The sequence below is a fragment of the Pseudomonadota bacterium genome, from assembly GCA_039196715.1.
Taxonomy (GTDB): Bacteria; Pseudomonadota; Gammaproteobacteria; order CALCKW01; family CALCKW01; genus CALCKW01.
Genome location: JBCCUP010000041.1, coordinates 1 through 41,096 on the forward strand (window position 1 = coordinate 1; position 41,096 = coordinate 41,096).

The window sequence follows — 41,096 nt, forward strand, 5'->3', positions numbered from 1 at the left end:
CACGGCGAATGAGCCTGGCGTCAAGCACGAAGCCGCCGTCCAGTCCCATCGACCGGTGTGGCTACGCCACGACCAAGCTCCCACAAGAACCTGGGCCAGCCGAGGGAGCCGTGTCCTGGCGCAGCCAGAAACGGCGAATGAGCCTGGCGTCAAACACGAAGCCGCCGTCCATTCCCATCGCTCGGTGTGGCTACGCCACGACCAAGCTCCCACACGATCCCGGGCCAGCCGTGGGAGCCGTGTCCTGGCGCAGCCAGACACGGCGAATGAACCCGGCGCTAACCACGAAGTCGCCGTTCATTCCAATCGCTCGGTTTGGCTGCGCCACGACCAAGCTCCCACAGGCTCCGAGGCCAACTGTGGGAGCCGTGTCCTGGCGCAGCCAGACACGGCGAATGGATCCGTCACGGAAAGCGAAGCGGGCGTCCCACTCAATCGCCCGGTGTGGCTACGCCACGACCAAGCTCCCACAAGGTCTGAGGCCAGCCGTAGGAGCGGTGTCCTTGTCGGGCCGCGCAGGCAAAGCGAGACGCGGCGAATGGACGCAACACCGCACGGTGTCCCGAATCAGCTAGCCAGCGCTTCCAGGGTCAGTCGCGTCGTCTCGTCGGCCGGGAAGAACAACTCGATCTTGAGGTCGTCGAGCGCGACGTCCTCGGGTGTGCCGAACTGTGCGATCGTGCCGAACAGCGCGAGCCGGGCGCCGTTGACCGCCAACACCATCGGCACCACCGGTGACGCGGGCGCGGCCTCTGGCGCCGGCGCAGACGCGAGCGCGTCGGCGGCGCGGTCGAGCTCGGGGACGCCCCCCTGCGCCGCGCTTTCGGTGCGCAAGCGTTTCGCCGTGTGGTGGGCAACCGTTGGCCAGTTCTCGATGACCGTGGCCAAGGCGTCTGACAGCATCAGCTCCAGCAGACTGTCGCCGGTGTGCACGCCCAGTGCGCCGTAGAGGGCCTCGGCACTCGCGTTCATCGACACGATGCGCCACACCCGGTCGAGGGCCAGGGCGGGGTAGGGATCGTGACGGCCGAGCATACGCTCGACCGCCGCGCGGATCGGTGCCATCGCCGTGTCGCCCCAGTCGCGTGCGGGGTAGCGCGCGGCAAAGCCTGCTTGGGTGAGCAACTGATTCTGCGCGCTCAGTGGCAACTGCATGGCTTCACCCAGTCGGCCGATCATCTCGGCGCTCGGTTGGGCGCGGCCGGTTTCGAGAAAAGAGATGTGCCGCGCGGACACCTCCGCCTCGACGGCCAGCTCGAGCTGGCTCAGGCGGCGGGTCTTGCGCCAGGTGCGCAGGGCGTCGGAGAAGCGGTTCATGGCGACAGTGTGCACACCCGCGGGTACCGTGTCGCTTACCTCCGAGGTAATTGCCACGCTGACCCGGGGTCACCAGGCTGTGTGCCTCGTCACCACGGAGCCTGTCCATGTCACACCGTCTTCACCGCCGCTGGCTGAAATTCTCAGCCGTCGTCGTCGGGGCCTTCGGCCCGGTGTTCTTCCTCGGCTCGATGGCCGCCACCCGCGAGCCGGCCCGATTGACCCTCGACCTGCTGAGTTGGCCGATCGACGGCGCCACGACCTTCGCCGATCCGGACACCCGCTTCCTCAGTGCCCTTGCAGGCGGTTTCCTGTGCGGCTGGGGCGTGCTGATCTGGGGCCTGGCCTGCAGCGTGTACGACCGCGCGCCCGAGCTGGTGCGCCGGAGTGTGCTCGCCGGGTTCCTGACCTGGTTTGTGGTCGACGGCGCCGGATCGGTGGCCTCGGGCAACCCGTCGAACCTCGTGTTCAACACCGGCTTTCTGCTGCTCGGGGTCGGTCCGCTCTGGCGACCCGCGACCGGGCCTGCGCCCGACGCGCAGGCGGTGAACGCATGAACGCGTTTCGCACCCTGGTCGCCGCCCTCGGCGCGGCGGTGCTCGTGTACACCCTCGCGGTCGTGCCCACCCACGGCATGGCGCTCGCGCCCGTGTTCGTGTCCGACTTGCTGGCGCTGACCTGGCGCGGCCAGTTCAACCTCGACTTCGCGTGCTACCTCGTGCTCTCGGCCGTGTGGGTGGCCTGGCGCGGCGGTTTCTCGCCTGCGGCGCTCGCCCTTGCCGCGCTCGCCTCGGTTGGCGGCATGCTGTTCTTCGCGCCGTACATGCTCGTGGCGTCACTGCGCAGCCACGGCGCCGCCAGTCGGCTGCTCCTGGGCGTGCACGCGGCGTCGAGTCAGGTCCGATCGTAGCCGGGACGGGAAGCTCAACAGGCGGCTGCCACCGAACAGTGGGTCGCGCGGAATCGGCTGAGCAGCGTGCGTGTGGCGGCGGTGTCGCCGGTGGGCGCCTCAGCCGAGCAGAGGTAGTCGGTGTGGGGCTGCAAGAGCGCATCGAAGCTCGTGTCCCAACCGGCCTCCACCGCCAGCATCTGTTCGGCCGAGTAGAGCAGGTGGTCGACGAAGGCACTGTAGGCGCCGCCGTCGGGCGAGGCGATCAGCGCGCAGGCGTCTGCGGGCCGGGCGAAGCCGGGCTTCTCGACCGCAAGCACCAGGTGGGCGCGAAAGGCGTCGCGCGCGGACTGCTCGCGCTGCAGCGTGTCGTTGGCATCGAGTTGCAGTTTGACGCCCACGAGGGCAGCGACGGCAACCGCGGCTGTGACCACCGCGGCGACCGCTTCGATCGCCGCGGCGTGGCGTGCCCAGGCGGGCACGGCGCTCAGTCCGCCTTGCTGGAGGAGACCCGTGGCACCAGCGCTTTGACGAGGTCGCGCATGTCGAGCTGGCCGACCGCGTTCCCGTCCTCGAGCACGCGGTAGATCTTGCCGGTTTCGCCGCCGGAGATCGCGATCAGCTTTTCAAGGCTGTCTCCGGCCTGCACGTCGCCGCCAAACTCCACGTTGTTGTCGAGTTCGCCCATCACCGAGCGCACACGCAGCACGCGGGCACGGTTGATGTCGCTGACGAAGTCCTCGATGTAGGGGTCGTTCGGGTGCAGCAGGATGCCCTGCGGTTCGCCCTGCTGGACCACGGCACCGTCCTTCAGGATCACCAGGTGGTCGGCGAGCTTGAGGGCCTCGTCGAGGTCGTGGGTGATGAAGATGATGGTCTTGTGCAGCTCCTGCTGCAGCTCGAGCAGCAGGTCCTGCATGTCGGTGCGGATCAGCGGGTCGAGCGCCGAGAAGGCCTCGTCCATCAGCATGATGTCGGTGTTGGCCGTCAGCGCCCGCGCGATGCCGACACGCTGCTGCATGCCGCCCGAGAGCTGCGCCGGGTAGTGGTTCTCGAAGCCGGCGAGGCCGACGCGGTCGAGCCACTTGGTGGCCTCGCTGAGGCAGTGCTCTTCCTCCTCGCCGCGCACGATCAAGGGCATGGCAGCGTTCTGCACCACGGTGCGGTGGGGCAGCAGCGCGAACTTCTGAAACACCATCGACATCTTGTTCTGACGAATGCCGCGCAAGCCGTCTTTGGAGAGCTGCATGACGTCTTCGCCGTCAACCAGGATTTCGCCGGCGGTGGGTTCGATCAGTCGGTTGAGGTGGCGAATGAGGGTCGATTTGCCCGAACCCGAGAGGCCCATGACCACGGTGATCTCACCGGCTTGCATGTCGACATTGATGTCCTGCAAGCCGAGCACGTGGTTGTGTTGAACCAGCAGGTCTTCCTTGCCGAGTCCGGCCTTGACATGCGCCAGTGCAGCCTTGTCTTCCGGCCCGAAAATCTTGTAGAGGTCGCGCAGGCGAACTTTGGGTTGTGCTGACATGGTTTCTCTCCTCAGTGACCGACGCGCGTCATGTCAACGCGAGACAAGGCGGCTTTGGAGACCCGGTCGAGGATGACCGCGAGCAGCACGATGCCGATGCCCGCGACGATGCCGACGCCGAGTTCGAGGTTGCGGATGCCCCGCAACACATTGACGCCGAGCCCGGGCGCGGACACCAAGGACGCGATCACCACCATCGCGAGCGACATCATGATGGTCTGGTTGATACCGGCCATGATGTTCGGCAGCGCGAGCGGCAACTGCACCCCGATCAGCTTCTGTCGTGAATTCATGCCGAAGGCGTTGGCGGCCTCGATGACGTCGCGGTCGACCAGACGGATGCCGAGGTCGGTCAGGCGAATCACCGGCACGATGGCGTAGAGAATGATGGCGATGCCGTAGAGTTTCGATTCCGTCACCGAGAACAGGAAAATCAGCGGGATCAGGTAGACGAAGGTCGGTAGCGTCTGCAGCAGATCGAGTATGGGGACGACCATGCGTTGCAGGGTGTCGGAGCGCGACATCGCGATACCGATCGGTACACCGAGTAAAACCGAGAACCCAGTGCACACAAAAATGATGGACAGGGTCTGCATGGCGACGTCGTAGTGGTCGACGAAAGCGAGCAGGCAGATCGAGAAGGCGACGAAAATGGTGACACCAATGGACCGCGAGGAGTACCACGCGACGGCCACCAGCAGCGGAATCATGATGAACCAGGGCACGACGTTGAAGAGGTAGAGCGCGCCGTCCAGCAACCAGCTCAGCGGTTGGGTCAGCGGGTCGAGCACGGTCTTCAGCGCCGGCTTGGCCGCCAGGAAGCTGTCCTCGATGCCCTTGGTCAGGTCGCGGGTTTGCACCACGCTGCCACAGCTCTCGTTGAGGTTGTCCAGCGAGGGAAACGGAAAAAGTGGTCCGGACGCGTCGGCGTCGTCGCCACTCGCCTGGGCCAGGAGGTCTGCCATTGATAACGGGGCGTTGGATGACCCCTCTTCACACCAGCTCTCGAGTCCGAGAGCCTTGAATGCCCCTTCGTAAAACGCCATCTGTTCGTCTCCTGGTGAAAACACACTCCCGCCAGGACGGCGGGAGGTGCCTGTGCCGATCGGTCTGGGGAGACCGCAGCACCCGGAGCCGGTTGGCCCGGGTACCGTGGTGTAGACCGGGCCTGTCTAGATCACAGCAGCGCTGCGAGTTTTTCCTTGGCGCCGTCGCTCAACCAGTTGCCCCAGACTTCCGGGTAGGTCGAGAGGAAGTAGACCGCGGCTTCTTCGTTGGACGCGTTGTTGTCCAGGCGCCAGGCCAGCACGTCACCCATCTGCGCGTTGGTGAAAGCCACGTTCTTCAGCAGCTCGGCGATCGCCGGCTCGCGCTCCATGAACGCGCCCGAGACAGCGGTGACAACCTTGGCTTTCGGATAGGCCGAGAAGGTCGGGTTGGCGCAGTCTGCATCACCGTTGCAGGTGTGTGCTTCGGCGTCGTACTCACCTACCTGGACCTGCACCATCGGGTACTTGCCAAGCACAGCGGTCGGCGCCCAGTAGTAGCCAAACCACGGTGCCTTGTCAGCGTAAGCGGACGCGATGGAGGTCTGCAGGGTTTCACCTGAGCCGTGCTGGAAGCGCTCGAGGCCCTGGCTCTCAACGTCCAGTGCTTTGAGGTTGTTGTTGTTGATGATGTCGCAGGCCCAGCCAGACGGGCAGTCGTGGAACTTGCCACCGACCGCGGCGGGGTTCGCGAGGATACCCTCCATGGTGGTCAGCTCCGGGTTGGACTCGGCGAGGTAGGCCGGAATCCACCAGGCTTCAATGCCACCGTCAGAGAGCACATTGGTCAGTTCGACCAGCTTGCCCTCGTCGAGCAGACCTTCGTAGGCCGGCGTGGAGTTTGCCCAGACCTCGGTCAGGATGTCGGGCTCACCGGTTTCTGCGAGTGAGGTCAGTGCCGGCACGGTGGACGAGGGCACTTTCTGCACGTCGCAACCGTAGCCCTGTTGCATCAGGAACGTGGCAACCGCAGTGACAACCTGCGCGGACGCCCAGTCCATTTCCGTGATCGAGACCGTGCCGCAGCTGTGGCCGTCTGCGTAGGCAGACTGAATGAACGGCGACGTCGGTGCGCCCATGGTGGCGACGACAAGCGCTGCGCCGAGAATCGTTTTCTTCATAATCACTCCAGTGGGTGGTCTTGCGCCGGTGCCGCCAAGGCGGCGCCAACGCGCGGGATCGCTATCTTACGACGTGCACCGGGGCACACGTTAGTCAAAGCGACACAATACTACGCTCGTCGGCGGATTTTGCGCAGTATTCTGCTGGTATCCGTAGAAACCAGTACCGGTTCACACTTTTGCCGTGCTCTCGCGCCGGAAATTCGACGAATTTGGCTGATAATACAGTTCTGGCCCCTTCCACCGCTCAGTGGCCAAGTACCGGCAGCTCGCTCGGCGTGCGCGATGTCAAGAGTCTGGCGCCCTCGGGGCGAACAACGATGTTCTCCTCGTGCACCATCATCTGGCCGTCGCCGTAGCCGAGCGACGGCTCGAGCGTGAGCACCATGTTGGTCTCGAGCACGGTGTTGTCGAAAGCGGCGAGCGACGGTTGCTCGGTGAGTTGCATGCCGAGCCCGTGGCCGAGCCGGCCGATGTCCCCACCGCTGCCGTCGAGTTCGCGGATCACCGCTGCCATGGCCTCGACCAGGTCGCGACAGGTCGCGCCCGGCACCGCCGCGGCGAGCCCGGCCTCGGTCGCGCGCCAGAGCACGTCGTGGGCGCGGCGCGCGGCGTCGCCGGCATCGCCCACCGCCCAATTGCGGTCGAAGTCGCAGAAGTAGCCGTCCCAGGTGCAGCCGGTGTCGAGCATCAGCACATCGCCTGCTTGAAGTGGCCGGTTGGACGGCGGGGAGATCACGTCGCGGTAGCCACCCGGCTCGGCGGCGCCAACGAGGTAGGGCGTGTCGTCGGCCCCCTGTGCGAGCGCCTCGCGCCGAAAGGCCCGGAAGCACCCGTCGAGCGGCATGCCCGGCGCGAGAAGGTCTGGAACGCAGTCGAAAGTCGCCGAGCCGATCGCACAGATGTGCGCGAGTTTTGCGATCTCGGCGTCGGATTTGACCCGGCGAAGGCCGTGCACGAGTGCCGTGGCGTCGTCGACGACGAGGCCGCGCATGTGACCGTGGCCCAGCAGGCGTTCCCAGTCGCCGAGCGGCATGCGCCAGGCTGTCTCGTGGCCTTTCATGATGCCGAGCCGTGCGCCGGCGTCGGCGAGCGGGCGCAGCAACTCGACCAGCAGGCTGATGCCGTCGTCCGCGGGCGCCGGGGCGCTCCAGGTGTGGATGTCGTCGAGCCAGGTCTGCCGCATGAGCGCCGCGCCGATTTCCGGGATCACCGCGACCGGTTTGCCCTCGGCCGGTACGAACACGAACCAGGGCCGCGTCGGGCTCTGCCAGAAGAGCGTGTGGAAGCCGGTGAAGTAGCGAACTTCCGGCTCGCTGGTGAACAGCAGGCCGGCGAGCCCGGTCTCTGCCATGCGGGTTTGCGCCGCGCGCGTGCGCGCGGTGAATTCGCTTTCGGGAAACCCGCGTGGGGGTTCAGAGTGCATCGTGGCCGGCCATGATGCGCGCGAAGATGTCCGGGTCGGTCACACCCTCCGAGCCGAACAGCAGCACGCGCGCGTTCGCGTCGAGCCCGAGCGCCTCGGACACCGCGGCGTCGCGCCGTGCGAGGATCAGGGCCGCGAGGCCGGCGACGGCACTCTCGCCTGCGTCGATGGCCGGATCCCCCGCGAGCGGGCGTGCCAGCAGGCGCACGGCGGGCGCGACGGTGTCGTCCGGGATGGTCAGGAAGTCGCTTGCCTCTTCGGCGAGGATGTCCCAGGCGAGCGGCGAGGGCTCCCCGCAGGAGAGGCCCGCCATGATGGTCTCCGTCTCGATCGCAACCGACGTCGCGGTGCCAGCCTTGGCACTCTCAAACAAGCAGGCGGCGCGGTCGGGTTCGACGATGACCACACGCGGTGACGCCGCGCCGTAGAACTGGCGCAAGGCAGCGGCAATGCCGGCAGCCATGCCACCCACCCCACCTTGCAAAAACACGTGGGTTGGCGGCTCTGCAAGGGCGTCGCAGGCTTCGCGTGTCATGACGCCGTAGCCCGACATCACGTCGAGCGGCGGTTGCGAGTAGCCCGGCCACGAGGTGTCGGAAACGACAAACCAGCCGTTCGCATCCGCTTCGGTCTTCGCCAGCCGGACCGACTCGTCGTAGTCGCCGTCGATGCGGATGACGTTAGCGCCGTAGCGGCGCATGGCCTCGGCGCGGCCCTCACTGACTTCAGCGTGGATGTAGATGTTGCACGGCGCGCCGAAGCGCTGGCAGCCCCAGGCAAGCGAGCGGCCGTGGTTGCCGTCGGTGGCCGACACCAGCGTGATGTCGGCGCAGGCGGCGGCGTGTTCGCCGTTGCGGATGGACGCGAGGCTCACCGCCTCACCGGTGCGCGCGCTGATCTGCGCCTGCAACACGCGCTGTGCGGCATAGGCGCCACCGAGCGCCTTGAAGCTCGCGAGGCCGAAGCGCGGCCCCTCGTCCTTGTAGTCGATGCGCGCGACGCCGAGTTCGGCTGCCAGGGCGTCCAGCGACACCAGCGGGGTGGGGGCGTAGCCGGCCCACTGGGTGATTTCGGCACGCGCGGCGGCAAAGGCGTCTGCGCTGATCACGCGGTGGGCGGCGTCGCCGGTGCCGCGGTCGGCGCTGTGATGGCCGAGATCCGCGGTGGGAAAGTGAAGCGTCATGGGGCGCATTCCTGAAACCGGAGTTATTGGTTGACCTTGGCGTGGGCGACAAACTCCGCCATTTCGCCGCGCCAGACCTGGCGGCCGAGGCAGAAGGGTGCGCCATCGCGATCGCGGGTAATCTGTTCGAGTTCTATGGCTGGGTGGTGCGGTGCGAGACCGAGCAGGGCAGCTTCGTCTTCGCGCAGCGCGCACAACCGGATCACGATGTCGCCGGTGTCGGCGTGGGTGCCGTAGTGTTGCTCCCAGAGCTGTGTCGTCGACTGCCGCAAGTCGTGGCTGAGCAGCTCTGGGAACCGGGCTGCGATCACCGATTCTGTCTCGATGAATGTCGCGTGACCGGCGCTGCGGAAGAGCCGCGTGTAGGTGTACAGGCTGTCGCCGCGGTCAATGCCGAGCTGCGCGGCGTTTGCGTCGGTTGCCGGGGTGGTGTCGACGTCGATCAGTTCGATCTCGAGGGCGACGCCCGCGTCGCGCGCATCCGTGGTAAACCCCAGTCGGTCGCTGATGTTGTAGCTCAGCCGGCCTGGCGACACAAAGCGCCCACGCCGCTCGGCGCTGTAGGCCAGCCCCTCGGCTTCGATGCGTTCCAGTGCCCGGCGCGCGGTCATGCGGCTGACGCCGTGCACCTCAGCCACGGTGCGCTCGGACGGCAGCGCGGTGTGCGGCGCCAGCGCGCCGCGCGTGATGTCACCGCGCAAGGCGTCCACGATCTGTTGAACGCGCGGCGTTGCGGCAGCAGGCGGCACGTTGTGGGGCGACGGTGCAGGCACGTGGAACTCATCAAGGGGATCGTGGGGGATGGTATATACCAGGGTTCAGCGGGCAGTCAAGCGCGCTGAACGTTCGATCTCTGACGGCTATTCGTTGGATTGACAGGTCTGTTGATCCATTGGTATATACCAAATTTCCGTGACGCTGAACGGGGTACCGCCATGGCCGAACTGACCCGGGCCCAACACGCCGAGTTCTGGCGCGAAGGGGTGCTCGTGATGGAGGATGCGGTGACCGCAGACGAGCTCGACAGCCTGCGCCGCGTGTTTTCGGGCTGGGTCGAAGAAAGCCGTGCCCACACCGTCGACTACGGCACCTGCCTCGATGGACGCCCGCGTTTCGACCTGCAGCCGGGCCACAGTGCCGAACAACCGGCCATCCGCCGTGTGCAATCACCCGAGGAAGTGTCGCCCGAATACCTGCACGTGATGCGCAACGCGCGCCTGGTCGATGCGGTGGCCGAACTCATTGGCCCCGCGATCAAGTTCCACCACGGCAAAGTCAATTCCAAGCTGCCGGGTTCGGCGACCGAGGTGAAGTTCCACCAGGACTTCCCGTTTCAACCGATGAGCAACGACGACCTGGTCACCGCGCTGCTGTTCGTCGACGACGTGACCCTCGAGAACGGCCCGCTTGAAGTCGTTCCGGGCTCCCACAAAGGCCCGCTGTACCCCCACTGGCACGAGGGCGTGTTCACCGGCGCGGTCAGCGATGCGGTGGTCGCCGAACACCGGGACAGGGTTGTCCCGTGTACGGGCAAAGCCGGCTCCGTCTGTTTCATGCACTCGAGCCTGCTGCACGGCTCGGCGCCGAACCGCTCCGACCAGCCGCGCACACTCTACATTGCGACCTACTACAGCGAGGACGCCATCGAACTCAGCCCGAACGCCTTGCCGAGCGCCCACACCCACGAACTCGTGCGCGGCGAGCCCTCCGGGCGCGTGCGCTGCAGTGCCTACGAGATGGCCCTGCCGGTGGTGCCGAAGGGCACGTCCTTTTTTGCCCAGCAAGACGGGTCGGACACGGGATGAGTGCGCCACCCGATCTCGTTGAACAGCTGCCCTTCGCGACCGACGGTGGCCTCGGGCAACGGGCCCGCCTTGGCCTGATTGTGCTGCAGACCGACCAGACCATCGAGCACGAGATCGGCACTGTCCTGCGAGGGGAGGGGATAGCGCTTTACCACGCGCGCATCCCGAATGCGCAGGCGGTCACCCCCGGGACCCTGCGGGCCATGCGCGATGAACTGCCGCGCGCTGCGCGCCTGTTGCCTGCGGAATTTGCCTTCGATGCCATCGGCTACGGCTGCACCTCCGGCGCGACGTTGATCGGTGAGTCTGAGGTCGACGCGTTGATCCGCAACGCGCACCCCGGCGCCCGCACCAGCAACCCGATCAGTGCCTGCAAGGCGGCGTTGGCAGCGTTGGCCGTGCGGCGCATCGCCTTGCTCACGCCCTACACCGTGGAGGTGACCGACGCCATGCGCGCCAACCTCACCGCCGCCGGTATTCAGGTCAACGCGGTTGCGTCCTTCAACCAGTCCGATGACTTCACCGTCGCGCGCATACGGGCGGACAGCATCCTCGATGCCATCACCGAAGTCGGTGCGCTTGATGATGTCGATGCGGTGTTTGTCTCCTGCACCAGCCTGCGCGCGTTGTCGGTGATTGAGCCCGCTGAAACCGCGCTTGGCAAACCGGTGCTCGCGAGCAACCAGGCGCTGGCCTGGCACCTGATGCGCCTGGCGGGGCTCGCCCACACACCGGCCTGCGTCGGCCAACTCTTCGCTGCACCGCTTGCCGAGGCCCCCGCGTGACAACGATGTCAGACAGGAAACGATGTCAGACAGGCACTGTTGAAGCAACGATGTCAGACAGGCACTGTTGAAGTACGACCGAACGATGTCAGACAGGCACTGTTAGCAAAGGTGTTGAAGTAGACAGGCACTGTTGAAGTACGACTGATCTCGTGAGGACTCAAATGCTATTGGCAGACAGTCATATTTGAAATCCAAACCACTCAAAATAGCGCGGACAGCCACAGCTCAAGCACGACTGATCCAGGAGCCAGATGTCAACGCGTCACAAGCCAGGCACACTTGGCGCTAAGCTACGCAAACGGTTGGGATATTCGCGGGATCCTTCAGCCTCGGTCAGTGTCGCGATAGGCGAATCAAAAGCACCTTGGTCCACGTTACGATGCCGGACGCGTGCGAGATGGGTTTGGCTGGTGCAATGTGTCAGGTCGTTGCTTAAACCGGGAGTCTTGAAATGGGTGACTATACGTTTCTGTTTGGTGTGGCCCTGACGCTCATGGCTGCATTGCTGAGTCCTGGCCCCAGTTTCGTGTTTGTCGCAAGAACAGCGGCCGCGGTTTCAAGAAGAAACGCGATTGCCGTTGCCGTTGGGCTGGCCAGTGGCAGTGCACTGTTTGCTGCGACAGCGGCTTTCGGTTTGTTCGTTGTCCTGGAAACTGTCCCGTGGCTTTACACTGGGCTGCGAATCGCGGGCGGCGTATACCTCTGTTACATCGGATTGAAATTGTGGCGGAACGCAAAGTCGTCGTTATCAGAGCCCGGTGATGAAGGCGCGGACGACCCGACACTGCGACGGTCGTACCTGTCGGGATTGTTGATCCAACTCAGTAATCCAAAGACTGCAATAGTCTTTGCTGGCGTTTTCGCCGCGTTCCTTCCATCAACCATACCCGACCACGCGTATACGCTGCTCATTCTGCTGTCGTTTTTTCTCGCGGGCCTGTGGTACGGCGCGGTTGCAATCGTGCTTTCGTTGGAAAAACCACGGACGGTATACACCTCGATGAAGCATTTGATTGACCGTATCGCTGGGGCACTTTTGGGAGCGTTGGGACTCAGGCTAGCGACAGATATTGAAGGAAGCGATCACTAATCAACGAGCAGATACGGCTGAAGCTCGTGTGACCTGATTCGGGAGAACTGGCGTTCGGGCCAGGCAGCTTGTCCAGCGGCAGAAGTGTCTAGGGGTTGGCTTAACAAAAATCGGCGGATCTTCACATCGCGTTTCGCGCACGCAGCTAGGTGTCTAGGCCTGGTTTTGAGCGTAAAACTGATCAGGCTGCGATCAGCGGTGGGGAACGGCTGCGCATTTTTCCGACGTTGCGGGCGGCAGTCTGGATGGCATTGTCCGTTCCTACCCACTGCTTGAATCGATCTTCGAACTCCGTTGCGATGGTGAGCCATGTGGATGCACCGATCTCGATGCGGCTGAGAATGTAGGGCAGGTTGTGATCAATCGCGCCGCGCGTCCCTCTCTTGACAACGCGCCCCGTCCAGTCCACCAGCTCGACATAGTGTTGCAGCGAACAGGGAATGGCGCTTGACTTGTTGTCGCGCGAATGGCCTTGAAAGCGCATCAAGTCCTTTGGAATCTGTCCCTGTCGTGCCGCAGTGATGCGTTTCCGAATGCTCGTGTGGTCGCTGTCCTCTGGCGTGGTCGCCAACTCCGCACGTATCGGGTTTAGATCGACGTAGGCCATGGCAGCCAGGATCGCTTTCTCATCCAACAACGCCTGGCTCTTGAAGCGTCCTTCCCAGAACGCGCCAGTACACCGATCTTCCGCATTGGCCTGACGGGAAATCGGTTCGTTGACACAACGCATGAACCACGAGATATCGGTCAGGCGGTGACGCCATTGATTTGCCAGCTCTCGGACACGCCCAAGCTCTGCTGGACTCAACAGGTTTGGACAGTCAAGGAATTTGCGGCTTAGCAGGCTGCCATTGAACAGGCGGTGCCACCGGCCGACGACGTCGCTGTCGGTCCATGTTGCAGCAGCCGATGTGTCAACGTGCAAGACCACATGGTAGTGGTTTGACATAATCGCAAAGCTCGCTATGTCAATTGAAAACACGGAGGATACGGCGAGCAAGCGTTGCTCCACCCAGTCGCGACGGTGCTCGAAACTCACCCCTGTCGTGGTGTCCACGCCACACAGGTAGGCGCGCCTGACGCACCGCGACACGCAGTGGTACCACGGTGTGTCGTGTAGTGAGATCAACTGGTGTCGTGGTGTCGGCATCTGTATGCACCGGCCAGGGTGTCATGGTGACCTTGTACACCGAACCATGCACTTCGTTGTTTCGCTTTTTGGGGGGCATCCACCCGCGGAATTGGCTCGTGCAGCCCGCGGTGTGTCTGTCCTGTGACAGCAAACAGTGGCTGTCTTGGTCGCCTCTGCTGGAACTGGCATTACGCCAACAGTGCCTGTCTCGGTAAGACCAAGGGTGCCGTTCAGGTCAGGAGGATCGGCGCAGGGGTTGAAATGTGAAATAGGTCAAGCTGCGCCACAGCCATTCGACCGGGCCGAAACGGTAGCGCGTGAGCCACCAGGCCGACAACTGCAGCTGCACAATCCAGATCAGCACCACGATCACTAGTTGTGTGGCGCGGTTGACGTCTCCGAACAGTCCGAGGCCGTAGCTGTAAAAGACCACAGTGCACATCACGGACTGAGCGAGGTAGTTGCTCAACGCTGTGCGGCCGACCAGGGCAAGTCGCTCTTTGAGCGCTTGGCCGCGCGGACTGCGGCACCACAGCATGACGGCGCCGATGTAGCCGCTCACAATGAGTAACGTGGCCAGGCTGTTGGGCACTCCACCCAGAAACAGCGCGTACTCCCAGTGCCACGCAGTGCGGTACAGTTGCCAGAGTCCCGCCAGCGCAATCGGAAAACCAACGCCGCAGCCGACGTAGACCAACCTTCGGTAGAAGCGCGCGCTGCGCTTGCCAGTCAGCACGCCCCCTGTGTACAAGGCCATGCCGATCAGCATCATGCCCATGGCGCGGCAGAAGGCGTCCAGCAAGTACATCCCATCGGCGGTTTCGACCAGTGGGCCGTCGGGCGCTTTTGGCTTCGAGAGGTCCAGGTCGCCGGCCCGGTAGTCAACCTGGTCTGTGTAAGGTCTGCTGCCATACAACGCAATCTCTGCTTTTATGTCGTGTTTCGAGGGGTGCCAGTACGCAGCAAGCTGTGCGCGGTCTGATGTCGACATGCTTGCAATACTGGCGTGTAATGCCATATTCGCTGCAGACGGTACCAGGAAAATCAGCAGGCTGACTGCGCACTGGAAGCGTGGTTGCCAGTTACGGCAGGCGTAGAGTGGGTACGCGCAGACGGCGTACACGAAAAGATTGTCGCCCTCCCAAAGGTACAGGCCGTGGAGCAGCCCGATGATGAGCAACAGCGTGTTGCGCCAGTGGTGATGCCACGCCGTGGGTAAGCCCTTTTCGGCGCGGCCTCGTATCAGCAGCATCACGCTTGCACCAAACAACAGGGAAAACAGCGCCATTGCCTTCTGATCCACGAGAATGTGCGTCAGACTGAACGCGATCTGATCTGGCAACGTCTCGCCAAAGTACGCTTTCAAGTTCGCGTAGGCGCTTGCCGGCATCGCGAAGCTGCGGATGTTCATCAGCAGGATGCCGAGCAGCGCAACACCGCGCAAAGTGTCGATAGCGACGATCCGGTTCATTATGGTTTGTCGAGGTCAGGGGGTGTCTTGTCGGCGTTGGTTAGCTGCGGCGGGTGCGAGCTTCGCACGCGATGGGTCTGCTTGCCAGCACCAGCACCAGCACCAGCTGGTCGGTCAGCAGAGGTGTTTGCCGAATTGGCGTCGGTACCGGACAGGGGGTATGCCCATCGACTTGCGAAATTCGCGTCGGAACGTTTCAGCAGAGCCGAATCCGCAGGCGTCGCCGATGTCCGAGAGTGGCGTGCTGGTGTGTTCGAGCAACTCGGCGGCACGCAACACACGCTCGGCTTTCAGCCAGTGCAGTGGGGTGGTGCCGATTTCCTCGTGAAACCGGCGTGCGAGCGTGCGGCTGCTGGTGGCTGCTGTCGTGGCCATGCGTTCGATGGGCCAGTCTTCGTTGAGGGACGCGCGCACGCGGTCCTGGAGCGCTGCGAGGTTTGCACCCACGCGGGTTTTCGGGTCGGGGCGTGGCACGAACTGGCGTTGGCCGCCATCGCGCTGTGCCGGCAAGACCAAGCGCCGCGCGACCGAGGCGGCGACCTGCGCACCAAAGTCCTGCCTGATGAGGTGCAAGCCGAGATCCAGTCCGGCGGCCGAGCCCGCAGACGTGGACACCGTGCCTTCTTCGATAAATAGGACATCCGGGTCCACATGGATGTCCGGGTACTGCGCCGCCAGTTGCTCGGTGTAGCGCCAATGAGTGGTCGCGCGTTTGCCGTCCAAAAGGCCTGCGGCGGCAAGCACAAAGGCACCCGAGCAAATCGATGCCACGCGTGCGCCGCGTCGGTGCGCTGCGCGCAACGCGCGCTGCAAGTCCTGAGGGACAGGTGCGTCCGCGCCGCGCCAACCGGGGACCACGATCAGGCTCGCCTCCTGGAGCCGTCCAAGGCCATCGGTTGCGTCCACCGTGATGCCGCCGGCCGCGCGTACCGGGCCGGGCTCGGCCTTGACGCTGGCAAACCGATACCACCTCTCGAACTCGGGGCGTGGCAGTGCAATCAGTTCCACTGCGATGCCAAATTCGAATGTGCAAAGGCCGTCGTACGCGATGGCGCACACGAGCGGTGATGTGTCAGCGGGATCAGCGTGTTCAGGCATGTTGGCAAAATATGACCGGACATTGTCATATCAGACAATACTGTGTCCCGGGCGTCGGTGACAAGCTGGTGTCCACACCCATCAGCAAAGGCGCCCCATGACATTGCAAGCCGACCTTTTGACCGCAATCGAGACCTACTTCGACGCCATCCACGAATGCGATACCGACAAACTGAACGCCGTGTTCCACCCGCAGTCGAGCCTGTTCGACGGCGACAACGGCACCGTGTTTGTCGAGTCCATCGACAGCTTCAGCCGCGACGTGGCCGGGCGCGCGTCGCCGGCCAGCGCTGGCCAAGCGCGCGAGGCGGAGGTGTTGATGGTCGATCACCTGTCGCCGGTCAGCGCGACCGTGAAGATCCGCATCCGCGCGCATCAGAACGTGTTTGTCGATCACCTCGGCTTCGTGTTGGGCGCGGAAGGCTGGCAAATCGTGTCCAAGATCTGGCACCTCGAACGCACTGTTTGATGTGTAGCCGGGTTTGGCGAGCTCCAAAATTTTTGTGGATCTGAAAGTCAATCAATGGTGCCTGTCTGAGTTTCGGGTCTGAGTTCCGCCGCAGATCTGACAGCATGCCGATGGTGCCTGTCCAAATTCCGGATCTCATTCAAGTGGGAACTGACAGCGTGCCAATGGTGGCTGTCTAGATTCCAGGCACCAGCGTTCGGGTGGGCTACTACCGCTAAGCCCACGGCACCGCTGACCTTCACCGGTTGTCGGTTTCGCCTTTGCGCCCGTGCGCGGATGTCGTATACCGTTGGCGCGTCAGCCAAGCCAACGGTAACGGGCAGGCATCGGTGCCGTCCCGTTGCGGCAAGAGGGGTACCCATGCAACCAGCCGTTCACCCAGACACGGTCGCGCAGTTTCAACGCGACGGCGCCACGGTGCTGCGTGGCCACTTTGCGGCGTGGGTCGACCGCCTGCGCGAGGGCGTGGCGGCCAACATGGCCGACCCGAACCCGAACGCGCGCATCTACCAGAGCCACGAGGGTGGGCGGTTCTTTGTCGACTACTGCAGCTGGCAACGCATCCCCGCATACCGAGAGTTCATCTTCGACTCGCCCGCCGCAGCCGTCGGTGCAGCGCTGATGCAGAGCGACTCGGTGCAGCTTTTCCACGAGCACGTGCTGGTCAAGGAGTCGCAAAACGGCATTCCGACGCCGTGGCACCAGGACATGCCGTACTACTGCGTCGACGGCCCGAAAACCGTCAGCCTGTGGATCCCGCTCGACACCGTGCCGCGCGAGCGCACGCTGGAATTTGTCGCGGGCTCACACCTTTGGGGCAAGTACTACCGGCCCCAGCGTTTCAATGGCGAACCCCTGAACGCCAACGACGGCCTCGAGGAGATCCCGAACATCGATGCCGACCGCGGCGCCTTCGACATCGTCGGCTGGGCGCTCGAGCCCGGTGACGCGGTGGCCTTCGACTACCGCACCGTGCACGGCGCCCCGGCCAACACCAGCGTCAGCGCGCAACGCCGCGCCTTCTCTCTGCGCCTGCTCGGCGACGGCGTGCGCTTTGCCCGTCGCGAGGGCATCGTCACCTCACCGCCGTTCGAGCACGTCACCCTGGGCGACGGCGACGCGCTCGAAGGCAGTGATTTCCCGATGCTGATCTCCGCCTGATGTGGCGTGTTGAAGGAGGGCAGCCGACGTGAGTGCCGTGGTCAGCCGCACCGCGGCCTTTGACACCGCGGTCTGGGATTTCGTGCGTGGCGTGCCGCGCGGCCAGGTGGTGAGTTACGGCCAGGTGGCTGCGGCGGTGGGGCCGCGCGACGGCATGGACCCGCTCGGCTTTCGGCGCGAAGGCCCGCGGCTGGTGGGCGGTGCGCTGGCAGCCTGCCCGGACGACGTGCCGTGGCACCGCGTCGTCAACGCGCGCGGCCTGATCAGCTACCAGGGCGCCGCCGCAGAACAGCGCGCGCGGCTCGCCGTGGAGGGCGTCGCGGTGGTCGACGGCGCCATCGACCTCGCGCGCCACCAGTGGTCCGCACCTGGCGAGGCGGTTGTGCCGGCGCAGCAGGCGTTGTTCTAGGTTGCTGACGGTTCAGCGTGGTGCCGGGTCGAGGCGGTCGACCGGTGCTCCCCGGCCTCTCATGGACACCGCCACGAAAAGGATAACGAGATGACTGATGAACACAAGGAACACTGGCTTTGGGGGTACAAGAACCTGGCAACCCTCGGAGCTGTCGTGGCTCTTTCGAGTGCCGTGCCCCTGGGTCTCTTGCCAGAACGCTATATCGGCATCTTCGCGCCGAAGTCTGCCGACCAGATCAACGAGCTGGTGCTCGCGGTGGCCCGGCTCTACGCCGGCTTGCTCGCCACCGTGGGCATGGTGCTGGGCTATTCACGCGACTCCCGCCTGTCTCGGGCCCGCAATGCACTCGTTCTGATGATCCTGGTCGGCTCAGGCGTGCTGTTCGTGCTGAACCTGCAGTTGCTGCTATCAGGCATCAGCGGGTTCTTCATGGTGCCGCTGCTCTTGTGTATGGCGGCGTTGTTCGGCTGGTCGTTGGTCCGGTATCGGACAGACTTCGCCGCGCTGCGCGTGTTGCGGGCGAGTGGGCAGGCGGTGCCCTAACCGGACTGCGTGACATCGCACGGTCTGGCTCGGGTTCCACCTGCGGATTCCGCGACGCTGAAGGGCGTGTCTGCGACGGTCAGTGTCGGCGTTTCAGGGCAGCCTGTTACAGTCTGCGCGCCGTCGCGACCTGTGCGGCGCGATGGCCGTCACCCAGACACCGAGACCCACCGACATGAGCGCGCCTGAACTTGAAGACAACGAATACGGCTGTCAGGTGCGCAAGTCGCCGTTCTTTGCCGCGACACAACGGCACGGCTGCACGGGCTATTCCGTGTACAACCACATGTACATCCCGCGCAGCTTCGGCGACCCGGAGGCCAATTTCTGGCACTTGGTGAACGACGCGATCCTCTGCGACGTGTCGGTCGAGCGGCAGGTGGAAATCACCGGGCCCGACGCCGCGCGCTTCGTGCAGTCACTGACACCGCGCGACCTCTCGCAGTGCGCCGTCGGCCAGTGCAAGTACGTGTTCATCACCAGCGCCGAGGGGGGCATCATCAACGACCCGGTGTTGCTGAAGCTCGCCGACGACCACTTCTGGCTGTCACTGGCCGACAGCGACGTGCTGCTCTGGGCCAAAGGCGTGCAGGTGCACGGCGGCTACGACGTCGAGATCCGCGAGCCTGATGTGTCGCCCTTGCAATTGCAGGGTCCGAAGTCGCGCGACATCATGGCGGCGGTGTTCGGCGACTGGGTGCGGGAGCTGCGCTACTACCGCTGCGTCGAGCACGAGCTCGACGGCATCCCGCTGGTGATCTCGCGAACCGGCTGGAGCAGCGAGCTCGGCTACGAGATCTTCCTGCGTGACGGCACCCGCGGCGACGCCCTCTGGACCCGGCTCATGGACGTCGGCGAGCCGCTTGGCTTGCACGTCGGCCACACCTCGACCATCCGGCGCATCGAGGGCGGCATGCTCTCCTACGTCACCGACATGACGATCGAGAACAACCCCTTCGAAATGGGCTGGGACCGCCTCGTCGACCTCGACATGGAGGCCGACTTCATCGGCAAGGCGGCGCTGCGCGCAATCCGCGACGCGGGTGTGTCGCAGCGTTTTGTCGGGCTCGAGATCGGCGGGCCGCCGCTCGCGCAGCCGAACGGCAACCATTGGCCGGTGCGCATCGGTGGCGAGACCGTCGGCAAGATCACCTCGGCCGTCTACTCGCCGCGGCTGAAACGCAACATCGGCCTCGCCATGCTGGCCGTCGCGCACACCGCGCTCGGCACCGAAGGGGTCGCCGACACCGCGACCGGCGAGCGTCCCGTCACCGTGGTGCCCAAGCCCTTTTACGATCCACAAAAAAAAATCGCCGCCAGCTAGACGCGGCGGCGAGGCCGTGGCCGGGCAGCGCGAAGCTGCCCGGGCGGGGGCTCACTTCGAGGCGAAGATCGCGTTGACCATCTGCGTGTTGTCGCCCGGCGACTGACCGACGCAGCTCATGATGCGTTTGCCGGTGCCCAGCACGTCGCTGTCGATCATGCAGGCGACGTTGCCGGTGTTGGCGCTGCCGTTGTCGGTCAACGTCCCGGTGATCAGGCCGGCACTCGGGTCGTCGACGGTGTTGGTCAGCGCGAGTGTCCACGGGTCGGACGCGGTGGCGGTGTTCTCCGGGCCGGACAGCAAGGTGCCGCTGCAGGTGCCGCTGGTGCAGGTCATCGCCGCCGGGATCAAGCGCGCGCCGGCGCTGAAATTGCCGTCGAACACCATGCCGGCGTAGTCGCCGTCAAAGTTCGCGACGTTGGTGATGGCCTTCTGCGCAAGCGCGAAAATGAACGAGGACTCGTTCGGGTCGGACACCTGGGTGTGGACAATCGCACCGCCGTTGGTGGTCAGGTACATCACCGCGTCGCTCACCAGCGCAATGCCGTCGGTGCAGGTCGATGCGCCGAGGCTGTTGGCGCCCTGGTTGGTGAAGCTGTTGTCGAGCGCGTGCACGGAGGGCAGGATGGCGGTCGAGGTTGCAGCGGTGTACTGGTAGCTGCCGAAAAAGTCGCGCGACGAGCTCGTGGCGTCAGACGAATTCGATTTCTTCACGATGACCCAGTTGGCGGCGAAGTCGGCGGTCGGGCAGCTGCCCGAGGCGACCATCGGAATCACCTGGTCGGACCCGCTCTCCATCGGGCTGAGCAACAAGGCGTAGCCCGGCACGTCGATCGCCCAGGCGGTGTCGCCCGCGCTCGGCCCGCCGGTGCCGGTGACGGTGCCGACTGTCATGAGCTTGAAGCCGGAGGTCGAGGTGGTCCAGGTGCCCTCGACGGTGAAGTCGACCGGCGCCGTTGTGTTGGCGCGTTTGGTCACGACAAAGGTGCCGCCGCTGTTGAACGTGACATCCCACTTCGAGCCCGGCCCGTTGTAGGTGACGTCGTCGGCCGGCGCCGTGGTGTTGCTGCTGTCGCTGCTGCTGACGCAGGCGGTGATGGTCAGGGTGGCGGCGCTCGCGAGCAATGCGGCCGCCCCCAGTTTGCTGAAACGGGGTTGCATTGTGCGTCTCCGGTGACTTCCTTGTGGATCGACACCGACCGTATCGGCACACGGCTGCGGCTATTGACGGCGAGTTTGTTGGCGCAGGATTGATCGTGTGCGACTCGACACCGTGGTCGCGGTAGACGAATGGCGTTAGTGCAAGCCCGTTTTCGTGTCGGTGCGAACGGCTGCGTGTGGGGTCAGAGTTGCTTCAGGCCGAGCTGTATCAGCAAACCGACCAGCACGTCCTTGGCGCGCTCGCGGTGTTGCTCATGGCGGGTAGCAGCCGTCTCCGCCTCGCCCGCGCGGATCGCGTCGAGCACCGCGCGGTGGTCGGCGTTGGATTGCACCGGCAGAGGGCGCACATGCAGCGTGACGGCCCTGGCACGTCGCACCTGGTCGCTCATGCGCTCGAAGATCGCCATCACCCGCGTGTTTCTCGCCAGGCGCACCAGTTCGCGGTGGAACACCTCGTCTGCCCGGGCCCAGGCCTCGCGGTCTTCACGGGCGATGGCCGCGTCCATGTCGTCGATGGCCTCGGCCAGCACGGTGAGGTCGCTCTCGGCGTAGCCGCTCGCCGCGGCCTTGCGCGCCGCCAGGCTCTCGATGGCGGTCAGCACCTCGTAGATCTCGCGCATGTCATCGGGTGACACCGGCAGGATGCGCACGCCCCGGCGCGGTATCACCTCGATCAGCCCCTGGCTTTCGAGCACCAGCAGCGCCTCGCGCACCGGCGTGCGCGACATCGCCAGCCGCGTGGCGAGCTCGGTCTCGAGGTGGTTCGAACCGGGCCAGAGCTTGCCCGAGAAAATCAGGTCGCGCAGCGCCGCCGTGGCACGTTGGCTGTTGGACGAGGACTTGGACGGGCTTGAGGTCACGGCGGAAAGTCGGGTCGGGTGGTCCGAAGGAGCGGCGCACAGTGTATACCGTCAGGCGGGGTGCCAGCGCGCCCGCGGGATACAACGCCGTCCCTCGTCGCGGGCCATGACACGCCGGTCAGGCGGCCACCGTGCCGCGCAGGGCATCGGCCACGCTGTCCGCAACAGCCTGCGTCGTCGCCCGCCCGCCGAGGTCGCGGGTCAGGCAGTCGGGGTCGCCGAGCACCGCGTCGACCGCGAGCTGCACGCGCTTCGCGTCGCGGTTCAGCTCGGCGATGCCGTGCTTGGTGCCGAGCCAGTCGAGCATCATCCCCGCCGAGAGCAGCATGGCGGTGGGGTTGGCCACGCCGGTGCCGGCGATGTCCGGCGCCGAGCCGTGGCAGGGCTGAAACACCGCGTGGTGGGCACCGATGTCGGCCGAAGGCGCCACACCGAGCCCGCCCATGAGGCCGGCGCCGAGGTCCGAGAGGATGTCGCCGAACATGTTCTCCGTGACCAGCACGTCGAAATCCCAGGGGCGTTGCACCAGCCAGAGCGCCATCGCGTCGACGTAGGCGTGGTGGTGTGGGATGTGCGGGTGGCGCCGGGCTTCGGCGTCGAACAGCGACCGAAAGAACGCAAAGGCGCGGAAGACGTTGGCCTTGTCGACGCACGTCACGCCGGAGCGGGCGCCGGCGGCGGGCTGGCGCTGCGCGGCGAGGTCGAAAGCGAAGGCGCAGAGCGGCTCGGTCACCGCGCGGGTGATGCGCAAGGTCTCGCGCGCCTCATCGGCGCTGCACTCGCCGTTGCCTTGCGAGTAGAAGAGGCCCTCGGTGCTCTCGCGGATCAGCACGAAATCGATGGATTTGCCCTCGGGCAGGCGGAGCGGGCAGAGGTGCGGCAGCGCGCGCACCGGGCGCACCCCGGCGAACAGCCCGAGTGCCTTGCGCAGCGTGATCTGCGGCGCGATCTCGGTGCCGTCCGGGTAGCGCACGCTCGGCAGGCCCATCGCCGACAGCAGGATCGCGTCGGCCCGCTGCGCATCCTGCAGGCCGGTTTCGCTGAGGTCGACGCCGGTGTCGCGGTAGTGCGCGGCGCCGGCCGGGACGGTGGTGAAGTGCAAACGGTAGTCGCGCGCGTCCTGCGACAGCGCGCTCAGCAGGTCGAGCGTGGGGCCCATGATTTCCGGGCCGATGCCGTCGCCCTCGAAGACGGCGATCGAGAGGGTGGTCGTGGTCAAAGTGGCGCGCCTCCAGCGGCGAAAACGGGTCGGGCAACAAAGTATATTTCTATGCCGTTGACAATGTATACATAAAATTATACAAATAGCCCACCCAACGTCAGAGCTGAAGGAGGATCAACGCATGGGAACACCGTTCAAGTTCATGGCCGCCGCGGTGGCCGCACTCGCCAGTGCCAGCGGCGCCGCCGTTGCACAGGACTACCCCTACCGCGACATCACCACCGCTGTGGTGTGGGGTGCCGGTGGCGGCACCGACTCGATCAACCGCATGATCATGGCCGAGATGGAGCAGCACCTGCCGGTCTCGATCAACGTCATCAACCAGACCGGCGGCGTCGCCGGCTCGAACGGCATGGTCTACGTGATGAACCAGCCCGACGACGGCTACACCCTGGTGGGCCTGTCGGAGTCGAACGTCACCGCGGCCGTGCAGGGCGGCTGGGACCAGAAGTTCGACTACTGGTACCCGTTCATTGTCGGCGGCTCGCCCGACCTGATCTCGGTGCCCGCCAACAGCCCCTATGACTCGCTCGAGGCCCTGGTGGACGCGGCCAAAGCGGCGCCCGGCACCATCACGGCGGCGGCCTCCGGCGCGGGCAGCATCCACCACCTCAACCTGCTGGCAATCGAGAACGGCTCGGGCGCGAGTTTTCGTTTCATTCCCTACAAGGGCTCGGCACCGAGCCAGGAAGCCGCGCTCGCCGGCGAGATCGAACTGGTCGTCACGTCACTCGCCGAGCAGGCTGCGCTGATCGAGGGCGGTGAGCTCAAACCGCTCGCCATGCTGACGCCGGACAGCGTCGAGATCGCGGGCATGACCGTGCCCTCGGCCTTCGACAGCTACGACGGCCTCGACCAGTACCTGCCGCTGATGCAGGCCATCGGCTTCGCCGTGCACAACTCGGCGCCGGACAACGTCAAGGCGGTGCTCGGCAGCGCGTTCGAACAAGCCATCGCCTCGAGCACGGTGGCCGACTGGGCCACTGCCAACAACTACGCGGTGAGCGGTGTGTACGGCGAGGCCGCGCAGGCGACCTTCTCGACACTCGAGAGCAACTTCGCCTACACCCTGCAGGCGCTCGGCGCGACCACCGTCGACCCGGCCACGCTTGGCATAGCCAAGCCCTGACGGCCCACGCGGACGGTGTGCCTGGGCGCTGGCCCGGGCGCGCCCCGCACCGAGACCGCACCCATGACCGCAACCGACGACACCGCCACGCGCCGCGCCCGGGACGTCTGGGCCGCCCTGGTGCTGATGGGCGTGTCCGTGTTCTTTCTCTGGCAGACCGCCGACATCCCGCTCTTCGGTGACAACCGCGCCGGTGTGCGCGGCACGGACTGGTTCACCTCGGCCGCGTTGGTGCCGCTCGGGGTGTTCGGCGCCATGCTGTTGTTGTCGGGCGGGCTGCTGGTCACGGCGTTGCGGGCCGTTGGCTGGCGACGGGCGCTGCGCCTTGACGGGCTCGGCATCACGCGCGACGCGGCGCGGCGTTTCACCACGCTCGTCGCGGTGCTCGCGGCCTACATCGTCGGCCTGGTGCCGCGGGTCGATTTCATTCTCGCGAGTGCGCTGCTGATCTCCGCGCTCGTCTACGGCTACTACGGCGACCACCCGCGGCGCGCTTGGGTGGCGGCGGGCGCGGTGGCGGCACCGGCGGCCTTCGCGTTGGTGGCTTTTCCCGCGCAGCGCGACTGGGGCGCGCACACCGACGACACCGTCACGCTCGGCGTCTGGCTCGGCCTGACAGCGCTGGTGGTCCACGCGGCGCGCCGCGAACCGGTGCTGCGGGTGGTGCCGGTGTTGTCGATTGTGGCGCCGACGCTGCTCGTTTGTGCGATGGCCTTCGGATTCCGGCAGAACGTGCCGGCCCGGACGGGGCTGGTGTTCAAGCAGATCGAATACCACTACTTCGTCACCCTCAAACCGCTGTTTGCCCGGTGAGCTGCCCGTGTTTGTCGAGCAACTGACCGCCTTCGCCGCCGTGTTCACGGCGCTGGTCGCCGACCCGACCACCTACCTCTACCTGGTGTCGTCGGTGTTCCTCGGCATCACTTTCGGCGCCCTGCCGGGGCTGACGGCGACGCTGGCGGTGACCATCCTCACGGGCTTCTTCGGCAACAAGATCCCCTTCGACTACGCGCTGATTGCGCTGATCGGCGCCTACGTCGGCGCGATCTACGGCGGCTCCTACCCGTCGATTCTCTTGAACATACCGGGAACTGCAGCGAGCGCCGCAACGGCCATGGACGGCTACCCGTTGGCACGCGCGGGCCGGGGTGGGGAGGCGCTCGGATTGACCACCACGGCCAGTGTCATCGGGACTTTGATCGGCACGGTCGCGCTGTTGGCGTTCTCGTGGGTGCTGCTGCTGATCGCCAAGAACATTGCAAGCCCGGAGAAGGCCCTGCTGGCGCTGTTCGGCATCCTGCTCTCGGGCACGCTGATGAGCGAGGACCTCGTGATCAAGGGCTGGCTCTCGGGGCTGATCGGGCTCGGCATGGCGATGGTCGGGCTCGACCCGCTGCTGAGTGAACCGCGCTACACCTTCGGCTGGTCGTACCTGCTGTCGGGCTTTCAGGTGGTGCCGGTGTTGATGGGCGCCTTTGCCGTGCCGCAGATCATCGAGGGCATGCGCCACGTGGCGCGCGGCACGGTGCAGCCGCTGACCGGCCGCATCGCACCGAACGTCGCGACCGTGCGCCGCCACTTGCCGACCATCGGCCGCTCGGGCCTGATCGGCACCGGCGTCGGCGCGCTGCCGGGGGTGGGCGAGGACGTCGCCGGCTGGGTCAGCTACGGCGTCGGCAAGAACCTCAGCCGCGAGGGGCAGCGCTTCGGCAAGGGCAGTTTCGACGGCTTGCTCTCCTCGGAAACCGCCAACAACGCCTGCATCGGCGGCGCGCTGATCCCGCTGCTGGTGCTCGGCATCCCGGGCTCGCCGCCCGCGGCCGCGCTGCTCGGCGCACTGAAACTCAACAACGTCATCCCGGGCCCCACCATCGACCCGGTGATCATCCTGCAGGTGGTCGCCATCCTGATCCTGTCGTCGGTGACGCTGCTGATCATGGGCCTCTACACCGCGCGCGTCTTCGTGCGCATCCTGACCATCCCGCAGACGCTGTTCCTGCCCGTGGTCATGGTGCTGACCACGCTCGGCTCGTTCAGTGTCGGCGGCGGCATCAACGACCTCTACCTCATGCTCGCGGTCGGGGTGGTTGCCTACTTCCTCGGCGTGTTGAAGTTTCCGATCGCGCCGCTCGTGATCGGGGTGATCCTCGGTGGCCTGTTCGACGAGAGCCTGCGCCGCGCGCTGCTGATCACCGGCGGCGACCTGAGCGAGGCGTTGGCCCGGCCTGGCGCGGCGCTGCTGATGACCCTCAACGTCGCGCTGGTGCTGAGCCAGGTGCCGGCGATCAAGCGGCGGTTCCGCCGCGGCTGAGCAAACCGGCGCGCGAGACCCGCCGGCCGCGCGGCAGCTACACTGGCACCCAGCCGCCGACCGAAGGGCTCCACCGTGGACACCGCGCGCTTCACCCTCAGACGGGACACCCCCGACGCCGCCGAGTTTGCGGCGCTGCGCGCGGCTGTGGGCTGGGGCCGTGTGGAGACTGCTGTGGCGCAACGCGCGCTCGACTGTGGCCTCTGCTGCGTCACCGTGCGCGAGGGCGAGACTCTCGTTGGCGTTGGCCGTGTGGTGGGCGATGGGGCGTTGTACTTCTACATTCAGGACCTCGCCGTCGCGCCCGCGTATCAAGGCCTCGGGATCGGCGCCGAAATCCTCCAGGAGATCGAGCGGTTTTTGCGTACAGACGCGCCGGCCGGTGCCACGGTAGGGTTGTTGGCGGCCCGCGGCAAAGAGGCGTTCTACGCCCGCGCCGGCTACGTCGAGCGCACGGGCGAACCGCTCGGCAAAGGCATGTGCAAATTCGTGTGAGGGCAGGGCCCCACCGACAGAACGGTAGAGCGATATGGTGAGCAAAGCGGGGGTTCGGGTGCTGGCGGCGTTGGCGGTGCTCGTCGTGAGCGGCTGTTCGACGGCGTTCAAGGGCGAGGTCCTCACCGGCGAGATCGTCGCCGACGACTGGCGCATGCCGATCGCACCGGCCTACGACGCCTTCTTCGACGACACGCTCTACTCGATCCAGCGCGAGGGCATGGTGGGTGCCTTCCAGATCAGCACGGTGTCCAAGACGGGTGGCGCGGTCACCGAGGCTGACATCAACAAGATGGCCGAGCCCTTCATCCGCCGCCGCGCCACCCTCGAGTCCATGCCAATGGCGGATGGCATCGCCTACCGCACCGTGTTCAGCGACACCGGCGTGCATTGGCGCGCCTGGTACTTCGGTGTCGACAACACCGTGGTGTTCGTCACCTACAGCGCCTACGAGCGCGAGCTGAACCGCGCCGAACTCGACGAGATCGAGTCCATGGTCGCGCGCTTTCGCGCCACCTGAGGCGAGCCCGACCGGGCACAAGGTCCACCGCCGGCCGCGCGGCGTACCAGCTTTGTAACACGACCGACATGCGATTTGGTGCGTCTGTACCAATGTTGCGGTATTCGCGCACGGTGGACCAACTGGGCTATCAGCCGTCGCCGCATGGTGCGCTAGGGTGCCGCTAGCTCCTGTGTGCGCGAGGTAAGCGGTCTGCGCAGTTGGTCCGGTAGCTGGTGTTCCCCATCAACGTGTTACCGGAGCTGCAGTCCATGCAATGTGCTCGCGCGTCCTCTCGTGAATTCCGCCTGGCCCGGACGGCCAGCCTGTCGGCCCTGCTGGTGGCGCTGTGTGTTGGTGTGGCGCACGCGGACTCGCCACTGATTGATCCCCCACGCGGCTGGCAAGGCGGGAACACGCCGCGGGTGAACTACGACGGCACACCTGGCGAACGCATCAGCGACAGCTGTGCCCACTTTGGCACTACCTTCAAACGATGGGCTAGCCAAACCACGACGATTGATGCGCGCGGGCACGAGAAACGGACCTGGGACGGCGAATGCGAGACCGGTCGACGCATTCGGTTGCAAGAGAATGCGTACTGCCCAGGCAACCGTGGACTGCGCTGGTCGAGTGCGAGTGAGCCGCAGTTGTGCAGTGTTGGTACGGCCGGTGGTCCCGTCGAGTCGGTGACCAACCCCCAGTTGGGCTGCACAACTGGCAACCCGATCCACCTCGCCTCGGGCACCAAGATTCAACGGGAGACCGACTACCGCGTCAGCGACTTGCTGCAGTTCACGCGCTTTTACCGCCACCGTGCGGTCAGCGGCGAAAACGGGGCCGAGCCGGTGCTCGACGCCTTGTACGGCCGATGGACGCACACCTACTCACGCGCCTTGTTCTTCACATGGTCAGCCGGCTACGAAGACGAATCCTCGTTGCCGGGCCACATCTTTGTCACGCGCCCCGATGGTCGCCAGGCGCTTTACCTGCGCCAGGGCGACAACGCCGTGTGGCGGCCGCTCAACGCGGAAAACGCCGAACTCACGCGCGCGTCCGACGGCACCTGGCGGCTGCGCAACCCGCAGAACGAGACCGAGCACTACGATGCCTCCGGCGCGTTGACGCGCATCACCGAGGTGGGCGGCTACCACGTCACGCTGACCCGCAGCGCCGACACCATCGTGGTGCGCGACGCCCATGGCAAGACGCTGCGGCTCTCACTCGATGCGAACGCCCGTGTCACCACGCTCACCCGCGCCACGGGCGACACTGTCAATTACGCGTACGACGCCAACGGCGTGATCAGCGAAGTCACCTACCCCGACAACCGCAGTCGACGCTACACCTACGAGGCGAGCGGCCAACGCTACCTGACCGGCATCGTCAACAATAAATTAGACAGGCACCGTTAGTAGGCAGTGCAATTTTTTTGCTGAGTTAGTCCCCGCAAACCTAAGAAAGAGTGTTGTTGTTCGTGCGATAGCGCAGTTCTCTTTGTCTGTCACAGTCAGAACTGCGGTGTGGCCAAACAGCGACCAACGCAAGCAGCCGCGATGCCGCGGCGGGTTATGTTTGATTGGTTAGAGGTCAGGCGGCGATCAGCGGCGGCGATCGACTGCGCGTTTTTCCCACGTTGCGCGTGGCTTGCCGGATCGCTTCTTCGGTGCCGACCCAGTTCCGAAATGCCCCTTCGAACTCGGTTGCAATGGTCAACCAGGTATCCGCGTCAATGCCGAGGCGTGTGAGGATCGGCGGTAGCGATTCGTCAATGGCCCCGCGTTTCCCGTTGCGCACGACACGACCTGTGAGATCGACAAGCTCGATGTAGTGCTCGAGCGCGAAGGGAATACCGTCGGGCTTGTCTCGGTTCGCGCTTCCCTGAAACCGCATCAGCTCGGCTGGAATGCTGCCGTCCTTCGCTTTTTCTATTCGCCGCTTGATGCTCGTGTGCTCACTTGTCTCGGGCGTATCAGCGAGCTTGGCGCGAACGGGGTTGAGATCAACATAAGCCATCGCTGATAGCACTGCGGCCTCGTCGAGCAGTGCCTGGCTCTTGAACCGGCCTTCCCAAAAAGCGCCAGTGCAGTGGTCCTCTGCGTTGGCGCGCCGTGCGATAGGCTCGTTCACGCAGCGCATGAACCAGGAAATGTCCGTCAGGCGCTCGCGCCAGACCACAGCACAGGCGTGCACGTGGGTCACTTCGCCGCTGGTCAGGGTGTTTCGTGCGTGGAGATACCGCTGACTGAGCCGCGAGCCGGTGAACAGCCAATGCCACCGCTCTATTACCTCGTCTGTGCTCCAGGTAGCAGCGCGCTCGAGATCGACGCGCAAAACCAGGTGGTAGTGGTTGGACATGATGGCGTAGGCAGCGACATCGATGGCGAAGACACGGGCAACCGCCACAACACGCTTCTCAACCCACGGCCTGCGGTGCTCGTAGTCCTGACCGGAGTACGCATCCTCGCCGCACAGGAACGCCCTGCGAACGCAGCGAGACACCACGTGGTACCAAGGCGTGTCAGAAAGGGAAATCAGTTGTGCGCGTGGTGTAGGCACTGCTTCTGTCGTTAGAGGATGTGGACGTGTGTTTGTACAACACTGCCAGTGGTGACATGTCACGATCGCTCAAGCGACACACGCACAACCGGCTTCCCGTGCCAGCATCGTTGCGTTTGTGTGCCAAGGGTGGGTGTCTTTAACTTTGATAATATTCTCGACAATCGTGAGCCTGCGATTGATACATTTGTAGACAGTGGCTTTATCGATCTAAACAATACAGACGGGCCCACATACTGGAGCTCGCAATTTGGTGAATCGCCTTTCGATCGAGCCATTGTTGCGGCAGACCGCCCAGAATTTAAGGACAGCAGACAGTATATTATGCGGTCATCTGATCTAGTTCTGCATGATCGCTATTTGTCCGATCATCAGATGATCAAGATCAGCGTCAAGCTCTATCTTGATGACAATGACCCAAAGTGAACTGCGCAATTCTCCGATACGTCACTGCTCTAATACTGAATTCAATCACGTTTTTTGGAAAGTGATCGCAGGATTTGCGCATGAAAAAAAGGGAGTCGTAGTTGCTTCAGTAAACTTGAAGTGGACGGGTGTCTTGAACTTTCTAGTCTTCCGCGACATCGTGCTGTTCGAGCGCGGAATGCAATACTGAGACATTGCCAAAGGTCAGCAGGCTAGCGCAAGTCACACCCAGCCCAGCGCCCAGCAGCACGGTGATGTTCAGGGCGGAGAGGTTGCCAAAAGCATTGAGTCGCAGAAACAGCAGGCCCAACGCAAGCGCGGGCAACGCACCTGCGCTGACAAGGCTTTCAAACGCTCCCGCCGCGAACACGAGAATACGCTGCCGTGTCCAAGGCAGTTCCAATCGCCCACGCAAGCTGAGCGGCAGCCAGGCGAATGTGGTGAAGAGCGCGGGCTCTTGGTCGACGATGCGCGTGAGGTGCCGCGTGTGCGCACAGAAGTAACTACACAACGACAGTAGGATCAGAGGCGAAGCGAAGATCGCAAGGCTGCCCGGAATTGTCGTGCCGAGGATCGACACTGACCGCGCCGTCGGACTGGACGCGGCAAGGTTGTCGGCCAGGCGTTGTGACAGCACGCCGAGCTTGTCGGTGCGAAGCACGCCGCCGTCGTCCGCCAACGTTGGCGCAAAGACCAGCTCGTCGCCTCGGACTGTCACCACTGTGTCGTCAAAGGACTGCGAACGCACCCAGGTCACAAAATCGCTGTTTTCCAGTTCGATGATGTCCGCCTCGAAGCTCGCGCTGAACACGGGAACCCCGCCAACACGCACCGCGTCGAGCAACTCGAAGTGCAGCCCGACCGTGACCGACTCGCCCGGCAAGAAAGACTCCGCCACGAAGGAAAAATCTGTCAGCGCCAAGTCTATTCCCGCCACCCGACGACCCGCACCTGGGTTGTCTCGGATAAAGGCATCAATCTCGTCGAGCAGTCCGTCTACCCGCGGCACCAGCACTTGCGCATTCGCTGTGAGCGACAGCCCGTTCAACGCGTTTAGTGAAATCACCGAGGCGTTGTCGACCTCGCTCAGCACCGTGTCCGCGACCAGCACTTTGCCGACGTGGATCGGTTCTGCGAAAGCCGCCGCCAAGGTGTCGAGTCCGAAAACAAGGTGCGCTTGTTCGTCAAAGTGTTTGGCGATCTGATCGGCAATGGGCTGCAGTACCGCCTCCCGGGCGGACTCCACCTTCTCAGCCACGAACGCGTCATAGGGGCTCAGGTCGAGGCCAATCAGCCCATTGACTAGCGCTTGCTGGCGAGCTGTGTCCGCAGGCCGCTCGACCGACAGCGCAAATACGATCGTGACCAACGACACCGTCATAATCAGCCGATGCAGCGTCCGTGTGGATTTCAGGGCATCTTCAATCACCCGCACCTCCTTGGCAGGCCGTGAATCGCGCACTGCGACACTGGCCACAGTCTACAGCCCGCACTGGTTGCTGTTGCACCCCGACTGGACGGACCTGTGGCAAACCAGGTGGGCCACCCACGCGTCGCCCCAACGACGGCAGACGCCGCATAAGCGATCAGCGCCGTGTCGGCGGTTCTGGCGGCTGAACGTATACTCTGCACACCTTCGAGTGCGGTGCGCCCAGGGCTGCCCGGCTCGCTCAAATTGCCTGCGGAGTCAAACACATGGCCACGTTTCCCGAACGCGCCAAGGTCGTCATCATCGGTCAGGGCGGTATCGTCGGCGCCTCGGTTGCGCACCACCTGATCGAGCGCGGCTGGGACGACATCGTCGGCATCGACACCTCCGCCATTCCGACCGACGTTGGCTCAACCGCCCACGCCTCGGACTTCTGCTACGCGACCGCACACGACAACTTCACGTGCTACACCACGCTCTACAGCATCGACTTCTTCGAGAAGCGCGGCCACTACGCGAAGGTCGGTGGGCTCGAGGTGGCGCGCGTCGGGGACGACGAACGGCTCGGTGAGCTCAAGCGCAAGGTGGCTTCGGGCAAGGCATTTGGCACACGCGCGACCATGATCTCCGCGGCCGAGGCGAAGGCGAAGTTCCCCCTGCTCGAGGAAGACATGATCACTGGCGCGCTCTGGGACCCGGACGCCGGGCTCGTGACGCCGCGCTCGCAGACCGTGGCCGGCGAGCTGGTTGAAGAGGGTGTGAAGACCGGCAAACTTGCCGCCTTCGCCAACACCGCCTGCACCGGGCTGGTGATCGAAGACGGGCGGATCAAAGGCGTCGAGACCTCGCGCGGTACCGTCCTCTGCGACTATGTGGTCAACTGCGCCGGCCTCTGGGGCCGCCTGATCGCCGAGATGGCCGGCGAGGACTTGCCAGTGATGCCGGTCGACCACCCGCTGACCTTCTTCGGCCCCTACACGGAATTCGAGGGCACGGGCAAGGAAATCGGCTACCCGCTGTTGCGCGACCAGGGCAACTCGGCCTACCTGCGTGACACCGGCGATCCGACCACCGCCGAGGGCGGGCAACTCGAGTGGGGTTACTACGAAGAGAAAGACCCGCGCATGTGCCACCCGCGCGACCTCCTCTCGAAGGAAGACGCGCGCTTGTCACCGTCACAGCGGGACCTCGAGCTCGACCAGGTCATCGAGCCGCTCGAGCGCGCAATGGAGCTCACCCCGGCGCTCGCGGAGCTCGGCTACGACGAGAAGTACTCGTTCAACGGCCTGCTGCAGGTCACGGCTGACGGTGGCCCCTCGATCGGCGAATCCACCGCCGTGCGCGGTCTCTGGCACGCGATCGCGGTCTGGGTGAAAGACGGTCCGGGCACCGGCAAGGTCATCGCCGACTGGATGACCGACGGGCGCACCGCCGTCGACCACCACAGCATCGACGTCGCCCGCCTCTACCCGTTTCAGCAGGAGGAACAGTACATCGCCGACCGCTGTTACGAATCGGCCTTCAAGATCTACAACCCGGCGGTGCACGACCGCGAGCCGTACTCCAAGGGCCGCAGTGTGCGCCAACCGCCGTTCCACGAGCGCGAGGTTGCGCTCGGAGGGCATTTCATGGAACTCGCCGGGTGGGAGCGCGCGCACGGCTACGCGAGCAACGAACACCTGCTGGCCGAGTACGGCGACCGCGTGCCGGTGCGCGAGCACGAGTGGGACAACCGCCATTTCTGGCGTGTGTCGAACGCCGAACACCTGAAGCTCTCCGACGACGTCGGCATGATCAACCTCTGCCACTTTGCCGAGTTCGACGTACAGGGGCCGGACGCCGAGGCCCTGCTCGAGTGGGCCTGTGTGGCCAAGGTTGGCGGCACCACGCCGATCAACAAGGGCGTCTACACCCACTTCCTCGATGACACCGGCGGTGTGATGGCCGACCTCACCGTGCTGCGGCTCGCCGAGGACCACTACCGCGTGATCGACGGCGCCGACGCCGGCCACCGCGACATGGTCTACACGCGGCGCCTGATCGAGGACAAGGGCTTCGACGCGACCGTCACGGACACGTCCGAGGACTACGGCTGCATCGGCGTCTGGGGACCGAACGCGCGCACGACCCTCGAGCAGATTGCCGCCGACCCGGCGGACCTCGGCAACGACGCCTTCCCCTTCGCCGCGATTCGCCATATCACCCTCGGCGGGGTCGAGGTGATGGCACTGCGTCTCTCCTACGTCGGGGAGCAAGGCTGGGAGTTGCATTTCAGGATGGCCGACGGCCTCGCGCTCTGGGATGCGATCCACGGCCTGGGTGTGACGCCCGTCGGCATCGAGACCTACGCCAACACACGGCGGATGGAGAAGAGCCTGCGGTTGCAGAACGCCGACCTGCTGACCGACTACAACCTGCTCGAGGCGGACCTTGCCCGCCCCAAGGTCAAGGACGCGGATTTCCGCGGCAAGGCCGCCTACCTCGAACACCGCGCGCGGGACCACCAGCCGGCGATGCTCTGCACGCTCTCGATGATCGACAACACCGACCCCAACGGTGTCAAACGCTACCCGCTGGGCAACCTGCCGATCATGGACCCGGACAGCGGCGAGGTGCTGGTCGATGCACTCGGCCGACGGAGCTACACCACCTCGATCGCCTTCGGCCCGACCCTCGGCAAGAACATCGCGCTCGCCTACCTGCCACACGCCTACTGCGAGGTCGGCCGGACCCTGCACATGGACTACATGGGCGACACCTACCCGGTGCGCGTGGACGCCATCGGTTACGGTTCCCTGTACGACCCGGAACACGCCAAGCCGCGCTCGTGAGACGGCGCCGACAGCCCGCCCGCAGCACCGGCTGCGCTGCCGGGCGTACAGTTTACGGATTACTACTTACACACTAAGCGAGAGTTCGACGGTCATAAGAACGCCTGCCGCGCTATCATAGGGGGTGGCCAGCGCGATCGCGTGTGCGCTTGCGCGTGTGCGTCCCACCGGGGTACCCGGGTCGCGGCCGTGACCGGGGCCCGACAGGGGGACAGGCACAGCAGGCTGTGTGCACCCGCCGCGTACCGCGAAACCGGCGCGCGGGTGCGCAGTGACAAACGACCGTGTCGGCAGACGGGTTTTAACAGGGCTGATCTCGCGTGATTCTTCGCTTTCTCTTGGTTGTGTCGTACATCGCCTACTGCGCTCGGTTGCGTACGAACCCAAGTCGCTACTTTCAGCTCAACGCGACCCACTTCAACCCGCACAAGGGCTACTTTTCCAAGCTCGACATCGATCAGCTGATCCCGAGCAAATGGCGGCTGCGGCAGTGCCTCGACAACGGCGTCGACACCGATTTCAGCTACCCGGTGTTCGTGAAGCCCGAGTGGGGCCAGAACGGCCACGGCATCCAGCGCGCCGACGACGCCGCCATGCTGACCTCGATCCGCACCCACGCGATCGATCGGAAGATGCCGCACATCATTCAGGAAGCCGCGCCGGGTGCACGCGAGTTCGAGATTTTCTGGGTGCTGTCGGCACAAGACGAGCGTCGACCGGCCGTGTTTGGTGTCGCCGAAGCCACCAACCCCTGTGCCGAGCGCTATCCGATCAACAGCGTCAAACACCCGAACACGGCCTACCACGACATCACGGCGTCGCTGGACGACGCACAACTCGACGCACTGTGGCAGCACATGCGCAGCCTCGGGCGGCTGGTCATCGCGCGTGCCGGGGTACGCGCGGACACGATCGAGCAGCTGATCAACGGTGATTTCCACGTCATCGAGGTCAACCTCTTCGTGCCCATGCCCCTGCACGTGCTCGACGCCGACACCCCTTGGGAACAGCGTGTGCGCGAGGTCTGTCGCACCACGCGTGCGCTGGCCCACATGACCCGCCGCATCCCGCGAAATCAGGCCACGCGATCAATCTTCTTTCGCAAGTGGCGCTTGTCCCGGCGCAACAAGATGCTGCCGTTGACACGCTAGGGGCCGGGTGTGATCGAGTGGTTCAAGAAGCACGTGTACGCCGCGATCAGCGAGCGTTACATGCACGGCTGCAGCAACTACAACGACCTCGAGGTGCGCCGCAGCTGCCGTTCCAAGGAACAGGGCCGCACCCGCTTCGCCGAAGGCGGTGTGCCGCACGCGCGCGGGCTGGTGTTCTTCAACCCGTGGAAGGCCCACCGGTTCGCCAAGGAACACGGCTTTCCGTTGGTCATCAAACCGAATGTCAGCGGCTATTCCCGCGGCAGCTATTTCCCGATCACCAATTTCCGGGACCTCTGGAAAGCCATGGCACTGGCGCGGATCTGGTGGCCGCGAACCGTGGTCGAGCAGTACCTCGAAGGGCCCAACTACCGTGTGGTGACGGTCAAGGGCAAGATCATGTCGGTGATCCAGCGCTACCCGCCGTTCGTCATCGGCAACGGGCGCGACACGGTCTCGGCGCTGATCGATGCGGAGAACGCGATACGCGAATCGATGGCGCTCTACGGGGGCATGTTCCCCATCAGCAAAGGCGAGCTGGTGGTCAAACACCTGAAAAAGCACGGCCACACACTCGACAGCGTGCCGGCCGACGGTGAGCGTGTCGAGTGTTTTCACCGGGTCGCGCTCGCCCCGGGCGGCGTCGTCCACGCCATCGAAAGCGAGACCGTGCACCCGGACAACCTCGAGCTGTTCCTGCACGTGCTCGAGCTGTTCAAGGCGAACATCCTCGGCATCGACGTGATATTCGAGCGCGGCATCGAGGAGAGTCACAAGACGCAGCGCTGCATCGTCCTGGAAGTGAACTCGCGGCCGTACCTCAAGATGCACGACTACCCGCGCTACGGGAAGAAGCACGACCTGTCAGGTTACTACGCCGAGCTGGATCAACTGGCTGTGAACCAACCGCACACCTTCTGATGCCCCGCAGCAGCGCGCTGCGCTTCTACCAGTTCTCCGCTGCCCACGCCCTGCTGATCGGACTGTTGCCGTTCTACCTGCCGGCACTGCTGTGGCAAGCCGGCCAATCGCTCGCCGACATCGCCGTGTTCATTGCCATCGGCGGGTTCAGCTACGCGGCCTGCCTGCTGGCGTGGGACGCACTTCGCGCGCGCCACGCCTTCCCCGTGCTGGTGGTGCCCTCCTTCGTCTTGTGGCTCGCCGTGGTGGCCGCCACCGTGTTCGACCCCGAGTTTGCCACCACACCCCTCACCGCGGCGCTGTACGGCGCCTACGGTTGCTTCTACTGGATGACGCAGCGCCTGTTGTTTGTCGAATGCACCGGCCCGGACAACACCGGCCGACGCTTCGGCAATGCGCAGATTCTGGTCACGGTGTTGCTGAAGGTCGGCATCCTCTGCGGCGGCTTTCTCTGGGACCGGGCCGGTGCGGGCAGCGTGCTGACTGTCGCGGTCGTGTTGGGCCTGGTCACCACCGTGGCGAGCCTGCGCCTGAGCTGGCCGACTCACACCCGCGTGCCGGCGAGCCGTCCGCGTGACCTGGTCGGTTTCAGCGACCGCCACCGATCGCGCGCCGTGTTCCTCGTCGACGGCGTGTTTCTCTTCGCCGAGAGTTTCTTCTGGGTCATCACCCTGTACGCGCTCGCCGACCAGAACATCGCCAACCTCGGCGTCCTGGTGGTGGTGCTGTCCGCGGTCCTGTCGGTGGTGTTCTACCTGATCAAGAACCGGCTCGACACGGCGCCGCCGCACCGGATCTACGTGCTGGCTGTGCTCGGCTACGCGGCGTCGTGGGGGCTGCGTGGCGCCGTGGATCTGGCAGGCGGAGCCACCTGGAGCTACGTTGTCATCGTGCTCATCGCGTTCCTCACGGCGCTGTTTCGGCTGGTGTTCAACAAGCGTTTCTTCGATTTGGCCCGACTCGAGCAGCCCCATGCCTACATCGTCGCCAAGAGCCAGTGGTCGCAATTGGCCCTGGGCGTTGGCTACCTTGCCTGTGCCCTGACAGTCTTCGGTGGCCTGTCGCCAACGTGGGCTTTGCCGCTGTTCTACGCACTGCTGGTGCCCCTGACCGGGGTGTACTTGCGCTACCGCGCCGCGCTGTAGCCACACCTGCCCATCACTTGAATTTATGAGCCGATTTAGGCTCTTTAGTATCTATTTATTCAAATTTGGAGTCATTTTTGGCATTTTACTTGATTTATATTATTGAGCCATAATAGACACATAAAATGTGAAAAAAGCACTCTTGAGCCACATATGTCTCACAGCATTGATATCCAGTCTGCTCCCATCGACCGTGTGGTCAGCGCGCTGACCCAGCGCCTCGACACCGAACGGCTGACCCAGAACGTGAGCCAGGCGAGCCTCGCGCAAACAGCCGGGGTCTCGCGCCGCACGGTGATCCGCATGGCCGCTGGCGAGGGCGTGTCACTCGAATCCTACGTGCGCGTCGCACTGGCCCTCGGCCTCACAGACGCGCTGTCAACGTTGTTGACGCCGCCCGAGCTGAGGCCACTTGAGCAACTCACCCGCAAACCCGCCCGCCAGCGCGCCAGCCGCGGCAGTACCGATGACACCGTCGCCTGGCACTGGGGCGACGAGAACGCGCCGTGAGCACGTCGGCCTGGGTCGAGCTGTGGGGCCGCCGCATCGCGGGCGTGAGCTGGGACGCGGAGCGCGAGCACGGCGTGTTTCAGTACACCCCTGCGTTCGCGGCGTCGGCGATCGAGGTCGCACCGCTCACCATGCCGCTGCGCACCGCACCTTACCGTTTCACCGCCCTGCCGCGCGAGAGCTTCCACGGTCTGCCGGGCCTGCTTGCCGATTGCTTGCCGGACCGCTTTGGCAACACCCTGATCAACGCATGGCTCGCCGAGCAGGGCCGCACGCCGGCGAGTTTCAACCCCGTCGAGCGTCTGTGCTACATCGGCTCTCGGGCAATGGGTGCACTGGAATTCAAACCGTCCATCGGGCTCGACGGGCGGGCCGGGCGCCGCATCGCGCTTGACGGGCTGGTCACACTGGCGAACCGCGTGTTGGACGAGCGCCTCGGGCTGACCGGCGCGCTCGGCGGCCACGACGACCGAACCGACATCGAAAACATCCTGCGCGTCGGCACCAGCGCCGGTGGGGCGCGCGCCAAGGCCGTGTTGGCCTGGCACCCCGACACCGGCGCGTTCCGCTCCGGCCAGGTCGCCGCGGACAGCGGCTACCAACACTGGCTGGTCAAATTTGACGGGGTCCACGGCAACCGCGACAAGGAACTGGCCGACCCACAGGGATTCGGCCGAATCGAATACGCCTACGCGCGCATGGCCGCCGACGCGGGCATCGACATGAGCCCATCACGGCTGTTCGAGGAAGGGGGACGGGCGCACTTCATGACCCGGCGATTCGACCGGCGAGATGACGGTGCCAAGTGGCACATGCAGTCGCTGGCGGCGATGCGCCACTTCGACTTCAACGCCGCCGGCAGCAACAGTTACGAGGAAGCGATCCAGACACTTCGGCAGCTTGGCCTGCCCGCATTGGATGTCGAGCAACAGGTGAGGCGTGCGGTGTTCAACGTGTTGGCGCGCAACCAGGACGACCACGTCAAGAACATTGCCTTCCTGATGGACAGCCGTGGCGATTGGCGGCTCAGCCCCGCTTTCGACGTCACCTACGCCTACAACCCGGACGGTGCCTGGACCAGCCAGCACCAGATGAGCCTGAACGGCAAGCGACGCGGCTTCACGCGCGACGACCTGGTCCGCTTCGCTGCGTACGCCAACCTGAAGAAACGCAAGGCCGACGCCCTCATCGAAGACGCACTCTCCGCCCTCGGCGCCTGGCCCGGACACGCGCGCGACGCCGGCGTCGACCCGGCGGACGCGGCGCGCATCGCCCGCAGCTTTCGCTGGCTCTCCTGATACCCAGCGACACGGGCAGCAGGACAGAGCGGGTATAGTCGAGCGCGTCTCCCTACCCCTGCGTGAACACCGATCCCATGCGTACACACTCCGTTTGGGGGCACGCGCTGCTGGCTGTGCTGACCTGCAGCGTGCTCGCGGCCTGCCAAAGCGCTCCGCCCAACGCCCCACCGCCACACACCGATCGCAGCGCACTGCGAGTGGCCACCTGGAACATCCACTACATCTGGCTCAACCGTGACAGCGGTCGGTGGTCACGTGGCCACTGGGACGCACGCAAAGACGCCGCCCTTGCCGCCTTCAAGGCGCTGGACGCCGACGTGGTGGCGTTCCAGGAGATGGAGTCGTTCGGCGGCAGTGACGATGACAGCGTCAACCTCGCGCGTAGCGCGCTGTTGGCCGCCAACCCCGGCTACGCCGCCGCGGCGGTCGGCGACTGGCGCCGCTTCCCGTCCACACAACCGCTGCTCTACCGCACCGACCGCCTCACGCTGCTCGACCAGGGGTGGTTTTTCTTCTCAGACACGCCCGACCGGATCTACTCACGCAGCTTCGACGGCGGCTACCCCGCGTTCGCGTCCTGGGCGGCGTTCGAGCAGCACAGCACCCAACAGCGGTTTCGCGTGGTCAACGTCCACTACGACTTCTCCAGTCGACACAACCGACGTGCGTCCACCGCCCTGACCGTCGAGCGCACACGCAGCTGGGTGCAACAGGGCGACACCGTGTTCCTGGTGGGTGACCTCAACGCACGACTGGGTTCGGACGTGGTCGCGACCTTGCGTGACGCCGGCTTCCGCTTTGCCGATATCGCCGGGTCGACCTACCACTTCAACCTGGGCCTCAACCTCTTCGGCGCCATCGACCACATTGCCGCCACCCCGGGCGCCACACTTGAGCACGGGCCCTGGGTGCTCAGGCAGCGGTGGGACGGCGTCTGGCCCAGCGACCACTACCCCATCGCCGCGGACTACGCATTGAACGCCGGAGCCGACTGACACGGCACGACCGCACGCCGCGAGAACCGCATCCTTGCGCAGCAATGCGTGCCCTCTTCGTGGGAGCCGCATCCTTGCACAGCACGATGCGGCGATGCGATAGCGAACAGGGCGTTGCGATCGGTGCAACTCCTATTCGCCCCAGGCACGCTTCGCGTACGCTGGCGCTCCCACAGGATCGCGTCACGCTACGGGCGCTGCATCCTTGCGCAGCAACACGCGCCCTCGCTGTGGGAGCCGCATCCTTGCGCAGCACGATGCGGCGATGCGATAGCGAACAGGGCGTTGCGATCAGTGCAACTCCTATTCGCCCCAGGCACGCTTCGCGTACGCTGGCGCTCCCAC

At 65.0% G+C, this 41,096-nt stretch carries 40 protein-coding genes; 24 read left to right on the forward strand and 16 right to left on the reverse strand.

Translation table 11 applies throughout. From position 1 onward, the window contains the following. Nucleotides 1–567: 567 nt before the first annotated feature. On the reverse strand, nt 568–1,317 hold the full coding sequence (locus AAGA11_14160) for a helix-turn-helix transcriptional regulator (GenBank protein MEM9604006.1): 750 nt from the start codon (nt 1,315–1,317) through the stop codon (nt 568–570). A gap of 107 nt (nt 1,318–1,424) precedes the next feature. Between AAGA11_14160 and AAGA11_14165 the strand changes: the two genes are divergently transcribed. Next, a complete protein-coding gene (locus tag AAGA11_14165; GenBank protein MEM9604007.1) occupies nt 1,425–1,874 on the forward strand; it encodes a hypothetical protein in 450 nt (149 codons plus the stop codon). Next, nucleotides 1,871–2,227 carry a hypothetical protein gene (locus AAGA11_14170; GenBank protein MEM9604008.1) on the forward strand — a complete coding sequence of 119 codons (357 nt, stop codon included), beginning with the start codon at nt 1,871–1,873 and terminating at the stop codon, nt 2,225–2,227. Before AAGA11_14165 ends, AAGA11_14170 begins: the two co-directional genes overlap by 4 nt. A 14-nt stretch (nt 2,228–2,241) precedes the next feature. Here AAGA11_14170 and AAGA11_14175 read toward each other — a convergent pair whose 3' ends face one another. The 7 genes from AAGA11_14175 to AAGA11_14205 all read right to left on the reverse strand — a co-directional run bounded on the left by AAGA11_14175 (nt 2,242) and on the right by AAGA11_14205 (nt 9,286). After that, nucleotides 2,242–2,688, reverse strand: coding sequence for a hypothetical protein (locus tag AAGA11_14175; GenBank protein ID MEM9604009.1), 447 nt, complete (start codon nt 2,686–2,688; stop codon nt 2,242–2,244). Nucleotides 2,689–2,693: 5 nt separating this feature from the next. Continuing rightward, a complete protein-coding gene (locus AAGA11_14180) occupies nt 2,694–3,737 on the reverse strand; it encodes a betaine/proline/choline family ABC transporter ATP-binding protein (GenBank protein ID MEM9604010.1) in 1,044 nt (347 codons plus the stop codon). Between the two features lie 11 nt (nt 3,738–3,748). Then, the gene (locus tag AAGA11_14185; GenBank protein ID MEM9604011.1) at nt 3,749–4,783 is read right to left on the reverse strand and encodes an ABC transporter permease subunit; all 1,035 of its coding nucleotides are present in this window, start codon (nt 4,781–4,783) and stop codon (nt 3,749–3,751) included. Between the two features lie 131 nt (nt 4,784–4,914). Then, entirely contained in the window at nt 4,915–5,904 is a 990-nt protein-coding gene (locus AAGA11_14190) for an ABC transporter substrate-binding protein (protein MEM9604012.1), read from the reverse strand. 247 nt (nt 5,905–6,151) lie between these two features. Continuing rightward, on the reverse strand, nt 6,152–7,330 hold the full coding sequence (locus AAGA11_14195) for a Xaa-Pro peptidase family protein (GenBank protein ID MEM9604013.1): 1,179 nt from the start codon (nt 7,328–7,330) through the stop codon (nt 6,152–6,154). Then, nucleotides 7,320–8,513 (reverse strand): diaminopropionate ammonia-lyase, encoded by a 1,194-nt coding sequence (locus AAGA11_14200; GenBank protein MEM9604014.1) that lies wholly within the window; start codon nt 8,511–8,513, stop codon nt 7,320–7,322. The genes AAGA11_14195 and AAGA11_14200 overlap by 11 nt, the downstream gene beginning before the upstream one ends. Nucleotides 8,514–8,536: 23 nt before the next feature. Further along, nucleotides 8,537–9,286: a GntR family transcriptional regulator gene (locus AAGA11_14205; protein MEM9604015.1), complete on the reverse strand. Its 750-nt coding sequence runs from the start codon at nt 9,284–9,286 to the stop codon at nt 8,537–8,539. A gap of 162 nt (nt 9,287–9,448) precedes the next feature. On the opposite strand from AAGA11_14205, the gene AAGA11_14210 reads away from it, so the two are divergent. From AAGA11_14210 to AAGA11_14220, 3 genes are all read left to right on the forward strand, one after another. Further along, entirely contained in the window at nt 9,449–10,318 is an 870-nt protein-coding gene (locus AAGA11_14210; GenBank protein MEM9604016.1) for a phytanoyl-CoA dioxygenase family protein, read from the forward strand. Further along, entirely contained in the window at nt 10,315–11,103 is a 789-nt protein-coding gene (locus AAGA11_14215) for an Asp/Glu racemase (protein MEM9604017.1), read from the forward strand. The genes AAGA11_14210 and AAGA11_14215 overlap by 4 nt, the downstream gene beginning before the upstream one ends. A gap of 454 nt (nt 11,104–11,557) precedes the next feature. Then, nucleotides 11,558–12,196: a LysE family transporter gene (locus tag AAGA11_14220; protein ID MEM9604018.1), complete on the forward strand. Its 639-nt coding sequence runs from the start codon at nt 11,558–11,560 to the stop codon at nt 12,194–12,196. 181 nt (nt 12,197–12,377) lie between these two features. On the opposite strand, the gene AAGA11_14225 is transcribed toward AAGA11_14220, so the two are convergent. The 3 genes from AAGA11_14225 to ftrA all read right to left on the reverse strand — a co-directional run bounded on the left by AAGA11_14225 (nt 12,378) and on the right by ftrA (nt 15,897). Then, complete coding sequence (locus tag AAGA11_14225) at nt 12,378–13,235, reverse strand: transposase (GenBank protein ID MEM9604019.1); 858 nt, start codon at nt 13,233–13,235, stop codon at nt 12,378–12,380. A 328-nt stretch (nt 13,236–13,563) separates the two neighbouring features. Continuing rightward, nucleotides 13,564–14,799 (reverse strand): DUF418 domain-containing protein, encoded by a 1,236-nt coding sequence (locus tag AAGA11_14230; GenBank protein ID MEM9604020.1) that lies wholly within the window; start codon nt 14,797–14,799, stop codon nt 13,564–13,566. A 114-nt stretch (nt 14,800–14,913) separates the two neighbouring features. Continuing rightward, complete coding sequence (gene ftrA, locus AAGA11_14235) at nt 14,914–15,897, reverse strand: transcriptional regulator FtrA (protein MEM9604021.1); 984 nt, start codon at nt 15,895–15,897, stop codon at nt 14,914–14,916. A gap of 97 nt (nt 15,898–15,994) precedes the next feature. On the opposite strand from ftrA, the gene AAGA11_14240 reads away from it, so the two are divergent. The 5 genes from AAGA11_14240 to AAGA11_14260 all read left to right on the forward strand — a co-directional run bounded on the left by AAGA11_14240 (nt 15,995) and on the right by AAGA11_14260 (nt 19,806). Further along, nucleotides 15,995–16,366, forward strand: coding sequence for a nuclear transport factor 2 family protein (locus AAGA11_14240; protein MEM9604022.1), 372 nt, complete (start codon nt 15,995–15,997; stop codon nt 16,364–16,366). Between the two features lie 360 nt (nt 16,367–16,726). Beyond that, nucleotides 16,727–17,527, forward strand: coding sequence for a phytanoyl-CoA dioxygenase family protein (locus AAGA11_14245; protein ID MEM9604023.1), 801 nt, complete (start codon nt 16,727–16,729; stop codon nt 17,525–17,527). A gap of 28 nt (nt 17,528–17,555) precedes the next feature. Further along, the gene (locus AAGA11_14250) at nt 17,556–17,936 is read left to right on the forward strand and encodes an MGMT family protein (protein MEM9604024.1); all 381 of its coding nucleotides are present in this window, start codon (nt 17,556–17,558) and stop codon (nt 17,934–17,936) included. 90 nt (nt 17,937–18,026) lie between these two features. Continuing rightward, nucleotides 18,027–18,482 carry a hypothetical protein gene (locus tag AAGA11_14255; protein ID MEM9604025.1) on the forward strand — a complete coding sequence of 152 codons (456 nt, stop codon included), beginning with the start codon at nt 18,027–18,029 and terminating at the stop codon, nt 18,480–18,482. Nucleotides 18,483–18,657: 175 nt separating this feature from the next. Then, complete coding sequence (locus tag AAGA11_14260) at nt 18,658–19,806, forward strand: glycine cleavage T C-terminal barrel domain-containing protein (protein ID MEM9604026.1); 1,149 nt, start codon at nt 18,658–18,660, stop codon at nt 19,804–19,806. A gap of 51 nt (nt 19,807–19,857) precedes the next feature. On the opposite strand, the gene AAGA11_14265 is transcribed toward AAGA11_14260, so the two are convergent. The 3 genes from AAGA11_14265 to AAGA11_14275 all read right to left on the reverse strand — a co-directional run bounded on the left by AAGA11_14265 (nt 19,858) and on the right by AAGA11_14275 (nt 23,046). Then, nucleotides 19,858–20,967 carry a hypothetical protein gene (locus AAGA11_14265; GenBank protein ID MEM9604027.1) on the reverse strand — a complete coding sequence of 370 codons (1,110 nt, stop codon included), beginning with the start codon at nt 20,965–20,967 and terminating at the stop codon, nt 19,858–19,860. Between the two features lie 182 nt (nt 20,968–21,149). Further along, nucleotides 21,150–21,827 carry a GntR family transcriptional regulator gene (locus AAGA11_14270; protein ID MEM9604028.1) on the reverse strand — a complete coding sequence of 226 codons (678 nt, stop codon included), beginning with the start codon at nt 21,825–21,827 and terminating at the stop codon, nt 21,150–21,152. Between the two features lie 118 nt (nt 21,828–21,945). Then, nucleotides 21,946–23,046, reverse strand: a complete 1,101-nt coding sequence (locus tag AAGA11_14275) for an isocitrate/isopropylmalate family dehydrogenase (GenBank protein MEM9604029.1) — start codon at nt 23,044–23,046, stop codon at nt 21,946–21,948. 124 nt (nt 23,047–23,170) lie between these two features. On the opposite strand from AAGA11_14275, the gene AAGA11_14280 reads away from it, so the two are divergent. The 6 genes from AAGA11_14280 to AAGA11_14305 all read left to right on the forward strand — a co-directional run bounded on the left by AAGA11_14280 (nt 23,171) and on the right by AAGA11_14305 (nt 28,898). Continuing rightward, nucleotides 23,171–24,178: a tripartite tricarboxylate transporter substrate-binding protein gene (locus tag AAGA11_14280; protein MEM9604030.1), complete on the forward strand. Its 1,008-nt coding sequence runs from the start codon at nt 23,171–23,173 to the stop codon at nt 24,176–24,178. 63 nt (nt 24,179–24,241) lie between these two features. Beyond that, complete coding sequence (locus AAGA11_14285; GenBank protein MEM9604031.1) at nt 24,242–24,991, forward strand: hypothetical protein; 750 nt, start codon at nt 24,242–24,244, stop codon at nt 24,989–24,991. A gap of 7 nt (nt 24,992–24,998) precedes the next feature. Further along, complete coding sequence (locus AAGA11_14290; protein ID MEM9604032.1) at nt 24,999–26,489, forward strand: tripartite tricarboxylate transporter permease; 1,491 nt, start codon at nt 24,999–25,001, stop codon at nt 26,487–26,489. A 75-nt stretch (nt 26,490–26,564) separates the two neighbouring features. Next, complete coding sequence (locus AAGA11_14295) at nt 26,565–26,984, forward strand: GNAT family N-acetyltransferase (GenBank protein ID MEM9604033.1); 420 nt, start codon at nt 26,565–26,567, stop codon at nt 26,982–26,984. Between the two features lie 34 nt (nt 26,985–27,018). Next, nucleotides 27,019–27,504, forward strand: coding sequence for a hypothetical protein (locus AAGA11_14300; GenBank protein ID MEM9604034.1), 486 nt, complete (start codon nt 27,019–27,021; stop codon nt 27,502–27,504). Nucleotides 27,505–27,755: 251 nt separating this feature from the next. Then, nucleotides 27,756–28,898, forward strand: a complete 1,143-nt coding sequence (locus tag AAGA11_14305) for a DUF6531 domain-containing protein (GenBank protein MEM9604035.1) — start codon at nt 27,756–27,758, stop codon at nt 28,896–28,898. A gap of 175 nt (nt 28,899–29,073) precedes the next feature. Here the strand turns inward: AAGA11_14305 and AAGA11_14310 are convergent, their stop codons facing one another. Next, nucleotides 29,074–29,889, reverse strand: coding sequence for a transposase (locus AAGA11_14310; protein ID MEM9604036.1), 816 nt, complete (start codon nt 29,887–29,889; stop codon nt 29,074–29,076). A gap of 282 nt (nt 29,890–30,171) precedes the next feature. On the opposite strand from AAGA11_14310, the gene AAGA11_14315 reads away from it, so the two are divergent. Further along, nucleotides 30,172–30,468: a hypothetical protein gene (locus AAGA11_14315; GenBank protein ID MEM9604037.1), complete on the forward strand. Its 297-nt coding sequence runs from the start codon at nt 30,172–30,174 to the stop codon at nt 30,466–30,468. Between the two features lie 142 nt (nt 30,469–30,610). Here the strand turns inward: AAGA11_14315 and AAGA11_14320 are convergent, their stop codons facing one another. Further along, the gene (locus tag AAGA11_14320) at nt 30,611–31,897 is read right to left on the reverse strand and encodes a hypothetical protein (protein MEM9604038.1); all 1,287 of its coding nucleotides are present in this window, start codon (nt 31,895–31,897) and stop codon (nt 30,611–30,613) included. Nucleotides 31,898–32,163: 266 nt separating this feature from the next. Here AAGA11_14320 and AAGA11_14325 point away from each other — a divergent pair, with 266 nt between their 5' ends. The 7 genes from AAGA11_14325 (at nt 32,164) to AAGA11_14355 (ending at nt 40,751) form a co-directional block, all read left to right on the forward strand. Further along, nucleotides 32,164–34,728 carry an FAD-dependent oxidoreductase gene (locus tag AAGA11_14325; protein MEM9604039.1) on the forward strand — a complete coding sequence of 855 codons (2,565 nt, stop codon included), beginning with the start codon at nt 32,164–32,166 and terminating at the stop codon, nt 34,726–34,728. Between the two features lie 320 nt (nt 34,729–35,048). Beyond that, nucleotides 35,049–35,879, forward strand: a complete 831-nt coding sequence (locus AAGA11_14330) for a hypothetical protein (GenBank protein ID MEM9604040.1) — start codon at nt 35,049–35,051, stop codon at nt 35,877–35,879. A 9-nt stretch (nt 35,880–35,888) separates the two neighbouring features. Then, on the forward strand, nt 35,889–36,800 hold the full coding sequence (locus tag AAGA11_14335) for a cyanophycin synthetase (GenBank protein MEM9604041.1): 912 nt from the start codon (nt 35,889–35,891) through the stop codon (nt 36,798–36,800). Beyond that, entirely contained in the window at nt 36,800–37,945 is a 1,146-nt protein-coding gene (locus AAGA11_14340) for a hypothetical protein (GenBank protein MEM9604042.1), read from the forward strand. Before AAGA11_14335 ends, AAGA11_14340 begins: the two co-directional genes overlap by 1 nt. Nucleotides 37,946–38,098: 153 nt before the next feature. Further along, the gene (locus tag AAGA11_14345; GenBank protein ID MEM9604043.1) at nt 38,099–38,455 is read left to right on the forward strand and encodes a helix-turn-helix transcriptional regulator; all 357 of its coding nucleotides are present in this window, start codon (nt 38,099–38,101) and stop codon (nt 38,453–38,455) included. Beyond that, the gene (locus AAGA11_14350; protein ID MEM9604044.1) at nt 38,452–39,753 is read left to right on the forward strand and encodes a type II toxin-antitoxin system HipA family toxin; all 1,302 of its coding nucleotides are present in this window, start codon (nt 38,452–38,454) and stop codon (nt 39,751–39,753) included. Before AAGA11_14345 ends, AAGA11_14350 begins: the two co-directional genes overlap by 4 nt. A 77-nt stretch (nt 39,754–39,830) precedes the next feature. Further along, nucleotides 39,831–40,751, forward strand: coding sequence for an endonuclease/exonuclease/phosphatase family protein (locus AAGA11_14355; protein ID MEM9604045.1), 921 nt, complete (start codon nt 39,831–39,833; stop codon nt 40,749–40,751). Nucleotides 40,752–41,096 lie beyond the last annotated feature (345 nt).

Coding starts and splice junctions, on each gene's coding strand:
- AAGA11_14300 (MEM9604034.1), top strand. CDS start 27,019: ATGGTGAGCAAAGCGGGGGTTCGGGTGCTGGCGGCGTTGGCGGTGCTC.
- AAGA11_14265 (MEM9604027.1), bottom strand. CDS start 20,967: ATGCAACCCCGTTTCAGCAAACTGGGGGCGGCCGCATTGCTCGCGAGC.
- AAGA11_14220 (MEM9604018.1), top strand. CDS start 11,558: ATGGGTGACTATACGTTTCTGTTTGGTGTGGCCCTGACGCTCATGGCT.
- AAGA11_14200 (MEM9604014.1), bottom strand. CDS start 8,513: ATGACGCTTCACTTTCCCACCGCGGATCTCGGCCATCACAGCGCCGAC.
- AAGA11_14340 (MEM9604042.1), top strand. CDS start 36,800: ATGCCCCGCAGCAGCGCGCTGCGCTTCTACCAGTTCTCCGCTGCCCAC.
- AAGA11_14240 (MEM9604022.1), top strand. CDS start 15,995: ATGACATTGCAAGCCGACCTTTTGACCGCAATCGAGACCTACTTCGAC.
- AAGA11_14165 (MEM9604007.1), top strand. CDS start 1,425: ATGTCACACCGTCTTCACCGCCGCTGGCTGAAATTCTCAGCCGTCGTC.
- ftrA (MEM9604021.1), bottom strand. CDS start 15,897: ATGCCTGAACACGCTGATCCCGCTGACACATCACCGCTCGTGTGCGCC.
- AAGA11_14170 (MEM9604008.1), top strand. CDS start 1,871: ATGAACGCGTTTCGCACCCTGGTCGCCGCCCTCGGCGCGGCGGTGCTC.
- AAGA11_14285 (MEM9604031.1), top strand. CDS start 24,242: ATGACCGCAACCGACGACACCGCCACGCGCCGCGCCCGGGACGTCTGG.
- AAGA11_14345 (MEM9604043.1), top strand. CDS start 38,099: ATGTCTCACAGCATTGATATCCAGTCTGCTCCCATCGACCGTGTGGTC.
- AAGA11_14180 (MEM9604010.1), bottom strand. CDS start 3,737: ATGTCAGCACAACCCAAAGTTCGCCTGCGCGACCTCTACAAGATTTTC.
- AAGA11_14160 (MEM9604006.1), bottom strand. CDS start 1,317: ATGAACCGCTTCTCCGACGCCCTGCGCACCTGGCGCAAGACCCGCCGC.
- AAGA11_14355 (MEM9604045.1), top strand. CDS start 39,831: ATGCGTACACACTCCGTTTGGGGGCACGCGCTGCTGGCTGTGCTGACC.
- AAGA11_14245 (MEM9604023.1), top strand. CDS start 16,727: ATGCAACCAGCCGTTCACCCAGACACGGTCGCGCAGTTTCAACGCGAC.
- AAGA11_14325 (MEM9604039.1), top strand. CDS start 32,164: ATGGCCACGTTTCCCGAACGCGCCAAGGTCGTCATCATCGGTCAGGGC.
- AAGA11_14210 (MEM9604016.1), top strand. CDS start 9,449: ATGGCCGAACTGACCCGGGCCCAACACGCCGAGTTCTGGCGCGAAGGG.
- AAGA11_14305 (MEM9604035.1), top strand. CDS start 27,756: ATGCAATGTGCTCGCGCGTCCTCTCGTGAATTCCGCCTGGCCCGGACG.
- AAGA11_14185 (MEM9604011.1), bottom strand. CDS start 4,783: ATGGCGTTTTACGAAGGGGCATTCAAGGCTCTCGGACTCGAGAGCTGG.
- AAGA11_14215 (MEM9604017.1), top strand. CDS start 10,315: ATGAGTGCGCCACCCGATCTCGTTGAACAGCTGCCCTTCGCGACCGAC.
- AAGA11_14190 (MEM9604012.1), bottom strand. CDS start 5,904: ATGAAGAAAACGATTCTCGGCGCAGCGCTTGTCGTCGCCACCATGGGC.
- AAGA11_14230 (MEM9604020.1), bottom strand. CDS start 14,799: ATGAACCGGATCGTCGCTATCGACACTTTGCGCGGTGTTGCGCTGCTC.
- AAGA11_14280 (MEM9604030.1), top strand. CDS start 23,171: ATGGGAACACCGTTCAAGTTCATGGCCGCCGCGGTGGCCGCACTCGCC.
- AAGA11_14260 (MEM9604026.1), top strand. CDS start 18,658: ATGAGCGCGCCTGAACTTGAAGACAACGAATACGGCTGTCAGGTGCGC.
- AAGA11_14195 (MEM9604013.1), bottom strand. CDS start 7,330: ATGCACTCTGAACCCCCACGCGGGTTTCCCGAAAGCGAATTCACCGCG.
- AAGA11_14255 (MEM9604025.1), top strand. CDS start 18,027: ATGACTGATGAACACAAGGAACACTGGCTTTGGGGGTACAAGAACCTG.